Here is a 54,493-nt window from a genome sequence, read left to right as displayed (position 1 = left end):
TCGTTCGCCAGCACAGCGATTCGTAGGATCTGCCTGTAATTTTCATCTTCTCCCGACTCCCCTCCTTCTACAGTGGGCTTTTCTTTTGAATGCCAGTCTATCTTCAACAGCTTATCTCCCGGAAAATATAAGGTATCCACCGTAAGCTGATTTTTGGTAAGCGTTCCGGTTTTGTCTGTAAAGATCACCGTGGTCTCTCCCAAAGTTTCAACTGCACTTAATTTCTTGATGAGTACATTCTTTTTTGAAAGCCGGAACATGCCGCGGGCCAGGGCAATACTGGCCACAATGGGCAAACCTTCGGGAATGGCGGCAATGGCCCAGGCAATTGAAGTCTGTACCAACTGGTACATTTCTTTGCCCGCCAGCCAGCCTATCACGAAAAAGGCTGCAGCCATGGCCAGAATGACCCAAATAAGGTTTGTAGTAAGCTTATTCAGTTTTTTAGATAGCGGCGTATCATCATTCTCCTGTTCTTCCACCAGGCTGGAAATGTTCCCCACCTCGGTATCCATGCCTGTACCAAAGACCAGAGCGCTTCCTTTTCCGGCAGTGACGGCCGTACCTTTATAGACAATATTGGTGCGGTCGGCCACCTGTTTCTCCTCTTTAATGGCCTCGGAATTTTTATCCACAGGAACAGATTCGCCCGTAAGAGGAGATTCATCCACCTTAAGTTCTGTTGCCTCAACTATACGGGAATCAGCCGGTACAAGGTCTCCGGCTTCAACGATCAGCAGGTCACCTGGAACCACTTCTTCGGCATCAATCTGCACCTGATTGCCACTCCGTATAACCTTTGCCTCAATGCGGTCAAGTTTCCTGATAGCTTCCATCGATTTTTGTGCCTGGAATTCCATCCAGAAGCCAATTATGGTATTCACTAGCAAGACAACCAGAATGGCAATTCCCTCGGGCAAGTCTCCAAAGCTGAAGGCGAGGAATGCCGCGGCGGTCAAAAGATAGATCACCGGATTATTGACCTGGGACACCACCAGGTCCCAGATGCTTCTTTTTTTGGTTTCTCTTAATTTGTTTCGCCCGAACTGCTTCAGTCTTTTATGGGCTTCATCCTTGGAAAGGCCATTTTCGGCATCGGCAGTGAGTTCCTCTGCTACCTGCGGGAACTCTTTGCGATAAGCATCATTGACCTTCTTTTTCTTTTCTGAAGCCACAGCACCGGTTTTTAAAGAAGGTCATTCATTTGCACCTTGTTCAACAGCTTTTGAAACAGAGGTTCTACATCCTCTTTTTTCAGCAATTCGGTTCCCGGAGATTTTATGGTGGCGCTTCCGCAGGCAAGGCCGTACAAAATGGCCTTTTCCAATTCATCGCCCCTGGAGAGACTGTAAACCATGCCGGCAACCATACTGTCTCCCGCGCCAATAGAGCTGACATGAACTACCTCGGGCGCGGGAAAATGTCGCACCTTACCCTTTGTAGCGAGCAAAGCCCCCTGTGAGCCCAGAGAAAGTACGATGACCTCTACCGGGTATTTTTCAAGCACCTGCAGCAGAAGTTCTTTTTGCTTCTGCTCATCGTCTGCTTTTATCCCTACCAGGTCTTCGAGTTCGTTCTTGTTCGGTTTTAAAAGGTAAGCCCCTTTTTCCAGGATCTTGGAAAAGGCTTTTCCTGATGTGTCCAGTACCAGTTTTACATTATTTTCTGCGGCTTTTTCAGCTACCTGGGCATAAAAGTCATCGGGTACTCCCGGCGGAAGACTGCCGCTGGCCACCCAAAAATCCGCCATTTTATAAAGATTTAAGCGGGTAAGAACGTCCTGGAATTCTGTTTCAGAAAGGGAAGGTCCGGGAAAACCGAAGCGGTACAACTCCCCCGAAGAAGTTTCGGTAACCGCGATATTCTGCCTTATGGCTTCTGCTATTTCCACTGTGTCCTGCTTCACTCCTTCCTGCTCCAGCAGGTCTTTAAAGATCTCTCCGGTATAACCTCCTCGGGAATAGATGGCGGTAGTTTCCCCGCCAAGACGGTGGATGACACGGGAAACGTTGACCCCTCCTCCACCGGGATCCAGCTTTGCTTTTTCACACCTCAGCTTTTCCCCTGGATATACTTTTTCTACTCGGGTATACAGGTCAAGAGCCGGATTTATGGTAAGGGTCAGGATCATGTCTAATAACAGGTTGAGGTTATAATCATCTGAAATGTCAGGATTTATACCTAATTTAAGAATAACTTTTTCAACAGAAAAGCCCATTGATAAATATCATTGAACAAAGACCGCCCGGTTCGTAAATTCAAAGTTAAACCCACGGTACATGATCAACAATGCCCACAGCTTGACCACAAATGAGGTGATCTCCCGTCTGGAGGTGGATCCCAGGATCGGACTCACCTCGGCCGAAGCTGAAGAAAGGCTGTTGAAATACGGAAAGAACCGGCTCGAAAAGACCCGGCCCAAAAGAACCTGGCTGATTTTTCTGGAGCAGTTCCTTGACCCGGTCATCTATGTGCTCGGCGGCGCTACTCTTTTGGCTTTTCTCTTCAACGAGATCCTGGAAGGCTTTGCGGTACTGGTAGTGATCCTCATCACGGCTTCCATTGGTTTTTTTATGGAATGGCAGGCAGTAAGATCGGTCGAGGCCCTGCAAAAGCTGGTAGAGACATTTGCCAATGTGCTTAGAGACGGACAGGAAAGGCACCTGAACCTGCAATTTCTGGTGCCGGGGGATATAATCCTTCTCAAGGCTGGAGACGTGGTACCCGCTGATGCCCGTTTGCTAGAGGAACAAAGCCTGGCGGTCAAAGAAGCCGCTCTAACCGGCGAGAGCAACCAGGTAGACAAACACACGGCTTCATTAGAAGAATCTACTGTTCTGGCAGAAAGGGCAAACATGCTCTTTAAGGGCACGATCATTTCAAGAGGAAGCGGTAAAGCAGTGGTCACCGCCACCGGTGATGTGACGGTACTGGGAGAAATAAGTAAACTAACCCGCCAGGCTACGAAAGTAAGGACCCCACTGGAGCGCAAACTTTCCCGCCTGAGCCATAAGCTCATTTGGCTTACCATCATTCTTGCCGTAATGATCGCCGTTACAGGATATTTACAAGGAGAGGACCTGTTGCTTATGATAGAAACGGGCATCGCTCTTGCCGTTGCAGCTATCCCCGAAGGGCTGCCTATAGTCGCAACCATTGCCCTTGCCCGCGGAATGCTGAAGCTGAGCCATCGCAAGGTGGTGATCAAAAAACTGGAAGCGGTGGAAACCCTCGGGGCAACCGGGATCATATGTACCGATAAGACCGGAACCCTTACCGAGAACAAAATGGCTGTGCACAGGGTGCTTCTCATGGATGCTGATTTTGGCCCGGAGGAATGGTGTGAAAAAAGTACGGCTGAAAGTATGCTCTTAAAAGAGAATTTTCGGGATCTTCTAAAGGTGGCGGTATTATGCAATAACAGTAAAAGAGAGGAAGGCAAACTGGTGGGAGATCCGGTTGAAGTGGGGTTGCTCAACTTCTCTAACGAGATCGAATTTGATGAGGAAAATATCAGAGAGGAGTATCCCAGGATCAGGGAGGTCCCTTTTGATGCTGACATCAAAAAAATGGCAACTATTCATACGAACAAGGACGAATGTTACATAGCCGTAAAAGGCGCTTTTGAAAGCCTTATAGAATCCTGCGAGTATATTCTGAAGGAAGACGGAAGCAAAACCGCTTTTTCAGATAAGCAAGGTTGGGCAGAAAAGGTGAATTTCCTGGCAGCTTCCGGAATGCGGGTGCTGGCTTTCGCTTCTGCCCATTCTAAGGAACCACCTCGTGAAAATGCCATTTTCAGTAATCTTGTATTCATAGGTGTTACCGCCTTTTTAGATCCTCCCAGGAGCGACATCCGCCAGGCGATCGCCACCTACAGGAATGCCGGCATCAAAGTGGTGATGATCACGGGAGATCATCCAGATACTGCCCGAAAGATCGGGGAAGAAATAGGATTACTCTCTTCCGCAGAAGATAGACAGGAGGTCGTTCATGGGGGAGACCTGCCGGAATATGATAAAATGTCGGCCGCTAAGGAGGAGCAGGTATTGCAGGCCAGTATTTTTGCACGCATGGCGCCGAAACAAAAACTGGACCTGGTGAACCTCTATCAAAAGAACAACCAGGTTGTGGGAATGCTGGGTGACGGGGTGAACGATGCCCCGGCCCTTAAAAAAGCCGATATTGGGATCGCAATGGGAATTAGAGGTACTGAGGCCGCAAAAGAAGTGGCCGATGTGATCCTGATGGATGATAAATTCACCTCAACAGAACTAGCCATAAGGCAGGGTCGCACCATCTTTGAAAACATTCGTCAGTTCGTTGTCTTCCTGCTTTCCTGTAACCTGGCGGAGATCATTTCGGTTGGAGCGGCATCTATGGTGAACCTGCCCATGCCGTTATTGCCGTTGCAGATCCTTTTCCTGAACCTGGTGACCGATGTTTTTCCCGCCCTGGCACTGGGAATGGGAAGGGGTGATAAAAAAGTGATGGAGCAACCGCCGCGAGATCCAAAAGAAGCTATACTTACACATAAACTCTGGCTCTCAATTGTGGTGTTTGGACTTACCATTACCACTGCGGTCATTGGCATCACCGTCTATGCCTGGCACTACAAAGAGTACTCTCTGCTGGAGGTAAACAATATGGCATTTTACACCCTTATTTTCGCACAATTGCTCAATGTCTTTAACCTTCCCAAGAAAGAACGATCTTTCTTTGTCAATGAAGTGACCACAAATGAATGGATTTGGGCGGCACTGGCATTTTCATTGCTTATCCTGGTCGTCGTGTACCACATTCCTGTTGTAGCCGAGGTCCTCAACCTGGTGCCGCTCAATTTGGAACAGATCCTTACCATTGGAGCTTTTGGGATAGCAGGCTTGATCGTTACTCAAGGTCTTAAAAGGTCTGGATTGACCATTTAAGTTTACGCCAAGCACATTCCGCCGTCAATTACCTGGATAGTTCCCGTGATATAGCTGCTCTGGTCTGAAGCCAGGAAAAGTGCGAGATCGGCAATTTCCTCATTTTCTGCGTAACGATGCAGCAAAGTGGCATTTTCAAATCCTTCTTTAGCATTTTGAGGATCTTCGGGTGAGATCTGCTCTTCAATAGACCTTATCATCCTGTTGTTCACCGGTCCAGGATGAATGCTGTTGACCCTGATCTTTTTTTCGGCAAATTCCATGGCCGCTACCCTCATAATACCTACCACCGCGTGTTTGCTGGCCACGTAGGGTCCAAGATTGGAAAAACCCTTAATTCCGGCAACAGAAGAAGTGATGATCACGCTGCTTCCTTCGTGCATTTTTGGAATGACGTACTGGCATCCCAGCCATACCCCCTTTAGGTTGACCGCGATCACACGATCAAAAATTTCTTCGGGATAATCCATTATGGGCAGAAATTTACCTTCTATTCCGGCGTTGTTGAAAAAGACATCAATTTGCCCGAATTTTTCCAGGCAGGCTTCAGTATATGCCTTCACTTCTTCAGCTCTTGAAACATCTGCCCTGTAAACAGCTAAGTTTTTATTTTTCAGCTCCTCACTCACCCTTTGCAGTTCTTCTTCTTTAAGATCAACGATCAGTACCTTGGCTCCTTCCTCAAGAAATCTTTTTGCTGTCGACTTTCCAATGCCACCGGCCCCACCAGTTATAATGACTACTTTATCTCTTAATCTTTTCATGGCTAAAAGTGTTTGATCCTGAAATTAATGTTTATCAACGGCTTCTGAAATGACAATTATCATTCGCTTCCCGTAATTGATAAATATCATTGTTTCAGTGAGTTATATAAATTAATTTAAACTGCATTAACCAAAACTTCGAAGTCATGAAAAAACTGTTATTACTGTTATTCCTTTTTGGAATGATCAATCCGATGCTCGGTCAGATCACTGAACCTGAGGAACTCAAAGAAGTGGAATTGGTTGCGGTGAATTATAAATATCTCGATGCCGTAACTAATGAAGAAGTTGCCGTACCGGTAAAAAATTTGTCGGAACATGTGGCAAAATACGATATCAAATCATCAGAAATCTATCACGACGATTATGACACTTATGAGGTAAGCTTTTTTATACCTGAAGGAACTGTATTGGCAGCCTATGACAGGGATGGCAAACTGTTAAGAACCATTGAAAGATATAAGAACATTGGACTTCCAGAAGCAGTAAGGAACGCTGTTAAGGAAAGATATCCAAATTGGACGGTGTCTAAAGACGTTTACCTTGTGAACTATCACGATAAAAAAGGTGCCGATAAGAGATATAAACTCAAACTGGAAAACGGTAAAGAAGTGATAAGGATCAAGACAGATTCACAGGGAAATATTTTATAGTCAGTGAAAAGAGGCTTTTTAAGCCTCTTTTTCATTGGGGAAATTCCTATTCGCCCTTTCGAGAATGGCTACAGCCTTTTCATCGGTCACCGAAAAGAAGTTTTCATAGAATTGCCCCACACTGCCAAAATAAGGGGGCTGCTCCAGGCACACTACTTCATCTATTTGCGGTGAAGTTTCCAATTTTCTTATCGTCCCTGAAGGTGCCACGGGAATAGCGACCACGATCCCTGCCGGTTCTTTTTTGGCTACCAGCTTTACCGTGGCCAGCATGGTACTGCCGGTGGCAACTCCATCGTCCACAATGATGACCCATTTCCCACGCAGCTCGTGAGGCTGTGTTTTTGAATAGTAAAGCTCATGCTTTTTATCGATTTCGATCTTTAGTCTTTTCACTTCCCGGTCTAAAAATTCTTCAGGAACATGAGCATCGGGGTTAAGCACATACCCCTCTTCGTTCAATGCCCCTGCGGCGAATTCCGGATTATAAGGATGTCCTATCTTTTTGATGATCACCACATCTAAAGGGGCATTCAGTTCTTTGGCCACGATTTCACCCAAAGGAAGTCCTCCCCGGGGTATGGCCAGGACAACTACCTCCCTGCCTTTATACGTTTGCAGGTGCCGGGCCAATCTGTAGCCGGCATCCTCTCTGTCTGAATACATATGATAGTTATAAATATTCACTGAACCATTCTGCTGATAAGCGCGCTACTTCTTCCATTTTCCCCGGCTCTTCGAATAAATGTGAAGCTCCCGGAATGATCTCAAGTTGCTTTTCACAATTAAGGCTGACGAAGGCTTTTTCGTTCAGCTGTAATACTACGTCATCATCACCCCCTACTATGAACAAAGTGGGAGCTACTACTTTACCTAATTTATCTCCTGCCATGTCTACCCTGCCTCCTCTTGACACTACGGCTTTGATCTCCTCACCAAGCTGGGCTGCAGCCAGCAAGGCAGATGCAGCACCGGTACTGGCTCCAAAAAGACTTTTGTTCAAATGGGCCGTCCAGGGCTCGTGGTTCAACCACTGGATAACTTCGACCAGCCGTTTTGTAAGCAGATCAATATTGAACCTGGCCGAATAATTCTTATCCTCTTCTTCGGTCAACAGGTCAAAAAGCAGGGTGGACAAACCCTTTTTTTGAAGCTGGGAAGCCACATAAATGTTGCGCTTGCTCAACCTGCTGCTGCCACTACCGTGAGAAAAGATCACCAGTCCCACACTGTTTTCGGGAATGATAAGATCTGCCTGGAGCGTCACCTCTTTTAGCTCAATGTTTCTAAATCCCGGTTTTTGCAATGAATTCCCCATTCTAACTTAGCATCAGCCAATTTTTTGTAAATATGCTATGAGACGTGATACATTTCTATTAAATTTATTGAATACCACCTATTATTTAAATGATATCCGTCAGTAAGAATGATCAAAGTCATTTATTAAGGAACCGCAAAAAGCTACTTTGGTATTGACAAATTGTGTAGAAATGGAAACCTTCAGAAGCCGATTGAAAAACGGGGATATTAAAAAAGCCAACTGGCAGGAGTTATATATTCTCACCCGCCACTGGAAATCTGACCTGGAATTCTATATTGGAGACCTGCAGTTCCTGCAACGTCTTATAGGCAAATACTCCATTTGGATAGAAAAAGCACAGAATTCGGTCGCCGTTAGCAAATTGCTCTCAGACCTTCACCAGTTGAGCGACGATGGCAGGAAAATCCTGGACAAATTACAGGATCATCTTGAACACTTGTCGGGATTAATGAACAATGACAAGGGAATAGATCCTGAAAACTTCATTAAGACACATGAAATCATTGAGGATGAGATCTCTCAATTTGTAAAGAGTTTTAGAAACAACCGGAAGGAGGTCTACAGGCTTACGGAAGAAATAATGGACTCTGAAGATCTTACCCCCGAATGAATATGAACCGAAAAACAGGGACCGGGGAAACCTGAGAAAAATCATTCATCTGCCGGGTCAATTGAGTTAAATTTATAAGGAACTTCAAACCGGCGAGAAATGAACCATAATTACACGGCAACAGCAAACGTTTCTTCTTTTTTTATGGAAATTGGTGCACTCTCACGGTTCGCCGGCAGGTTCTTTAAAGAGCTCTTTTCCTGGCCCTTTGAATTCAGGGAGTTTCTAAAACAGTGTTATCAAATGGGTAACAAGTCCCTGCTCCTGGTGGGAGTGACAGGATTCATTCTTGGCCTGGTTTTCACTTTGCAGTCACGCCCAACTTTACTCGAATTTGGTGCAGTATCCTGGATGCCTTCCATGATAAGTATTTCCATAGTACGGGAAATAGGGCCTGTCATTATAGCACTGATCTGCGCCGGCAGGATAGGTTCCAGCATTGGGGCCGAACTGGGCTCCATGCGGGTGACCGAACAGATAGACGCCATGGAGGTTTCGGGCACCAATCCGTTCAAATTCCTGGTGGTGACCAGAATTTTAGCCGCCACTCTCATGCTCCCGGTCCTCATCCTGATAGGTGATCTTATCGCTCTTTTTGGTTCGGCCCTGGTGGAGTATGTAAAAGGAAATGTTTCGTTCCTGCTTTATTTCAATGAGGTCTTTGAAGCCATAAAGTTCAGTGACCTTATGCCGGCGACGATCAAATCTTTTTTCTTCGGATTTGCTATAGGCGTGGTTGGTTGTTTTAAGGGTTACAACAGCAGTAAAGGGACAGAGGGAGTGGGTAAAGCCTCTAACTCTGCCGTGGTTTTCACTTCCCTCCTGCTTTTTATCATTGATTTCATAGCCGTTTTTGTTTCGGATATAATTTACGGATAGATGGAAAATTCAGCTGCACATACACACGGTAAAGCTGTAATTAGCATCAGGAATCTCTGTAAGAGTTTCGGTGACCAGGTAGTGCTTGACAATTTTAACATGGAGATCTATGACGGTGAAAACCTGGTACTGATGGGGAAATCGGGTTCGGGAAAATCGGTCATGATCAAGTGTATGGTAGGCCTTATGGAACCGGATAGCGGAGAGGTCGAGATTCTGGGCAAAAACATGCTGGAACTGCATCACCAGGAAAAGGACGAATTGCGGGCAGAGATCGGTTTCCTTTTTCAGGGAAGCGCCTTGTATGACTCCATGACCGTACAGGAAAATCTGGAGTTTCCGCTAAGACGCCACAAAAAGAAGTTTAAAGGCGGTAACACCAATGAAATGGTGGAAGAAGCCCTGGAAAGTGTGGGATTGGCCCATACAAAATCGTTAATGCCCGCTGAACTCTCCGGCGGAATGCAGCGGCGAATTGCCCTGGCGCGGGCTTTGATCCTCAAGCCGAAGATCATTCTGTATGATGAACCTACTACCGGACTGGACCCCATAACAGCAAAAGAGATCATTCTCTTAATGATGGATATTCAGAAAAAATACAAGACCTCCTCCCTCATCATTACACACGATGTGGATTGCGCCCGGGTCATTTCCAACCGAATGATCCTGCTGCTCGAGGGAACCAATTATGCACAGGGAACTTTTCAGGAGTTGTCAACCTCAAAAGATCCAAAAATAAAAGCCTTCTTTAAATGATTTGAAATGAGAAACAGGAACGCACAAAATATCAAGCTCGGGATATTTGTAATCGCAGGAATCACCATCTTTGTTCTGGCAGTTTATTTTATTGGAAACAGGCAGAACCTGTTTGGGGATTCGATAAGGATTCATTCAGTTTTTAAGAACGTTAGCGGCCTGCAGACCGGGAACAATGTGCGCTTTGCCGGCGTGAACGTGGGTACTGTAAGAGATATCCTTATTCTGAACGACACCAGCATAGTGGTCGAAATGCTGATCAACGAGAAGACAAGGCGGCATATCAAAAAAGACACCCGTGCCACCATAAGTTCAGACGGGCTGGTGGGCAGCATGGTGGTGAACCTGGTACCCGGCGAAGAGGAAGGATCTTCAATGATCAATCCGGGTGATACTATAGAATCCATAAGTAAGATTGCGACGGCCGATATGCTCACCACACTCAATACCACCAACGAAAATGCCGCCCTTTTAACTGCCGACCTGTTGAAGATCACCACAGCGATCAATGATGGAGAAGGTACGCTCGGGGCGCTGATAAAGGACGAAGGCATGGCCACAGATATTAAAAAAAGTATCGCCGGACTTCGCAGAACCAGCGAAGCCGCTGCAGTTTCTGTGAACAGGCTCAACAAAATTCTATCTTCAGTTAATCTAGAAGAAAGCCTGGCGGGACTCATTTTGAACGATACTTCGGCTGCAGGTGAAGTTTCTCAGATCATTGCCGACCTGGGTCAATCTGCAGAGGAAATGAAGCTTATGACAGCTAACCTCCAGGAGTTTTCCGAAGAAATAAAGACAGGAGAAGGCATCCTTAACCACATTATCAATGACACCACCGTAGTGAACCACCTGGATGCTACTCTTCAAAATGCCGAAGAAGCCAGCAAAAAATTTGATGAGAACATGAAGGCCCTGCAGCACAATATTCTGTTTAGGGGATATTTTAGAAAACTGGAACGCCGAAAAGCGAGGGAAGGCAAAAATGAGAACAATAGGTGACATACGTCATACTTTTGACTCCGTGTATTATTTAATTTTAAGCTGTTAATCATTTTAGGTAATGAAAAAGATAATTTACGCCACCGATTACTCAATGAATTCTGTAGCTGCTTTAAAATATGCAGACTATCTGGGTAAGATGCTTCAGTCTGACGTCATTGCCCTGCACGTCTACAGCCCTTCTGAAGAAGAAGGTGGAAAAGTGGAAAGCAGAAAACACCACCAGGAAAAACTCCTGGAATACTGTAAGAAATATCTCAAGGAAGGATTTTCAGAAGCTGAAATTTCTGTTGCGGCTGTAAAAGGCAAAAACGTACCTCATGCCATTCTGGATTTTGTGCGGGATATGGATGTACAGATGATCATTATGGGATCCTGTGGCACCAGTACGCTCAAAGAGCTGCTGGTAGGCAGCACTACCAAAGAGCTTATTCAAATCTCTCATTTTCCTATACTTGCCGTGCCTCCAGACCAACAGCCGGGAAAAATAGCACAGGTACTTTTCGCAAGCACCCTTGAAGATGAAGACATAGCATACCTACTGGATGTCACCACAATGTTATCACCCATCAATGCGAGGATCAAGGTGGTGCATATTACCCATAAAGACGGAGAAACCGCACAGAAAGCTCTTGAAGACTTCAGAATTAAGGTTGAGAAGAGGATTTCTTATGAACTACTGGAGTATGAATCCATTCATTCCCCGCATGTCTATGAGACCCTGCAAAAGACCATAGACGAAACCCGGCCCGATATGGTAGTGATAGGCGAACATCCTGAAAAAAGTGAGATCAACAAGGTAATCAAGCGCGACAAGGTTAAGAAAATGCAATCCTGCACCAAGGTGCCCATTCTTACCCTACCGGCTCTAATATAAAGAAAAACCTGTCTCAAAAATTATCCATGATCCTGTAATGAAATGAGAGGATACGACTAATTTTAAGACAGGTTTTTTCTATCTATTCTACAATGAATTTTCCCTGCATCTGAATGTAATGTCCGGGAAAACTACAGATAAAATCATAAGTGCCGGCGGCAGGTGCTTTGAATTCTATGGTAGTTTCTTCACCTCCCCCTATCATTTCGGTGTTCGCGATCACCTTATCTGTATTCTGCGGAATATAGTCGTTGCTTTTTGCAGACGCTGCCTGCTGGGCAAACTTCGCCAGGTCTGTTCCCTGTTTTAGCAGTACAAAATTGTGCCCCATCACGTTTTCTTCAAGCTGCCCAACATGCTTCAGGGTAAGCTTAACCGTTTGACCGGCCTTAACCTTTATTTCCTTTAGATTAAACTTCATTTGGTCATCACCGGTAAGTTGCACTTCCACTACTCCTTCCTCCCTCTGCAGGGTATCTGTTGCAGCAGCTGCCGTGTCGGTCTCCATGGTCGCCTCCTCTGTATCTATTGTTTCAAAAGTATTATTATCACCAATGGTGATCTTTTCTTCTTCTTTTTTTTCATCTCCACAACTGGTAATCACAAAGGAGATCATCAACGCAAGAATCAAACTTATCTTTTTCATAAAACTGGGTTTTTGGTTCGTTTTGTTTTTATAGCCATTAATGGGCTACTCAAAGATAAGTCAAATTACACAAAACATTAAATATTAAGCATTTGAACAGGAATGCCTATAGAAGGTTGGTCATTTTCCATCGTTTTAGATCTGGAAGAGTTCTTATGATCTGCCGGGCTTCCTCCAGGCTGATCTCATTGTGCTCCTGGGCCATTTCCAGGTACCGCCGTTCCAGTTCATGCATGGTGAGGTGATGGTCTGTAAACTCGCCGTTCTTATAACAATTGATACAGTAATCGTTATTTTTAGTGCCGTCTCTGTTAGTTCCCCGGGTTTCAGCTGTAAAAGGGAAGCCACAGCTTTGGCAAATGAGAGGTTTCATAAGCTATTTTTTTAAGAGGGACTGCAATTTGGCCAGCATCACCAGTTCAGACTTGTTCTTTCCGCGGAAAGCTGCAGCAATATTTTGGGAGGCGGCTAGTATCTTTTCATTGATCTGTGGAGTGAAAAGCTCTTTATGATCGGCGTGAAAATCCATAAAGGTTTGAAAGGCATTCTGCGGATCGGGTTTGTTGGCATCCAGCCAGTCAAAGATGATCTCTATCTGGAAGGCGGCATCTGTCCCGAAGCTATCGGTATACTCATCCAAGTCTAGCCATTCTTCACGAACGATCTTCTTTAATGCATCGATCTCTTCTTTTTTGATCACCCCGTCTACCGCGGCAATAGCATAGAACAGCCTGCCCAGATTCTGATAGAACCTTTGATGTAGATCCCTGTGCAACGTGTCATTCATTTCTTCCAATTTCAGATTTGGAAAGGTACCGGTATGGGTAAAAAAAAAGAATGACAAATATCATTTTTCTCTTCTCAAAAGTTTAAAATCTTCCAGATACTGTGTATATTTACTAGGATCTTCAGAAAACAAATTCCTGAAGGATCCTTGGTCCTCCCAAAGTTTTTGATCTGTTTCTGCTTTTAGTTTTGGGATATGAAAAAGTCTGTTCTACTCATAGAAGATGATACAACCCTTCGGGAAAACACCAGAGAGTTACTGGAATTTTCTGGATACAGAGTGTTTACCGCCGAAAATGGAAAAATAGGAGTTGACAGGGCCCTTGAAAAAGTTCCCGATATCATTGTTTGTGATATCAAGATGCCCCAGCTGGACGGCTACGGCGTATATGAGGCCTTGTGCAAGAGCAGAACTACAAGGGAAATTCCCTTTATCTTCCTCTCGGTCAAGGCTGAACCGGAAGACATCCGCAGGGGAATGAACCTTGGGGCGGACGATTACCTTACAAAACCTTTCCGAGAAACAGACCTGCTGAATGCCATTGCCAGCCGGCTTGCCAAAAGAGCTATTTTAAAAAAGCGGGGGAAAACGAATCTAGATCATACAGGAGAAGTTGAGAACCTGGAGGAGCTGCGCACCTATTTTACCAGCTATGGGGAATCCATTCAAATAGAAAAGCACGAGGAACTCTTTCGGGAAACGCGACATGCTTCCTATGTGTACCTGGTTGACCAGGGATTGGTGAAATGCTTCAGGCTTGATGAATATGGTAAAGAACTCATTACAGGCATCAGCAAAAAAGATGATTTCCTTGGTTTTTACAGCTTTAAGGTGCCGGGACAATACCCTGAGACCGCCGAGGCCCTGGAAGAGACCACTCTCTTCAGGATCTCTTCGGAAGAATTCATTCACACACTTCTTCAAAGCCAAAACCTTACAGTGGAATTTGCCCAGCTCATTTCAGAAAACCTGTCAATAATGAAGACCCATTTACTGGACATGGCCTACAGCTCAGTGCTCAAAAAGACCACTAACACTATTCTGGAATTCGCAGAGAACATTCAGGGCGACCCTCAACAGTTCATCAGGATCTCCAGAAGTGATCTGGCCAGTGTGGCAGGTATTTCTACAGAAAGCTTCATCAGGAGCCTTTCCAGCCTCAAAAAAGAAGGGCTTATTGACATTGTGGGAAGGGATATAAAGATCCTGAACCTTCAAAAACTTCATACCATCAGGTAGGTATCATAATGTAAAGTTAAAACTGAATTGGATGACATTTGTCATGAAAATTTGAGATCAACCGTCGTATTTTAGTGACTGTAAAATATTGAAAAGCTAAACGAATATCTGGTCTTTAAGTACTTCATTGGGTTGAAGATCAGATTAAGGAGATAAAAAGGCATTCTATAACCTGATATACAAATCGTACATAGGTATGATCACTGATATCAACCAGAGTTATAATGTACTTATATCTTCTAGGGGAACAGGGAATTTAGATTTCCTGTTCCTTTTTTTATACCCGGCGTCATTTTCAGAAAAACATGTGATATTTTCCTTCTCTTAAAATTTGCACAGCCTCCTCTACACCTTATTCAATACTTTGATTTTCAGATACAAAAGACATTAAAATTCTTATGAAAATTGACATTTGTCATTGAAATAAAATCCGGTAAAACCTAAATTAGGTAGTAATATTTATTAACCATTAAATCATTAGAGTTATGTCACTTGTTAAATCAAACAAACGCCGAACACCCATGTGGAGGAATCCGTTCTTGAATGATCCATTCTTTTCAGATCTAATGGATAATCGACGTTGGAATCGTTTATTCAATGGAGATGAAGATGAGTTCGATTTTAGTCCGGCAATGAACGTGAAAGAAATGGGGAAAGACATTCAGGTAGAAATGGCTGCTCCAGGCCTTTCCAAAGACGATTTCAAGATCACTCTGGATGAAGGTGTGTTGACTGTGTCTGCTGAAAAAGAACAGAAGGAAGAAGAAGAAAGAGAGGGTTTCCTTCGAAAAGAATTCAGTTACAATTCATTTTCCAGATCTATAAGGTTGCCAGAAAATGTAGATGAAAATAAAGACATTCAGGCCACTTATAAAGACGGGGTCTTGCGAATGATGCTTCATAAAAAAGAAGGCACAGAAACTAAAAAGCCGAAATCCATCAGAGTGAATTGATGAAAAAAGGAAGGGGTGAATTTTTCACCCCTTCAAATTTAAAAGACCTTTTTCATTCAATCTTTCCATTAATAAAACAGCAGTATTAATTTAATGATAAGAGTCATTGTTTCACAGGGGTTTTTCTGTTAAATTTATAAGGTAAAGGTCCAGAAAATGAGAAAAATAATTATTCCTACCGATTTTTCAGAAAATGCCTTCAATGCCCTGAAATTCGCTGCAGAACTTTTCAAATACGAGAGAAGTGATTTCTTCCTGCTTCATGCTTATGCAGACGAGGTTTATAATACCGATGGATTGCTCACCCAGGAGTTCCTGGATGAATTCAAAGAGACCACCCGCAAGAATTCTGAGACTGAACTCGAAAAAACAAAAGAAAGGATCCTGGAACTATTTCCCAATCCACGGCATAAATTCCATACCGTTGCCAGTTTTGGAATGCTCATAGATGAAGTGAACGACCTGGTAGACCGGGAAAATGCCGATATTATCGTAACCTCCACAAGAGGAAAAACAAATGATCGCAAAATGACCTTTGGCAGTAATTCCCTGCAGATCATCAAATATGTACAGTGCCCGGTCCTCAGTATTCCTGAAAAGTATGAATACAGCGATCCAAATAAGATACTTTTTCCAAGCAATTACATGCTGCCGTACCAAAAGCGAGAACTAAAACTGGCAGGCGACCTGGCAAGAGCTTTTTGTGCAGAGTTGCACATGCTGTACATTTCCAATTTCCCGCTGGACTCCTTTAGGCAAAAGGACAACCAGTTAGCCATTAAAGAGCAATTCTATGATGTGAAACAGGAGTTCCATCAGGTGGAAGAACAGGAAAAGACTGCCGCCATTTTGGAAGCCATTGAAAAACTGGATATCGATCTGTTGATCCTGGTGAATTCCCGCCACAGTTACCTGGAGAACGTATTGTACCAGTCCACACTTGATAAAATAGGTCTTCATCCAAAGATCCCGTTCTTAGTGCTGCAGAATTTTCACCGTACCTAACCTTCAATATTACCGGCCATGAAACACGTCTTACTTCCCACAGATTTTTCTGAGAACTCTTATAACGCCATAAAGTATGCTTTGCAGTTATTGAGCGAAGAAGAGTGTACCTTTCACCTTCTAAACACCTATACTCCTATCTTATATGATAATGAGTACCTGGTGTACAGCGCCACTCAACCCACCCTTACAGAGATCTACAAAAACAACTCCCTGCGCGGCCTCAACCGCATCCTGAAAAGGATAAAGAAAAACTTTCCCAATGAAAAGCATGAATTCAAAAGGATATCCTCTTTTAACATGCTCAGCGATGAGATCAAGGAGCAGGTAAAAGAGAAGGAAATAGACCTGGTGGTTATGGGCACAAAAGGCGCGACCAATGCAGATGAGATCCTCTTGGGCACCCATACCGTTCATGCCATTAAAAAGACGAAATGTCCGTTGCTGGCCATCCCGGCACATTTTGAATACCGGCCTCCAAAAGAAATACTGTTTCCTTCAGATTATGAGACAGACCTGCCTCCGCTTTTGGAGATACTACAGGAAATAGCCGCAAGAAATGCTTCAAACATTCATATTCTGCACGTCTACTTTGGACCATCACTCTCCGAGGAACAGGAAAAAAGAAAGAAAGCTTTGGGGGAATTTTTTAAAGATCAGGGACATCATTTTTACAGCATAGCCGATAAAAGCGTACCCCAGGCGATTTATGATTTCCAGGAGGATAATGAGATAGACCTGCTGGTGATGATCAATAACAAACATTCCTTCTTTGAAAACCTGCTTTTCAGGCCTGTTGTCAATGAAATAGGTTTTCATGTGAAGACTCCATTTTTGGTCATTCCATCGGGAAAAAAACGCTAGTATGAAGACCATACTCTTACCTACAGATTTTTCCGATTACTCCCGCAACGCCATCTCGTATGCCCTTCAGCTATATAAAAAAGAAGCCTGTCACTTCCAGCTGCTGCATGTTTACAAAGTTCGGGATTATGAAGAAAGCAGCCGGCTCACGCCCAAACCTGCACCGGGAGTTCTGGAAAAGGCAAGAGAAAGAATTAATATCGAACTAAAGCAGCTGGTAGAAGACCTGAAAAATAAGTCTCCTAATAAAGATCAGGGGTTCGGCTTCACTTCAGCCAATAAGCCCCTGGTACCCGCAGTGCGGGAGGCCATATTAAAATACAAAGCAGACCTTGTGGTAATTGGCACCCACGGCCATACCGGAGACACTGAGGTGGTCTACGGCAGTAATACAGTAAATCTTATGGAGGAGATCAAACGCTGCCCTATCCTGGCTATCCCCGGCCATGTACAGTTCCATTCCCTTAAGGAGATCGTTCTGGCCCACGGTTTTAAGAGCGAACTGATTCCTAAAGACCTGAATTTCCTGGTTCAGCTTTCTCAGAATTTTGACGCTCCCATTCGTATACTCCACATCATGGAAGAAGGCGGACTGAATGACCGGCAAAAAGAAAACAGAGAATGGATCCTTGAACATCTAAGGGAGCAACAAGCCGATCATTCCTTCCATTCCCTGGAGTTCCTTAACATTCCCCTGGGCATTTACGCCTTTACAGAGAGCCGTGGAAGTGATCTGATAGCCTTCATCAACAAAAAACACAGTCTGCTGGAAAATCTGTTGTTCGATCCGTTATACAAGAACCTGGCCCACTTTTCAAAAGTACCTGTTTTGATCCTACATCAACCTGATGAAAAATGAATAGCACCGACCTAAAGATCACCACAGCCTCGGGAGAGAAAGCCAGCTTTTCCCTGGAAAAGATCGGCCGCTCTCTTAAAAAATCGGGTGCAGATGAGGTTTCGATCCGCCAGATCCTCCACACAATAGAATCTGAACTGTATGAAGGAATAACCACCAGGGAAGTCTATAACAGGGCGTTCGAGCTGCTAAAGGAAAAGGATTCGGTTCTGGCTTCCCGGTATAAGCTCAAAAAGGCTATTTATGAACTGGGGCCTACAGGTTATCCTTTTGAAAAATTCGTGGGCGCCCTTCTTGCGCATACCGGATACAAGGTGGAGGTGGGAAAAGTGGTACAGGGCATCTGCGTTACCCATGAGGTTGATGTAGTTGCACAAAAAGACAAGGTCAAACTTTTTATCGAGTGTAAATTTCATAGTGAACAGGGCCGTTATTGTAACGTAAAGATCCCCCTGTATATTCATTCCAGGTTCAGGGATATTGAAAATCATTACCGGGCGAAACACGATCCCGAAGAGTTCTTTAACGAAGGCTGGGTAGTTACCAATACCCGTTTCACGAGCGATGCGGTGCAATATGCCAAATGCATAGGGCTCACACTGCTTGGATGGGATTTTCCCAAGGGCGCAGGATTAAAGGAAAGAATAGATCATGCCGGGCTTTATCCTATTACGGTTTCAACTTTACTTTCCCGAAGAGAAAAAGAGTTCCTGTTGAGCCGGGATGTGGTCCTTTGCCAGGATCTTGTGAAAGATAAATTTTTCCTAGATCACCTGGGGGTTTCAGAAACCAGGAAGAAGAAGATCCTGAAGGAGATGCGAATGTTATGTACAGTTCAAAAGAAAGATGAGTAAGACCGTCAAAATACATTTCTTTGGGGCAGCCGGTACTGTTACTGGCTCCAAATTTCTGCTGGAAACCGAAGAGATGAATATTCTTATCGACTGCGGAATGTTCCAGGGATTAAAAGAATTAAGGGAACTTAACTGGGAAGAACCGTCCTTTCCACCTGATGAGATCGACCTGGTACTGCTAACCCACGGGCACCTGGACCACAGCGGATACCTGCCACGCCTGGTTTCGAAAGGATTCACTGGCACAATAAGAGGAACAGCCCCCACTCTGGCCATTGCCGAGATCATCATGTTTGACAGTGCCAAGATACAGGAAGAAGATGCCGATCGTGCAAATGAAGAAGAATACACAAAGCACGATCCTGCCCTGCCCCTTTATACTATAGAAGATGTTGAGAAAACAACCGGTCTCTTCCACTCAGCCGAACCTGAAAGCTGGTACGAAGCTTCAGAAAATATCCGCTATCGCTTCCTGAAGAACGGGCATATCCTTGGGGCCACTTTCATTGAACTGGATATCTTCGGAAAGATCTTTGTTTTTTCGGGAGATATAGGAAGGCAGGAGGATCTGCTTTTGGAGCCCCCTTCTCACCCTGAATGGGCAGACTATCTTATCCTGGAAAGCACTTATGGAGACCGGCTGCACCCTGCGGAGGACGCGGCAGAGATCCTGGCCGGTACAATCAAAGAAACTCTTCAGAAGAAAGGAACCTTGATCATACCCAGTTTTGCCGTGGAACGGCTGCAAACATTAATGTTCCTCATCTGGAAACTTTACGATCAGAACAAGATCCCCCATCTGCCGGTCTTCATTGACAGCCCTATGGGCAACGCGGTATGGACGGTTTTTGAACGGTTTTCCTCCTGGCATAAGCTCTCCAAGACCGATCTTAGGTCAATGGAAAATTTCTTTGAAATGATCACTTCTTATAAGGATACCTGGAAAACGGTAGACGACAATAGATCAAAAGTGGTCATTGCCGGCAGCGGCATGGTCACCGGCGGCAGGGTTCTCACCTATTTGAGATATTATTTGGATAAGCCTGACACTACTGTGCTTTTAGTGGGTTTCCAGGCTGAAGGTACCCGTGGACGCCAATTGCAGGAGGGAGCACACGACATCAAAATATTCGGAAAATACTGCACCGTAAACGCGAAGATCCTCAACATAGGCAGCCTATCTGCCCATGCAGATCAACAGGGGCTGCTTGACTGGGTAAGCGGGATAAGAAATATACCCGAGGCGGTGTATTTGATACATGGAGAAAATACTGCTAGAGACGTGTTAAGGGTAAAACTGAAGGATCAAACCGGCTGGAATGTTCATTTGCCCAACCTTCAGGAAGTAGTTAAGATCACGATTGGTGAAAAAGAAAAGGATCTGTAACCAAGTCACAGATCCCTTCCCTTTGGCAATAATGCCGTGTTATTTAAGTAGAATTACTCTACAGAAGTGGTATCTACGTTGTCTTCTGCCATGATTGCAGTAGTATCCACTACTTCTTCAGCAGGAGTCTCAACCGCTTCAATAGTAGTTTCAGCAGGAGTCTCCATTACTTCTACTTCACCTTCCTGGGTAGATTCAGCAGGAGTTTCTTTACAAGAAGTAAAGGTCAATACCATTGCGATAACGGCAAAAGTCAAAAATGATCTTTTCATTTTAAATCAATTTATTAATTGTTTGAGGCGCCAAATGTATGCTATTTTCGAATTCACCAAACAAAAGGGAAAAAATATTTTTTTCCTTCTTTTATGCTGTTAATAATCTGAATATCTCTCCCTCATTTTTTGGACACGTTTGACATTTATCATTTTATTTTGACTCTAAAAAGTAGTATCTTATAACCTATAAAACAGAGGGTTATGTCAAGGTCGGCAACACGGAAATTTTCGGCAAATGAAAAGGAAATAGCACAGCTTCTGAAGGAAAACGAGGATTGGAAAAACCAGTTATCCTACACCGCTGAAGAGATACATTTCCTTGAAAAGTTCCTGAGCGCCGATATTTTTCAGAAGAACATTCTTAACCTCTACGAAAAACTGCAGCAATACGGCGGGCAACTCGAATCTTTAAGAGCAGACAACCTGCAGCTTACCATGGAAGTTCATAACAATCGATATGACATAGAAGGAATGATGGAGTGTGAAGACATTAGCTGCGAGATCTTTTATCATGATGAGCACCTCAAACTGCAGCAAAGGGTTGAATCTTTCCTGAAAAACTTCAATCAATTCAAGCTTGCGGTATTTTCCCATACAGCAGGATTATTAAGAAAAAGCAGTAAAGAACATTAAAGCATAAGGCCATGAAAAATAAAACACCCAAGTTCAGGTACATCGAGTGGAAAACACCAGATGAGATGCATTTCACTTCCTTACAATGGCAATCGGAGATCGGGTTCATCCAGGATGAACACCGCTTCTTTGAAGATATGCTAAGGGAGTATACCATGCCAATTATTGAATCACACCTGTTCTCCAGGATAAAAGAGCTCATTGACCGGTTAACCGATTCAAGGGAAAACCTTAAAAGCCTGCAGCAACAGGTGAATGAACATGCTAACCGACTTGACAGGCTCGTGGAGAATGTTGACGAGCCTAAAGAAGGCAGGCAGTACAGGCAGGAACACAAGAAGAACTTACAGGCCGTGAACGCTTACTTGAAGGAATACAAACAACTTAAAAAGGAGATCTTTGAAGCGGTTTCACAGGCCCTGAAACAACAAAAACAAAAAAGATTGCTTACATGATAATGAAGCCTGACTAAAATTCTTCATAGCACACAGAGAGTTTTAGAGCCTGCAGGTCCTTAGGGACCTGCATTTTTTTTGCTGAGGTTTGACTGGATTCTATTTTTATCGTAATATTGCAATAATACAAATCGAATTATGGGAATCACTAAAAAAGACCTTTTTACGTCGCAGCAAAATGAACTTGCCTCCCTGGCAAAGGCATTCGCTCATCCCGCAAGGATAGCCATCATCGACTATCTATTAAAGAGCGAGACCTGCATTAACGGAGACCTGGTACAGGAATTGGGGCTGGCACAAGCCACTATTAGCCAGCACCTGCGTGAGCTGCGTGATGCAGGGATCCTTAAGGGAAGTATTGAAGGTTCTTCCATTTGCTATTGCCTGGATCCAACCAGGTGGAAAGAAGTGGAATCCCAATTCAATAACTTATTTAGCCGGCTCTCAGAGCCTGCCAAAGGTGATTGTTGTTAGCTTAAAATATACCGGAAAATGAAAACATCAGAAGACATTAAACAGATCGTCAAAGACAAATACAGTCAAATAGCTGAACAGGAAAGATCTCTTAACCAGTCCTCCTGCTGTGGGGCAGGATACTCTTCAGGAGAGGTGTATAACATCATGACCGATGATTATACCGGAATGGAAGGCTACAATCAGGATGCAGATCTTGGCCTGGGCTGCGGACTTCCAACTCAATTTGCAAGGATCACGGAAGGTGATACCGTGATCGACCTGGGTTCGGGTGCAGGAAACGATTGTTTCATAGCCCGTCACGAAACAGGGGCATCAGGAAAGGTAATTGGGATAGATTTCACACCGGCTATGATCAAAAAAGCGAGATCAAATGCAGAAAAGCTGGGCTATAATAATGTGGAATTTAGAGAAGGAGACATAGATGAGATGCCTGTATCAAATGATGTTGCCGATGTGGTAGTGAGCAACTGTGTGCTGAATCTGGTGCCGGACAAGCAGAAAGTGGTACAGGAGATCTTTCGGGTTTTGAAATTCGGGGGGCATTTTACCATCTCAGACATCGTCCTGGTAGGGGAACTTCCTGAAGCCTTACAGCAGGACGCCGAAATGTATGCCGGCTGTGTTTCTGGAGCCATTCAAAAAGAGGAGTACTTAAACATTATTAAAGAATCGGGTTTTGAGAACATTGCTCTGCAAAAGGAGAAGCCAATTCATATTCCAGAAGATATTCTTAGTAAATATTTAAGTGCCGAAGATATCAAGACTTTCCAAACCGGCCAGACAGGTATCTTTAGTATTACGGTTTTTGGACAGAAACCGGGCGGACAGGCAAAAAAGCCTAAGCTGATCATGAGCGATCTAAATAACAACACCTGTGCTCCGGGTTCAGGATGTTGTTAAAAGGCGTGAAAAGCTAATATTGCTCATAGTTATAAGCCATAAAAGTTGATTTAATTTTTATGATAAGAAAAATTTATACATTTGCTATCATAAAATTCGCCCCCGAATGACAATTACGCAATTACACTATGTCCTGGCTGTTGCTGAACACCAGAACTTTACGAAAGCGGCGCAAAAGGTATTTGTAACCCAGCCCACCCTCTCAATGCAGATACAAAAGCTGGAAGACGAACTGGATGTGCTCATTTTTGACAGGAGCAAGAAACCGATCGAGCTTACCGAAACAGGAAAGAAGATCGTGCAGCAGGCCAGAAATATTGTCAATGAAAGCGATCGTATACAGGATATTGTGGACCAGCAAAAAGGTTTTGTAGGCGGTTTGTTCCGGCTGGGGATCATTCCCACCGTAATGCCTACCCTGCTTCCTATGTTTCTGAAGACATTTATTAAGAAGTACCCCAAGGTGAAACTGAAGATCGAAGAGCTTCATACAGAGGCCATCATAGAGAAACTGCAGGACGGGCACCTGGATGCCGCTATCGCCGCCACTCCGCTTGAACTGCCTTCTGTAAAGGAAGCCCCTTTATACTATGAACCTTTTGTGGGCTACATTCCCGAAGGACATCGTTTGAGCCAGAAAACCAAACTTGAGGTAGACGATCTTGACCTCGATGATATTTTATTGTTACAGGACGGACATTGCTTTAAAGAAGGTATTCTGAATCTTTGCAAGTCTACCAGAACTTCCGGAGACGATCATTTTCAATTGGAAAGCGGAAGTTTTGAGACTCTTGTAAAACTCTCCAATGAAGGCCTGGGAATGACCTTATTGCCATACCTACAGACCTTAGAGATGAGCGAGAGCGAGAAGAAGAATCTGAAAATGTTCTCTGAACCTTCCCCGGCTCGTGAGGTAAGTCTTATCTATAACAAGAGTGAACTTAAGATGCAGATCATTGAAGCCCTTCGCTCTACCATAGCAGGAGTGATAAGGGGAGCCATTACCTTTCAAAACGTAAAGATAATCAGTCCGCTCCACAAGAAATAAGCAAAGGCTAACACCAAAAAAAAAGTGGCTTTTCAGCCACTTTTTCTATTTAAAGTTTTAAGGTAAATAAATTAAACATTGATTAAGTTGTGGATTCTGCCTGATCAAAGTAAAGATAAAGACTTTTAATTCTTCGATCTCGTAAGGTAATAATCGCTGAAGTGCTTTTTTCACCTCCTTGCAGAAAAGCGTTACATCAAAACTCACTTTATTAAGCACCGTTTTGGTGTATTCATACATCGCTCTCGCCATAGTTGCTATTAAATTTTAAGAAAACTGGTTAGAAATGTAGTTATTTTCTCCAGGCTCAAACGTTTTCGTTAGACTTCCTAAAAATACAATTTTTTTACCTTTTGATGAAGAAGAAACTAATTTTAACATTGTTAAAATCGGTTGTCGCCATCCATCAGGTTGCCGAGTCCACCCAGGATACTACCTTCTCCTTTATCTTTACCTCCCCCTTGTGGAGCAGCCGCGAGAACCCTTCCTGCCAGTCGGCTAAATGGCAAAGATTGTACGAAAACGGTACCCGGTCCTGTTAGGGTTGCGTAGAACAAACCTTCGCCGCCAAAAATGCTGTTTTTGATTCCACCTACGAATTCGATATCATAATCAACTTCTTTAGTAAAACCTATGATACACCCGGTGTCCACCTTCAGTTTTTCTCCCGGCTGCAGCACTTTTTTGGCTGTCGTCCCACCTGAATGAACAAAAGCCATTCCGTCACCTTCCAGTTTCTGCATGATGAAACCTTCTCCTCCAAAGAAGCCTCTTCCCAGTTTTCTGCTGAACTCGATTCCAATAGAGACGCCTTGAGCGGCACATAGAAAAGCGTCTTTTTGACAGATGAACCTTCCGCCGTATTCACTAAGATCCAGAGCGATCACTTTTCCCGGGTAAGGGGAAGCAAAACTGATCTTCTTTTTGCCTGCTCCAAAATTGGAAAAAATCGTCATGAAAAGGCTTTCCCCGGTGAGCAGGCGTTTGCCCGCTCCCAGCACCTTTCCTAAAAAACCTTCGTTCTGTTTGGAACCGTCTCCAAAAATGGTATCCATTTTAATACCGTCTTCCATCATCATGAAGTTCCCGGCTTCGGCTATCACAGCCTCCTGCGGATCGAGCTCCAGTTCTACATACTGCATCTCTTCCCCAAAGATCTCGTAATCTATTTCGTGTGAGTTCATATCAATGATTTTTAATATATATCTGTAAAATGCACCGCAGAAATTAAAGGTTCAATTCCGCAGCAGTAGTTTTTTTATTTGCCGTTTTAGCCCTGATGGTCCATTCGAATTCAAAGACTGAGACTTCCTGCCCTTCTTCATTAAGTCCAACAGACCGCATCCAGAAGGTCTGCCCCTCCCCCGTTTCCAGGGTCTTCTCTATCGCCGAAGAGATCACAGCGCCATCTTCACAAATGAACCTGATCTTACCTGTTGCTTTCTTGGTGAACACTGCTTTGTTCTGGGCTACCAGCATCGAGATCTTCTTTCCGCTTTGCTGAATCCCGGCCATCACCAGCGCTCCCGTACTCAGTTCGGCTGCCATGGCCTGCACCGCAAAATAAAGAGAGTTGAAGGGATTCTGGTTGATCCAGCGATGCTTCACTCCCGTCACACATCTTTCTTTATCTATTTCCTTTACCCGTACCCCGCAAAACCAGGCACTGGGAAGTTTAAACATAAGAAAAGAGTTTAATTTTCGGGTAGTAATTTTCATGATCGCTTTTGATTTCCTTAAAAGTATTCATTTTCCCGAATATCCTAAAATGTTAAATTTTCATCCTCAGGATAAAAAATATAGTACTTTGTTTTGCATAATACCATTTTTAAGATATATATTTGTATTAGAAAATCATCAATCATGAAATCTGAAATTAAAAATCCTGACAAAACGGTAGCGGCTCTCATCCACCTGTCTACTTTTTCTCAATTCTTTTTCCCATTGGGAAATTTCATTTTCCCGCTTATCCTGTGGATGGCCAAAAAGGAAGATGCTTTTGTGAACGAACACGGCAAGCAGGCGCTTAACTTTCAGTTAAGCCTCTACCTCTATTCCATTTTTCTCATTATGCTGGGAGTGGCGGGCGTGATCCTGATCGGGTTAAACCTGAATTTTGAAGAGCCCTTTTACTTTAATGATCACTTCAGGGTCATCGGGAATCCGGCAGAAGCCATGCCCCTGATCATTTTTGCTCTGGTCATCATATTGTTGCTGCTAACCATGTTCGTGCTCAATATTTATGGGGTCATTTCAGCAACCATCAAAGCCAATGAGGGCGAGCTATATCAATATCCATTAACCATCAATTTCATCACTCCGGATACTTCCGGAATAAATCAATCAAAAAATGAACAGTTTACAAACACTCAAAACCAAACGCTATGAAGATTGAAAACACAAAGGCCCAAATGCGCAAAGGGGTTCTTGAGTACTGCATTCTCTCGGTACTAAAGGACAACGATGCCTATGTGGCCGAGATCCTGGATACTCTCAAAAGCGCGAAACTGCTGGTAGTTGAGGGTACCATTTACCCTTTGCTTACCCGCCTCAAAAATGCCGGGTTGCTCAACTACCGCTGGGAAGAATCTACCAGCGGACCCCCGCGAAAATATTACGGCCTTACAGAGACCGGAAAGATATTTTTAAAAGAACTCACCCATACCTGGGAAGAACTGCAAACCGCAGTAACCATCGTAACCACCCAAAATTCGAAGAATCATGAATAAGACAGTCAATATAAACCTTGCCGGCATTTTCTTTCATATTGATGAAGATGCCTATTCCAAGTTACAGCACTACCTGGAAGCCATTAAACGCTCCCTAACAGGAACCCATGGCAGGGACGAGATCATTAACGATATCGAGGCCCGTATTGCTGAACTTTTCACAGAAAAGATCAAGAACGAACGCCAGGTGATCTCCAGCCGTGAAGTTGACGAGGTGATCGCGGTTATGGGTCAGCCCGAAGATTATATGCTTGATGAGGAACTTTTCGAGGATGAACCCACTACCCGCACCAAAGGCAAAAAACTTTTCAGAGACACAGATCACGCTTACATTGGCGGTGTTTCCTCGGGTCTGGGCCATTACCTGGGTATCAACCCTATATGGCTGCGTCTTGCATGGGTACTGCTCACCATTTTCTCGACCGGTGCTTTCATTCTTATCTATATCGCTCTTTGGATTTTCGTTCCCGAAGCAAAAACCACTGCCGATAAACTCGCCATGCGGGGGGAGCCGGTAACCATCAGCAATATAGAAAGGAAGATCCGGGAGGGTTTTGATGATGTTTCCGGAAAAATGAAGGACATCAACTATGAAAAGTACGGGTATAAAGCGCGTTCCGGAGCCAGTTCTGCGGCTACCGCCCTGGGCGACGGCATCATGTTCCTGCTCAACCTGTTCGTTAAGTTCATAGGTATCCTGTTGCTTCTTATAGCCGGAACAACTTTGATAGGACTTTTCATCGGACTGTTCTCTATAGGCACCTTCGGAATAATTGAAGCTCCTTGGACAGAATATGTTGAAATAGTAGGCCCCGGGGCCGACAGCATCTGGATCATTTCTCTACTGGCATTTTTTGCCATAGGTATCCCTTTCTTTTTCCTCTTTGTATTGGGACTGAAGATCCTGGTGAAAAAGCTGAAATCCATCGGAAGAACCGCTAAACTGGTTTTACTCGGACTTTGGATCATCTCTGTAATGGGTCTTATTTTCTTCGGAATACAACAGGCTACAGAAAGAGCCCATGACGGGGAAGTGGTGATCACAGAAGCTCTTCCGGTAAAAGCAAATGATACGCTATACCTGAGCATGAAAGGAGATCCCGAACTGAATTCAACTCCTTATAAGAGCGGAAATTTCAATTTTTCTAATATCAGCGGGAGAGATGTGATCTGGTCGCAGGACATCAGGTTAATTGTGCGTTCCACGCAGGATTCCGTAGGACGACTTGAAATAAGAAAGTCGGCTGAAGGCAAGACCAGGGAGGAAGCCATGGCCCGGGCCGAAAAGATCAATTACTCCACCTCTTTTTCCAACAACAGGCTTGAACTGGGAGGACAATTGACCACGGCACCTGAAAATAAGTACCGTGACCAGGAGGTGCAGGTAACCGTTTTTCTTCCGGTCGGATCTGTTCTTTACGCTTCTGATAATACCTATAGCTTTCACCGGAATTCTGACTGGTATGAAGATGTGCTTCAGAATGGAGACGAGGAACAATTCCTTCTCATTACCAGGAACGGCACAGAATGCCTGGATTGTCCCGAAGAAGAGGAAGATCCATGGGGTGATTCCGAAGATAACTGGGGTGAAGATGAAGAAGACGGAGAGGTCAAAGCCCGTCTTGATGTTGACGGAGAAGAATATAATGTACAGATCAACAGGAAAGGTGTAAAGGTGAAGGACGAGAACAACAGGGAAGTCCTCAACATAAAATCTCAATCAAAGAGTTAATCTCAAAAAATGCAGATCATGAGCATTCTTTATGAAATTCTAATTGCCAGTCTCTTCAGCCTGCTTCTTTCTCCCCAGGAGGAATTAAAGAAGCCTGATGAGGAAAAGGTGAAAACCGAACAGCTCACAGAACAGTCTCCCAAAGACTGTAAGACCGAACAAAACATCTAAAAAAAAGCAGCCCGAAAAATTCATTTTCGGGCTGCTTTTTTTATTGTATTTCTATTGACTACTTCGCAGTTACTTCTTCACTGCTTTCTATGGTCGCGAGGTAACGTTCTGCATCAAGGGCAGCCATGCAACCGGTACCTGCGGCTGTGATCGCCTGGCGGTACTCTTTGTCCTGTACATCTCCAGAAGCGAATACTCCCGGAATATTAGTTTTTGTTGACTTTCCTTTAGTGATAAGATACCCGGTGCTGTCCATATCCAGCTGCCCTTTAAAGATCTCGGTGTTTGGTTTATGCCCAATGGCAATGAACAATCCGGTGATCTTGATCTCCTCTTTTTCCCCGGTCTGGTTGTTCACCATTCTCAGGCCTTCCACTACCTGGTCTCCCAGTACCTCATCAACTTCGGTATTGTAGCGCAGGTCGATGTTCTTAGTGTTCATTACCCTGTGCTGCATGGCCTTTGAAGCTCTCATCTCATCTTTTCTGACCAGCATGGTCACCTTGGTACAGATGTTTGCCAGGTAAGTGGCTTCCTCGGCAGCTGTATCTCCTCCACCAACTATAGCAACGTCCTGTCCTTTATAGAAGAATCCGTCACAAACGGCACAGGCAGAAACTCCTCCGCCCCTAAGACGTTGCTCACTTGGCAGTCCAAGATATTTAGCGGTTGCTCCCGTAGAGATGATCACCGTCTCGGCTTCCAGCCAGGTAGAGTTGTCCACACAAACCTTGTGCACCCCTCCTACTTCTTTGCTGAATTCAACTTCGGTCACCATTCCCATTCTCACCTGCGTCCCAAAACGCTCGGCCTGCTTTTGCAGGTCAACCATCATGGCCGGCCCGTCAACACCTTCGGGATAACCCGGGAAGTTATCAACTTCGGTAGTGGTGGTAAGCTGTCCTCCGGGCTCCAAACCTGTGTACATTACAGGGTTAAGATCGGCCCTGGCGGCATATATGGCTGCAGTATAACCTGCAGGCCCAGATCCTATGATCAGACACTTTATTCTTTCAGTAGTTTCACTCATTTCTCAAACTTTTTATATATGGTAAAAGTAGCAACTTTCACTAAAAACTTACAACAGCCAAGATACAGATTTATTATACTTTTATAGACACCTAAAATGATCAAATTGCCTATGTTAGCAGGTTTTTCTTACCTTCACCTTAGAACTGACCAAAGTACATGACCGAATTCTCTTTATTCTTCATCCTGGACCTGCTGGGAACCATTGCTTTTGCCATTTCAGGGGCTCTCTCTGCCATGAACCGAAGGCTGGATCTCTTCGGAATTTTCATCATCGCATTCGTGACTGCAATTGGCGGAGGGACCTTGCGGGATGTGCTTATTGGAAGTACACCGGTTACCTGGATGGAAAATATCCTCTACATTTATCTAATTGGAGTTGTGACCATCTTTGCCATTATCTTCAGAAGCAAATTAAACCACCTGAAAAAGTCCCTTTTCCTGTTCGATACCATCGGGCTGGGAGTATTTACCATCACCGGGGTTGAGATGGGAGTACAAAATGACCTGAATCCTATAATTTCCATCGCCCTGGGCGCCATGACGGGAACCTTTGGTGGGGTGATAAGGGATATACTTTGTAACGAGATCCCGGTGATCTTCAGAAAAGAGATCTACGCCACCGCCTGTATCATCGGTGGGCTGGCATTCGTCATCCTGCACCAGCTGGCCGTGGATACCGATATCATCTACATTGCCACCTCCTTAACGGTGATCCTGATTCGGCTGGTGGTGGTCAAATATCACATTTCCCTGCCTTCGTTCTATCTTTCTTCAAAAACCTGATCTTCAAAAGCCCTTTTTTGGAGGTTAGACTATTTTTTTTTGACTGGAATCTTCGGAAACTTCAGCAATTTCAGGTGCTTTGAAAAACCTTCCATTTTCCCGTGTTAAAATCGCGAAAAACCTGTAACGATTTGAATCCCAGACAGTCTATTAAGTAAAGATTCTTTTTTCCCCCGCCATTGTAGAATTATTAAAATTTATAGTCATGAAAACTTTCAAGATGTTACTACTCGGTTGTGCGGTTTCCCTTAGCACTATGTTGTATGCCAATCCTTCAGAAGAAAGATTTGCAGATATGAACTCCATTTCACACGAAATTGAAAACATTCTTCAGGAATCCCATCTTATTCTGGACGAAGAACTGGAAGTTACCATTTTCTTTTCTATTTCTGAAGACAAGAAGATTCAGTGTATCAATGTTGCCTCCGGAAATGAAGACCTCAACTACTTCATTCAAAAGGAGCTGGAGAACAGAAATGTATTTGGAGGCGAATGGCGGGAAGGCATTATTTATGAACTCTCTGTGGACTATTCTGATACGCTTCTTGCCTACGCCAATCTTTAATGAGGCAGCTTCTTCCGAAGCAGACCATAAAGAAAAGCTCCCAGCAACGCACCGGCAAGAACTATGAGTATCGAAACATATCCCGCGCCTATCAAAGTATAGATAGGCCCGGGGCATGCCCCCGCTAAAGCCCACCCAAGACCAAAGATCACACCTCCAAAAAGGTAATTTTTAAAGCCTCTTTCTTTAGGGGCTATTTTTATGGGCTCTCCAAAAAAGGTCTTCATCTTCCTTCTTTTGATGAGTTGCACCCCAACCACTCCCAGAAAAAGCGCCGAACCTATGATGCCGTACATATGAAAGGAATCAAAATGGAACATTTCATAGATGCGGAACCAGGAAGCTGCTTCAGATTTATACATTACCACGCCAAAGAAAATGCCGATAAAAAGATATGCTAGTGTTCTCATTCTAAAAGATCATTGGAAAAAGTAAATGGACCATAACAAGGCCGCCAATAAAAAACCCGATCACCGCTATAAGTGAGGGCAGCTGTAAATTGCTTAACCCGGAGATGGCGTGACCCGAAGTACATCCCGCGGCATATCTTGCCCCAAAACCGATCAGCAAACCACCAATCATCAAAATGGCCAGGGCAAAAGGGTCTGAAAGGGCGGAGGTGCTGAAAAGGTCTTCAGGAAGGTAGGCTTTTCCGGCACTCTCAAAACCAAGTGCATTTAGTTTTTCGACAGTTTCAGGAGCGATGGCCACTGCTTCGCCGGTGCTCAGGAGGTGCGCGCCTGCGAATCCGCCAATAGCGGCACCCAGAATCACAACCAGGTTCCAGCGATTGGCTCGCCAGTCAAAACTGAAATATTCTGACTTTTTGCCTGCTCCGCAAACGGCGCACATGGTTTCCAGGTTTGAAGACATACCGAATTTCCTTCCCATGAAGATGAGCAGGAACATGACCAAGGCGATCATTGGCCCCGCCACATACCACGGCCAGGGTTCTAATATTAAATCCATTTAATCAAATTTTCAAGAAGTTACTATGGGATGTTTTCCAGAGTACAGACAAAATGTGTGCCTTTATTTTTCGAGCTGATCTTTAATGTTCTGTAGCACCTTGTTCGAAAGCCGCTCCTGAGTTGCAGCAGACCAGCCCGCACTCTTCTCTGAAATAAGAACATTGAAATATTTTTCCACTTCTACCGCAAGTTGCTTTTTTCCGTCCCCGTCAAAAATGGCAAAATTGCCTTCTCCCTGCCGCCATTCCTTAAAAGCTTCTTCGTCAAATGGTAATCCCAGCGAAGTATTAATAAGAATTTTTCCATTTCCAAAAAGTTCAAATTCCTTTTCTTTTAAAAGCACGGTGTTCTTCGGAAGGTGAAAAGAGATGATCTCGGCGGTTTGCAGCAGACCCTCAAGCGGCAGATATTTTACCCCTTTTTCCTCCCACTCTTTTTTCCGGGTACGGCTGAAATAATATAGATCCACCCCGAACGGCAACAGACATTCTGCCAGCAATTGGCCGGTTGTGCCCAGGCCAATGATCCCGATCTTCTTACCGGAAAGCTCTTCTGGCATCTCCCGCCATTGATGCTCCCCAAATCCGTGAAGCAGCCTTATGAGTTCAGCAATAATGAATTCCGCTACACCAGGATCTCCGTAATCCCTGATACCCGTGACGGTAATTCCTCGTTCCCGGGCAAAGTTCACCGCAACATTAGCAGAAGCGTCATCATAAAGGCTGCAGGCCATGCCAATGTATTTTAGATCGGGACACTGAGAAATGATCTTTTCATCCAGTATAGTGCGCCAGGAAACGATCACCGCATCGGCGCCTTGTATTCTTTTCACCACTTCTTCCTCAGAAGCCGGATAGTCGTCGTAAACCTCAATCTCTTGCTCGCTGTACTGCTGCAGCTCCTCTAGGGCCCAGTCCTGCAATTTGGTGTTATCAACGCAAACGATCTTTTTAAATTTCATATTTGAGATATGAGATATTAGATGTGAAAAGTGAGACTTTAGATTGTAGGTATTCGATTTCAATGGCCCATGTTCTTGAATTTCAAATCTTGAATTTTAAATTCAAACCTGGAACCTGAAAACTTGAACCTTGAATTTTATAAAGGAATATTCCCGTGCTTCCGGTCTATCCGCAGCACCTCTTTATTCTCCAGCATGCTGAAGGCCTTCAACAGTTTTCTCCTGGTTTCCTTTGGCATGATCACCTCGTCTATGAAACCGCGCTGAGCGGCTTTGAACGGATTGGCGAACTTGGCAGCGTACTCTGCCTCTTTTTCAGACAGTTTAACTTCGGGATCGTCGGCTTCCTGGATCTCTTTTCTAAAGATGATCTCACTGGCCCCCTTGGCTCCCATTACCGCGATCTCTGCAGTTGGCCAGGCAAAGTTAAGATCGGCGCCAATGTGTTTAGAGTTCATCACATCATACGCTCCCCCGTATGCCTTCCTGGTGATCACCGTTACCCTTGGCACGGTGGCCTCACTCAGGGCATACAAAAGTTTCGCCCCGTGCAGGATGATCCCGTTCCATTCCTGGTCGGTTCCGGGCAAGAATCCGGGAACATCAACCAGCACAAGCAACGGAATATTAAAGCAGTCGCAAAAACGGGTGAAACGGGCCGCTTTCTTGGAGGAATTCACATCCAGGACTCCGGCAAGGCTCATGGGCTGATTGGCGACTATCCCAATGCTGCGCCCTCCAAGGCGGGCAAATCCCACAATGATGTTATCTGCATAATCTTTATGGATCTCAAAAAATGATTCCTTGTCAATAATCCCCTTGATCACCTCGTGCATGTCATACGGCTTACTTGAACTATCGGGCACTATGCTCTCCAGTTCTTCCCGCATTTCGTCCTCCAGCTTATACTCCAACTTATCGGTGGTTTCCTTGTTGTTCTGCGGCAGGTAACTCAGCAGGGTCTTGATATCTTCCAAACAGGTAAGATCGTTGGCAGCCGTGCGGTGGGTAACGCCGGATTTTGTCGAATGGGTGCTCGCCCCTCCAAGCTCTTCGGAAGTAACCGATTCATTGGTCACCGTCTTCACCACGTTAGGACCGGTCACGAACATGTAACTGGTATCCTGAACCATCAGGGTGAAATCGGTCATTGCGGGAGAATAAACGGCTCCCCCGGCACAAGGCCCCATTATAGCCGATATCTGCGGAATGACTCCTGAAGCCTGCACATTGCGGTAGAAAATATCTGCATAACCTCCCAGCGATCGCACTCCTTCCTGTATCCTTGCCCCACCTGAATCGTTTAATCCAATAATAGGCGCTCCCACTTTCATGGCGTGGTCCATCACCTTACAGATCTTTTCGGCATGGGTTTCAGAAAGGGAACCTCCAAAAACGGTAAAATCCTGGGCAAAGACATAGACCAGTCTTCCATTGATGGTACCGTAGCCGGTGACCACGCCGTCACCATAATACTTCTGGTCTTCCATTCCAAAATCGGTGGTGCGGTGGGTCACCAGGATCCCGATCTCTTCAAAGGAGCCCTCGTCAAGAAGGTAATCCACACGTTCCCGGGCAGTAAGTTTCTTTTTTTCGTGCTGTTTGGCTATTCGTTTCTCGCCTCCGCCTTTTAGGGCTTCAGATATTTTTTCCTGTAATTTTCGGGTATTTTCACTCATGTAATGAAGATTAATGATTGGGTAATCTCAATGCCTGCTGGTCTTCCAGGTATTGCTTCAGGGCTATCATCGCCGCTAATCGGGCCTCTTCCCGGGTTTCTTCCTCCAGCTTTTCTGCGGAATAATACCTTTTTACAAAGTGGGTGTCGAAATTCCCGCTTCTGAAGGCTTCATGTTCAAAGACGAACTTTCCGAAGGGGAGCGTGGTGCTTACCCCCTGCACTTCGTACTGATCAATGGCTTTGATCATCAACTGAATGGCTTCTTCACGGGTCTTTCCGTAGGTGATGAGCTTTGCCAGCATAGGATCGTAATAAATTGGGACTTCCATCCCTTCCTCAAAACCGTCATCAAGCCTGATGCCTTCTCCTGACGGCCCGCGGTATTTTTCCAGCAAGCCCACACTGGGCATAAAGTCTTCTATGGGATCTTCGGCATAAACCCTTAGTTCCACAGCATGTCCGTTAATGGAAAGGTCATCCTGTGAAAAATTCAGTTTTTCACCCCTGGCCACACGTATCTGCTGTTCCACCAGGTCCTTTCCTGTAATGAATTCGGTGACCGGGTGCTCTACCTGCAAGCGGGTGTTCATTTCGAGGAAATAAAAATTCTTTTCTTCATCAAGCAGGAACTCCACGGTTCCCGCACCAATGTAATCACACGCCCGGGCCACCTTCACCGCGGCCTCCCCCATCTGTTGCCTAAGCTCTTCGTCAAGGACCACAGAAGGAGCTTCCTCTACCACCTTTTGGTGACGCCGCTGAATGCTGCATTCCCTTTCAAAAAGGTGCAGAAAATTTCCGTGAGTATCGGCCAGTACCTGTATCTCAATGTGGCGCGGACTCCCTATGTATTTTTCTATAAAAACCGAACCGTCACCAAAGGCCGATTCAGCTTCACTTATTGCCCTCTTCATCTGGTCCTTCAGGTCCTTCTCCTTCTCTACCACCCGCATCCCTTTACCTCCGCCTCCGGCTGAAGCTTTGATAAGGATAGGAAAACCAATCTCCTTCGCGATCTTTTTAGCCTCTTCAGGGTCTGTAATTGCCTCATCGATTCCCGGTACCATTGGGATCTTATACTTTTTCACTGCGTCTTTAGCTGCAAGCTTGCTCCCCATTACCCTGATGGCTTTTGAACCGGGGCCTATCCAGGTGATCCCGTTCTGTTCCACTTTTTCGGCAAAGTCTGCATTCTCGCTTAGAAATCCGTAACCGGGATGGATGCCGTCTACATTGAGTTTTTTGGCCACTTCAATGATCTTGTCCATGACCAGGTAAGATTGATTGGAAGGCGCTTCGCCAAGCAGGACGGCTTCATCGGCAAACTTGACATGCGGTGAATTTCTATCAACTGTAGAATAGACAGCCACGGTTTTGATCCCCATTTTCTGGGCCGTCTTCATAACCCTGAGGGCAATCTCCCCGCGATTGGCAACCAGTATTTTCTTCATGCTATAACTTTTAATGTCTTAAAAATCCTTTTCTGGAGGTAGGTTTCGTTTATTCCATTTCGATCAACAGCTGATTCTTATCAACCGTTTCCCCTTTTTTGACCGTAACAGATTTGACCACTCCGTCTCTGGGCGCGGTAAGGGTATTTTCCATTTTCATGGCTTCCAGCACCAGCAGGTAATCTCCTTCCTGTACTTCATCTCCTTCTTTTACCTGTACGTCAAGTATCAGTCCCGGCATGGGAGCTTTAATGTCGTTCACCACACTGGCCGAGGCAAGGCTGAGTCCCATGTCTTCGATCAAAAGATCAAGCTCATTGAAGATCTTCACATCATAAGTGTGGGAGTTGATCTTTAGCGAATAGTTTCTTTTCAGGAAATCTGAATTCTGGATCTGGCTTTTAAAGGAGCGGTGGTCTTTTAGGACGTGGAATCCGTTGGTTGTGTTCTTTTGAAGATCGAGGTTGTCTATTTCTTCTTTGGTGAAAAAGAATTCCATTTCACCGTTCACAACAACTTTAAATTTTTGTTCCATATAGCGGGCTTTTCGGCACTTTTTGTAAATATAAAAAAATTAATCACCCTTGTATTTAAGAATTTCCTAATAAAAAAGGGCTGTTCACGACGAACAGCCCTCTTTCTAATTATATAGTCTTCTTACTTCTTGAGAATTTCCTGAATATCTGGAGGAATAGGCATAGGCTTTAACGGCGGCACATTAGCACCTCCCGTATTCCCAGTAGGGATCTGCCCTACAAAAGATTTGACACCACCTACCAATAAACGGGGAATCTGCCCCAGGATCTCCTTCCAGTCCTTCACGGCAAAACCGAACTTCAACATGAGCCAGTGTGCACGGGAATGCTCAATAGGATAAGATTGCCCTATCACGTGAGCCCGTTCCAGGTGGTACCAGGCATGAATAAGATTGCCTTTTTTAAAGGCTTCTCTGTACTGCTCCAGTTCCTTCAAGTAGTGAAACTTGATATCTCTGGGAATGGTGGTGTTAAACTTCATTTTTAAAGTATTTGATTAACTGAACTTTTTAATGTCATCGCTCATATCAAAGATCCTGGTGGACTTGAACTTGTTCTCAAGAATACTGCTTCCCGCCGAAGACCTGTATCCGCCGGCACAGTGCACGACTATTGGTTTATCTGCAGGGACTTCACTTGCCCTTTCGCGAAGTTCGTTAAGCGGAATTTCGATCGCGTTCTCAAAAATACGCTTTTCAGCTACCTCACTGTTGTTTCGGATATCCACAATGGTATATTCCTCTTTATGAGCTTTGAAATCCTTCAGCTTAAAGTCATCGCTGGTTTCAGAGACTTTTTCAGACAAGGTGATGATTCCCTTCAGCTGTTTTTCATATCCAATCTTTGCGGTACGCTCCAACAGCTCTCTTACGTGGGTCACGCTTTCCACGACAAGGTAAAAAGGTTCCTCAGGCTTAACGATCGCGCCAAGCCAGGTTTCATACTTGTCATTCTCTCCACGGGCCATGATGTTAATACTATTAGGCAAATGTCCTTTTTTGTAAGCATCTCCATCGCGGGCATCCACAACGGTTACTCCATCCTCTATCTTTTCCACCAGCAGACTAAGTTTCACCGCTGCTTTAGTCTTTTGAACGTTATCTGCACCGTTTTTATTCACATCTACATTGAACCCGAAGTAATGCGGAATGAACGGCTGATCCTTCAATATCGTCTCCACGAACTGCTCTTCGGTCTGGTCGCGGAAAGCCCAGTTGAACTTACGTTCCTGTCCCAGCGTACTTGAAGAATCTGTGCTCATGTTCTTTCCACAAAGCGAACCTGCCCCGTGGGCTGGGTAAACGATCGCAGAATCGGGAAGCCCGTTGTATTTGTTCTGAATGGTGTGGTACATTTTCTTGGCCAAATCTACCCTTTTGGCCTTCATATTTCCGGCCTTTTCCCTAAGATCGGGTCTTCCCACATCTCCAATGAACAGGGTATCTCCCGTGAAAAGAGCAGTCTTATTTCCGTCTTCGGCAACTATAGTGATACTGTCCGGCGAGTGTCCGGGGGTATTGATGGCTTTAAAAGTGACCTTTCCCATTTTAAGGCTGTCGCCGTCATCAAATCCCTTGTGCTTGTAATCTGCCCCCAACAGCTTACTGGCATATATGGTAGCTCCTGTTTGCTCATGTATCTGCAAGTGGCTGCTCACAAAATCGGCATGCGGATGTGTCTCAAAAACGGCCACGATCTTCGCATTGTGCTCTTCGGCATAACGGTAATATTTCAACGGATTCCTCTCCGGGTCTACCAGCGCCATTTTTCCCTCACTCACTATGGCGTAGGAATAATGTGCCAGCGGACTATCTTTAAACTGTTTTATTTTCATGATCTCTTGTTTTAGTTCTGTTTATCTTTTTCTGTTATTCTGAAAAGGAATGACCAGCTGTTTGGTAAAGGCTTCAGGATAATTCTCATCTCCTTCAAAGCCTAGTTCTATATCCTGCCCGTTCTGCGGAAGGTAGGCTGTTTGGAACAAATGATCCCAGATGCTAAGGCTCAGACCGAAGTTCATTCCCGCAGGATGCTCCTCTGGCAGCTCTTTAGCATGGTGCCAGATGTGCATTTTCGGGTTATTGAACAGGTAACCGAGTTTTCCGTAGCTCCAGCCCACATTGGCGTGATTGATATGCCCCAGCAAAACAGTGAACATATGCACCACAAAGAACTCCTGAATTCCAAAACCTATCATGGCCAAAGGAATGTACTGCACCGTCTTGTAAATAATGGTCTCCATGAAATGGAACCTAAACTGCGCTGCAAAACCCATTTCCTTGACCGAATGATGCACCTTGTGAAACTCCCACAGCCACGCTCTTTTATGCAGCTGCCGGTGAACGTTCCACTGAATGAAATCGGCTACCACGAACATAATGGTCAACTGCACCCAACCCGGCAGGTCCTGCACTTCAATCGCCACGATGTTCTCTACTCCAAAAATGAGCAGAAAGTCATTGAACAACTCCACTCCCACATTAGACAAGGCATTGTAGCCTATCAACGCAAAAAGGAAAAAGTTAAACAATATATAGAAGCTGTCCAGCCAAAATCCCTTTCTAAAGATCTTCTGATCTTTTCTCCAGGGCAGGAGGATCTCCAGCATCCACACCAGGAGCGACAAGCCCAGCAACCAGTAAAAATAATTGGTCATTGAAGGAGAGGTGACCTCTTCCAACAGGTAATTCGCATACCCCGTAAATGACTCCGAAATTATTCTCAGGTACTTATTCAATCCTTCTCAAAATTTGAACGCAAAAATATAGTTTTTCATACACTATATGCCGTAACAAGAGTTACACTCCCATAAAATTAATAAAAACAGCGAGTTAGCCTCAGGTTTTATTCAAATTCTGCACAGTCGCCGGAAGGAACATAGACTCCGGCTGCCTGTTGATAGACCAAAGTGGCGCCAAGATGCCCCACATAGGTAAGCAGCGCATTACCTCCTGTAAGGATGAGGAGGACCACCACGAGAAATACCCGGCTTTTGAAAAGGGGAAGTTTGATATATCTAAGAAAATCTATTGCGGCTCCTGCCGTAAATAGCCAGGCGGTGATCCAGGCATAATTCTCATGATCCTTGAGTACGGTAGGATCGCAAAGCTTCCTGGAAACAATCCCATCGGCCAGGTTTCCGGTGAAGATCGCCACCCAAATTCCAATCACCCCCAGCCCGAGAAGAACACTACCTCCTCTTTCCCATACCTCCCGCCTGTATCTTAGGGCGATGATCTTGAAAAGGAAGGCAACTACCAGTAAAGCGATAGGAAAATGAACGGACAGAGGGTGAAAAACCTCTGTCCGCCAAAAATCGGGTACCTGTTCCATTTTTATTCAAGCACTTTGACCGAAATAGGATCCAGCCGTTTTCCTTCTTTCTTGACTTCAACTTCTACTCTCATCCCTTCTTCCAGTTCAGAAAAATCGACTGTTGAACCATCACGGGTCAGTTCGGTTTGATCGGTAAAGTAAAGTTCGAGGGTCTTGTCATCATCGGTCTCCACATAGATCTCCGTCTTAGAAGCCTCTACTTCTTTGATGGTGCCCTCATAAGTTCCCGACTCCACTACATCTGTGCTTTCTCCACAAGAGAAGAAGAAAAATAGGGTGGCTACAAGAACAGTGCTAAAGAATTTGGTTTTCATATTGATATGGTTTGAATTGATTTCATTGAGACCTCTAAAATACCTAAAAACAGCCTCATCCCCAAAATAACGAATCTGTTATGTAACAAAAGTCACACAATCATCTCATCTACATTCCTATATTTGTTTTCTTAATGCAGTTAAAAAATTACATAGCGCTGACGCTGGTGGTCATTTTCCTCGGAAAACTCCTGACTATGGATGCTAAATTCTACGGGACATTCCTTGAGTCTAAGGGAGTGACCATGGTAAATAAGATGTGCTCCAAACCACAGCTAAAAACTGCTAAAGAAGACATTGCTCCTGCTTCCCTGAACCAGGGGCTGGAAATGGAATTTTTATGTCACACGGTCTTTGACCAGACCATTGCCGAATGGGCGGTGGCTTTGAATGAGGACAACTTCAGAGAATATTCTTATCAGACTCCGGGCCTGTTTCGCACCCCCCGGGACAAGTTCTACCCGCCCCCCAAAGTCTGATCTTCCTTCCACTTATCTAAATATCGCCGGGTTTTCAACCTGCAGCACTTCTGTGACCTGCACTCAACCCGACCATTATTAATTCTCTTATTTAACTTTTTAATGTCAACAAAAATTGAAGTGACTCGTCGTTCGGTCCAGATCTTCCGAATGATGTTAAGCGGAATTTTTTTAGTTGCCAGTTTCAGCCATATCATCAAGGTAGATAAGACTGTGCAACGTATAGATCAGGCGAGATTCAAAGGAATCGCCTACTTCTTTGGGGAACCAAAACTACTGGTCATCGCCTCCGGGATCGTGATGTTCATTGCAGGCTTAGGCTTGCTCGCAGGGTACAAGACCCGCTGGGCAGCCGCCATTCTTATGTCTGTTTTGATCCCCATTACCCTTACGGTGCAGGTAGGACAGATCACCACATTAGGGCCGCTTTTCAAGAACATCGCCATCCTTGGCGGCCTCACCTTTTTTATCATCAATGATTCTAATAATTCAAAAAAACAGTAACAAAATGAAAAATATCCTATTAGCGAGTTTCGCTATCGTCCTTAGTCTATTCACTAACCCTGTACAGGCACAGAATGCCCATGAAAAACATGCGGACGACGTAAATTATGTAGTACTAACAAGAAATGTTCAGCAATTGAAACCCATCATCCTGGCCGCGGAAGAACTTGCCGTGCAGGATGGCGACAATTTCGGGGATTTCCAGGTAGTCGTCTGTGGAAAGGCCGTGCAGGACCTAAGCAATAAAGAGACCATGAGCAACTTTCTAAAAAGCGCGGAAAATGCGGGAGTGACCATCAATGCCTGCGGATTTTCCCTGAAGAAGTTCGGCGTGGACAGAGCTGCTTTACCTGAAGCACTAAGAGTCGTGGAAAACGGAATTCTCCACAATTTCGAGCTTCAGAAGAAAGGCTACCTAAGCATCGAACTTTAATCACCACCTAAACCAATTATCATGAATAAAAGATTGAAAAAGAATTTAATAGAATACGGAATTATAGGCGCGGTATTTATCACCCTCTTTGTAACAGGGCTTCACACCGAGGTCTTCGGATTTTTGCAGCGAGGAATACTGGCCACGGGCCTTATGAACCCGGATACGGAAGAAAAAGCTGAGATCGCTGCCGCCACACCATCCAAAGGTGCAGTGCTGGACCTCAACCTGGTCAATTCCAAAGGAGAGAAGGTAAACATGAAGCAGTTTGAAGGCAAGGTGATCTTCCTCAACTTCTGGGCAACCTGGTGCCCTCCATGTATCGCGGAAATGCCTGGAATCCATAATCTTTACCAGGAAGTGAAGGATGACAATGTGGAATTCATTATGCTTTCTGTAGATCAAAAGTTCGAAAAAGCCAAGAAATTCAAGGCCAACAAAGGCTATGAATTCGAGATCTACAGGGCAGCGGGACCAGTTCCGCAGATGTATGCCACCCGCAGCATTCCCACCACCTATGTGATAGATGCCGATGGTAACCTGGCTCTTACTCACCTGGGTATGGGAGACTTTGATACCAAGGATTTCAAACAATTCCTTAAGGAGCTGCAATAAAAGATAACAGCTGTCAAAAAAGCCCTTTTTGGCAGCTGTTTTTCCAATCTATCTAAAAAAGAATTTATGAGAAGAACATATTTGTTACTGCTTCTCTGCCTGTTCTCTTTGCACCCGCTTGCGGCGCAGGTGATGGAAGCACCGGAGTGGCAGGTAAGCGCAGACAAAACAGAGGCCGTAGCGGGAGATGAACTTATCCTCACTTTGACAGCCAATATTCCCGAAGACTGGTACATGTATTCCAGCGATTTTGATCCTGACCTGGGGCCGATGCTTACAGAGATCAGTTTTGAAGGGTCTGACAAGTACGAGCCTTCAGGACAACTGGAACCCGTGGATCCGAAAGAGAAATACGATGATCTGTGGGGAGGCGAGTATACCTACTTCACCAAAAAGGCTCATTTTAAACAAAAACTGAAGATCACCGGGGAAGATCCTGTGATCAAAGGGAGCATGTCCTACCAGATCTGTTCAGATGTGACCGGGCAGTGTATTCCCTATGAATCAGATTTTACGGTTGATCTTTCAGGTGAAAAGGCAGAAGCAGGAGCTGTGGCCGATAACAATAGCAATTCCTCTTCTTCAGAACCGCCGGTAAAGGAACTGGAGCCTTTCACCAACTCTTTCGAGCCGGTGGAGGAGGAAAAAGGCTGGACAGCTTTACTCACTTTTTTCCTGATCTCCTTTGGCGCAGGACTGGCGGCATTGCTCACGCCATGCGTGTTCCCAATGATCCCGATGACCGTGACCTTTTTCACCAAGTCAAGCAGGAGCCGTTCGCGAGGGATCATGAACGCGATCATCTACGGACTTTCCATTATCGGGATCTATACCCTTATAGGAACTGTTTTCGCGCTGATCTTTGGCGCCGGATTCGCAAACTTTCTGAGTACGCACTGGCTTCCAAACCTGCTGTTCTTTGCCATTTTTGTGCTGTTCGCGCTTTCCTTCTTTGGCCTGTTCGAAATAAGACTGCCTAACAATTTCGTGAATAACATAGACAGCCAGGCCAATAAAGGAGGTTTAGCCGGAATCTTTTTCATGGCCTTTACCCTGGTGCTGGTTGGCTTCAGTTGTACGGGTCCCATCGCGGGAACCATTCTTTTGGGAGCGGCCAGCGGACAGGCCATCAAGCCACTGATTGGAATGCTTGGCTTCTCAACCGCTTTTGCTATTCCGTTCACATTGTTCGCGATCTTTCCCGGATGGCTGAGTTCGCTGCCAAAAAGTGGTGGCTGGCTCAACACGGTAAAGGTGGTGCTGGGATTCCTGGAACTCGCCCTTGCCCTGAAGTTTTTGAGCATGGTAGACCAGGTCTACCACTGGAACCTGCTTGACCGTGAAATTTACCTGGCCCTGTGGATAGTCATCTTTACCCTGCTTGGTTTTTACCTGCTTGGAAAGATCGTTTTTCCGCATGAACAAAAAGCTGAAAGCACCTCAATTTCCCGACTATTGATGGCGGTGCTGGTTTTCAGTTTTGTGGTCTACCTCATTCCCGGGTTGTTCGGAGCTCCTTTGAAGGCCCTTGCAGGTTATCTTCCTCCCATGAGCACCCATGATTTTCAATTGCTGGGATCTGATGCCCCTGCGGAAGAAACCAAACTGGCCGAAGGCTGCGAAAAACCCAAGTATGATGACATGCTGGAGCTGCCTCACGGACTCAAAGGCTATTTTGACTATGAACAGGCCCTGGCCTGCGCTAAAAAGGAAAACAAGCCGCTCTTTATTGATTTTACCGGTCACGGCTGCGTCAATTGCCGGGAAATGGAAGCCGCGGTTTGGAGCGATCCTGCCGTCCTGAAAAGGCTAAGGGAAGACTACATTGTGGTAGCCATGTATGTGGATGAGAAGACCGAATTACCCAGAGAAGAATGGTATACCTCGGTTTATGACGGCAAGGTCAAAAAGAGCATCGGAAAGCAGAACATGGATTTTATGATACAGAAGCTGAATGCCAATGCCCAGCCGTATTATACTCTTGTAGGGGCCAACGAGGAGCTGCTTTCCCCTCCCCGCGCTTACGATCTCGATGTTCAGGGATTCGTGGATTTCCTAGATACAGGAATAGAGCGCTATGAGGAAAACAATGAGGTAAAGAATAACCTGATCCTCTAAAAGACATTTAAGATTAATTTCTTCGTGGTTGAATGTTGAAACCTGCAGGGCTTAGTTTTCTGCAGGTTTCTTTTTATTTCTTCTGGGCTACAAACCTGATTACAGAGCCTTGCCCTTTATGGAACTCCCCTTCATCAAGATCGACCTCTGCCTCGTACAGCTCTAAAAAATTCAGTTCTCCAAAGTCTTTTTTGATCTCCTCCATTGAAAAAAGGAGGGCTTCATCTTTAGGACCTCCCACCTGTGGATTTTGCTTCTGATAGACAGGATGCTTTTTGCTGAAACCTTCAAAGATGACCAGCCCGTCCCGCCGAAGGTACGAGAGGAGCAGCTTGTGGTAATCCGCCCTAAGTTCCGGAGAAAAATGGGCATAGATCAAAGCTATAACGTCCACTTCATCTTTGTCGTAACCGAGGTCGGGAAGATCACCCACCCGGTAATCTATCTCCACCTTGTTCTTTTCGGCAAGCTTCATAGCCTTTTTCTTTCCCTCCCGGCTTTGATCGAATGCGGTAACTTTCCAGGATTCCTGTGCAGCGTAAACCGCGTTGCGGCCTTCTCCTTCGGCAGCGAACATGATCTCGCCGGGATAAAGTTCCAAAAGGCGCGATCTTAAATACTCATTCGGCTCTTCGCCATACACATACTCTTCCGCACTAAAGCGTTTATCCCAAAATTCTTTCATATTCTATTTCCTGTTTATTTCTGAAACTAGTCTCTTTTGAAACTGCAAAACGTGAAATTTTGCGTTCCTCCCGAAGGTGTGTTGTGATCCAAATTCTTGCAGTTCATGGCAGTGAACCCGTCAGCGAAAAGATCCTGCATTTGCTTTATTGAGTACTGTCTTATTTCAATACCGCTGCATTTGGTCGGCCCGTTTTCCGAAAAGGTACCCATCACCACAAAACCTCCTGGTTTTACAGCCTGCTTCACATTCTGCAGGTATTTTTTCACCTGTGCATCTTCAGTAAGAAAATGAAAAGCCGCACGATCATGCCACAGATCATATTGCCTTTGAGGCTCGAATTCTGCCGCATCGGCCACGATCCAGGTGATGTCACCCGCTTTTTCTCCCAGCCTTTCTTTGGCCCGAATGAGGGCATTTTCAGAAATATCCACCACCGTGATATCTGTGTAGCCCTTACCAATGAGGAACTCAGCAAGAAAACTGTCTCCCCCGCCAATATCAATGATCGCGGCATCCTTCTCCAATTTGCATTCCGCGATGTAATCCAGGGAGGTTTCGGGCATGGGCTCATACCAGCTTACCTCGGTTGGTTTTTTGTTCTCATAAACCTTGTTCCAATGTTCTTTTCTATCTTCCATGATCTGTTGTTTTTGTTTCGAATTCCCACCAGTCCTGCTGGTAATATTTCTCCTGAAAATAACAGGGCTCTCCTATTTTTGGCGCGGCATAGCTGAAGCCTTCATTTTCGGCAGCACTTGTGAATCTTCTTATGGGTTCGTTCCACGGATGGGTGGACAACACGAACTTGCCCCAGTGCACGGGAATGATCTGTTTTGCCTGCAAATCTTTCCCTGCCATTAATGTTTGCTCGGGAAACATGTGGATCTGCGGCCAGTATTTGTTGTATTGCCCGCACTCCAGGAAAGCCAGGTCAAAAGGTCCGAATCTTTTTCCTATTTCTGAAAACCTCTTGTCATAACCCGAATCTCCTCCCAGGAAAAATTTATATCCGTTTACCCTTAGGACGAAAGAAGACCACAAAGTTTTTCCTCTTTGAAAGCCTCTTCCCGAAAAATGCCGCGAAGGGGTGGCGGTTATCTTTAAGTGTTCATTGACCGAATGATCCTGCCACCAGGAAAGTTCGGTTATTTTCCCTTTTTCAACACCCCAGTATTCTAGATGCGCTCCTACTCCTAAAGAGGCTACTACACTGCCTGTTTTTGGAACCAGCTTTTTAATGCTTGGCCAGTCTAGATGATCATAATGATCGTGGGTAAGTATAAGCAGATCCAGTTCCGGAAGATCTTCTGCATTAAAATGGTCTGAGCCTTCAAAAGCCTTTCCGAAGAGTCTAAAAGGCGAAGCATTGCCGCTAAACACCGGATCGACCAGGATCTTAAACCCATCTACCTGCAGAAAATAGGAGGAATGTCCAAACCACACCAGTGCCGGTCTTTCCCTGTCCAGTTCCTTAAGATCACTTCGTACGTTCGGAATTTCCGTCGAAGGTCTTACCGAAGAAGGGCGCGAAAGCATCCCTTTCAGGATCCTGAAAATGGAAACATTTCCCGGGTTCACTTCGGTAGGTTCCACATTCTGAAAGCTTCCGTTCCTGTAATTTTCTGTGCTTCGAATGCGTGCCAGCCGTTCCCCTCTAGGTGATCTTCCGAATGATCTGATATTCATATCCTAAATTCTCCATCTAAATTTAGGAAAAAATCGACCGGTTTGCCGCTTATAGGAAACATATTCGGGAAAGCGCTCCTGAAGTTTGGATTCCTCATAGTTGCTTTTGAAGTAAAAGACCAGCAGGAGCAAAATACTGATGAGCAGTTTATAGCCCGAACCAAGCCAGATCGAAAGTCCGAACGCCATGAACAGCACGCCTGCGTAAATGGGATGCCTGGCAAAAGCAAAGGCTCCTGAAGTTACAAGTTTTGCGCCTTTTGTGGGACTGGGAAAAGGAGATAGATTGGTGTTCAACTGCAAAAAGGCGATAAGGATGATCAGCAATCCTATTCCCGCCACCATCAAGGCTAAAATGTGCATATTTTCTGAAAGCTGAAACCGCCACTCCTCTACAGGGATAAGCCAGACCAGGAACACCAGGAACTGCAGAGCCACGAAGATCTTATCTTTTTTAGGAACAGCCATAATTTAATTATTTTCAAATTCTTTTTCTCCTGACTTAAATATCTTGATCATTCCGAAAGACCTCATAAGATGAAAAAGTCCGGGTAAAATGACTCCTCCTCCTATGAGCAGCATGATGCCGAGATTTTGAATGACCGCCTGCGGAGGCAGCCCCTCCAAAAGACTCACCTCTTTTTCCGCAGTAATGATAATATACGGAAAGTGCGCATAAAGGGCCGCAAACAGCACAAGGACAACCTGTAACCCCGCAAGATACCTGCTGCCAAGGGTGTTCTGCCTTTTTATAGCTCTCCATAGCGGGATCAGCAGCAAACCCGATAGTATCACTGCTCCAATCGAAACCGGATTACTAACAAAATCTTTAATGAATTTTACCTCATAGATATATCCGTAGGCTATGAGAATGAATCCCAGCAGTACCAGCGTAATAGTGAAATAAGCCGATTTTTTGCTGAACATTTTTCTAACCTTGCCTTGAGTTTCCCCAATAAGGAGGGTCGCAGCCAGGAAGGCACAAAGCACAGCGTAGAAAATACCTACCAGAAAAGTAAAGGAATTGAACCAGGGCCAAAGATAGAGTTCAGAAAATGTGAAGCCAGTGTAATCATCTTCGGTTAAAATTATCTTGCCTCCTATTAAAGCTCCGAAAGACATTCCCAGAAAAACAGGAGTGACCAAACTGGAGATGCGGAACATCCAGTTATAGAACAGCTGCGACCTATCCACAATGGCGTCATAATGCCTGAAGATGAAGGCCACGCCTCGCATGGTTATCCCCAGCAGGACCAGCACGAACGGCACATGCAGATAGATCATGATCACATTGAAATACACAGGAAAGGCAACCCAAAGGATCACCAGAAGAATAATGAGCCAGATATGGTTGGCTTCCCAAACCGGGCCCATCACCCTATAGATCGTGTTGCGGGTGGTGAGCTTGTTTTTTCTAGAGGAGAAGAGTTCGACAATTCCCGCCCCAAAATCTGCCCCGCCCAGGAGCACATACAGGAGTAGGGAGAACAACAGAAAGAAAAGAACCACATACAACATAATTATTCTTTTACCGCATTAAGTACCCTTATTTGTCTTCTCATGAGCCAGGTAACGGTGACAGCGAGAACCGCATAGACTACCAGGTACATGTAAAAACTGAATTCCATTCCCGGCATGGGAGTCACGGCTTCACTGGTTTTCATAAAGCCGTAAATGATCCAGGGCTGCCGCCCAACTTCGGTCACGACCCAACCCGCTTCTACCGCTATGAACCCAAGAGGAGCAAGTACAACAAACAGCAACCAGTACCACTTTTTGTTGAACAGCTTCTTGTATTTCAGGCTTAAAAAATAGAGGATCCCGGCCAGCATAAGCAAAGTACCGATACCTACCATGATCTGAAAGGCGTAATGTACTATCGCTACGGGAGGATGTTCATCTTCGGGAAAATCCTTAAGTCCTTTAACTTCTGCATCAAAATCACCAAAGGCTAAAAACGAGAGGGCACCCGGAATGGCAATTTTATGGGTCACCTTCTGATTTTCTTCATCTACGATCCCTCCAATGTAAAGAGGCACATTGGTTCCGGTTTCATAATGAGCCTCCATGGCAGCGAGCTTCATCGGTTGGCGTTCGGCGATATCCTTTGCAGAAAGATCGCCGCTTAACGGTTGGAGAAAAGCGGCAACAGCCCCAAAAATAATCGCGATCTTAAAAGCTTTCTTGTGCAGGTCCGGTCGTTTGTTCCGGTAGACCTGCAGGGCGTGTACTCCTGCCACGGCAAAACTCGTAGCCACAACTGCGGCAAGGGTCATGTGGAGCGCCTGGGTGAACCATGCCGGATTCAAAAATGCCTGCACCGGATCGATATTCACGAATTGTCCATCAATATAATCAAATCCCGTGGGCGCGTTCATCCAGCCGTTCGCGGAAACGACCAGAATTCCGGAGGCAACTCCCGATATTCCTATTATGATACCTGTAAACCAGTGGAATTTTTCAGGTAATTTATTCCAACCGTAAAGGTAGAATCCAAGGGCTATAGCTTCAACAAAGAAAGCCGCCCCTTCCAAAGAAAAAGGCATGCCTATAATGGGGCCGGCATGTTTCATGAATTCGGGCCATAGCATTCCCAGTTCAAAAGAAAGCGCCGTTCCCGATACCGCGCCCGTGACAAAAAATATAGCCACTCCTTTTTGCCAGGATTTAGTGAGCTCGAGGTAGACGGGATTTCGGGTGTTCAGCCACTTCTTATGGGAAACCACCATAAAAAAAGGCATCACCATACCAATGCAGGCAAAGATGATGTGAAAACCCAGGGTGAAAGCCATTTGTAATCTGGCAAAATCAAGATTTTCCATAAGATTCCATTTGGGGGATAACTTCCGGAAAAGAGAATTTAAAACAATTCCTTCCAGACTATGTAGATTCCCATTAAAAGTACGAACCAGCCGAAACCTTTCTTCAGTTTTTTTCCGTCTATGAATTTATTCAGGTACACTCCCAAAAAGATCCCGACGACCGATATACCGGTAAATATAAGAAGAAAGGGCCAGTCGATATCGAGGTTTTGAACGTCTCCAATAAAACCTATGAGCGATTTGATCGCGATGATAAGCAGCGAAGTGGCCACCGCTTTTTTCATGGGAAGCTTTGCAAGTAAGACGAGGGCGGGAATGATAAGAAATCCGCCGCCGGCGCCCACTATTCCAGTGAGTACTCCCACGATAAGCCCTTCTATAATGATAAGCGGATAATTATATTTTACCTTTTCTGTTTTTACCGGTTTTTCTTTTTGTTCTCTTATCATGGAAACCGAAGCCAGGATCATGATAAAGGCGAAGAAAAGCATGATCGCGATGTTCTTGGTGATCTCATGCCCCGCAATGGTAATGATATGCTCCGGGATGGCCGGGACAAGGAATTTTCGGGTAGCGTAAACAGCAATAAACGCCGGAATAGAGAATACAACGGCCGTTCTGTAATCCACCCTCTTTTTCTGCATGTTCTTTACGGCTCCCACAAGGGAGGAAGTTCCTACAACAAAAAGGGAATAGGCAGTGGCGGTTACAGGATTGATGGCCATGAGGTAAACCAGCACCGGAACCGTAAGTATGGAGCCACCTCCCCCAATAAGTCCTAAGACCACTCCAATGATCAATGCTCCTAAATACCCCAGTATTTCAGTCATTCCATAGATTTTTTTTGCGGACACAAAACTAAGAAGCAGCCAGAGGCCTTACAGTAACATTTATTACAGTCTCCTACAGGTCCAGCACTTTTATGCTGTTGCGCTGAAGAACGATCTTCCCTTCCAGTTCCAGTTTTTTAAGAAGCCTTGAGATCACCACTCGCGAGGTGTGCAGGTCATACGCGATCTCCTGATGAGTCACCTGTATAAGGTCTGTGCCGTTGATCTTTGCCTTATCCTGCAAATAGCGCATCAATCGGGCATCCATGTTCAGGAAAGCGATGGTATCGATAGTGTCCAGCATTTCAGAAAGGCGGGTATGGTAGCTTTCGAAAACAAAATTTCTCCAGCTTTTATACTTAGAGGTCCACTCTTCCATTTTCTCAATGGGGATCATAATGAGCTTGGTATCCTTTTCAGCTACTGCCCTTATCTCACTTTTGGTTTGTCCAAGACAGCAGGAAAGGGTCATGGCACAGGTATCGCCCCTTTCAAGAAAGTACAGCAGCAATTCGTCCCCATCTTTGTCTTCCCTCAGGATCTTTATAGCGCCTTCAAGCAGCAGGGGCATACTTTTTACGTATTCCCCTATTTCTATGATCTTTTCTCCCGCTTTGACTTCCTTTAAAGTCCCAAATTTGGCGATCTCCTCCATAAGTTCATCCTCAAAGATGAAATGGTAAGCTTCTTTTAATTCTTCCTCTAGCATCTAAACCTATTTAGGTAGTAAAATTAAGATTTAAATGAAAGACTGCGGAACATTTTTAAAAATCTTCACAAAAGACAGAAATAATAGAATTATCTTCAGGATAACCCAACATAGCAAAGTTTCAAAACTGGATAAAATTTATTAACTTACTCACATGAGCAGCAAGATCTTAACTTTTTTACTCTTTACTGGAGAACAGCATGGCAAAGCCGAAGAGGCGGTGAATTTCTATACCACCTTATTTGATGATTCAGAAATAAGCAGCATTGAACATTACGGGCCTAATGATCCGGAGCCCGAAGGAACTGTAAAGCAGGCCCATTTTTCTCTTAACGGCCAACGGTTCATCGCCAAAGACAGTCACTTGAAACACAAATTTGACTTCAACCCGGCCATCTCCTTTTTCATTGAAAGCGATAGCGCAAAAGACATTGAAGATGCTTTTAAGGTCCTCGCAAAAGAAGGTGTGGTCTTTACGCCTTTAGAGGAGTATCCCTTTAGCCCCAAGTTTGGCTGGGTCCAGGACAAATATGGAATTTCCTGGCAGCTGAGCCTGGTCCCCTAAAAATTACTTCGGAAAAATGCATTTTCAGGAGAATTTCTATTTTTACTTCGGATTAGCAATCGACTAATGCCTTTATCTGACATATTCTCCTACCTGAAAAATATGAAAACCGACAGATTTACCCTGAAGGAAATCGAAGACCGCGATATAGAATTGATCCATAGAGGTCTGTCTGATGAACGGGTGACAAAACATTATGCCGTACACTTCCCGACGCTTGAAGACACTAAGGAGCAAATGGAATGGTATGCAGACCTGAAAAAGAACGGAACAGGTGCCTGGTGGGGGATCTATTCTTCGGAAACAAACGAATTTTGCGGCGCCGGCGGCTTCAATGGCCTGGACCGGGCAAATAACAAAGCAGAGATCGGCTTTTGGCTGTACCCCGAATTTTGGGGTATGGGAATTTTGAAGGAGGTAATGCCCCTGTTGTTCCAACTGGGTTTCGAAAACCTCAACCTCAACCGCATTGAAGGCTTTGTGGAGAATACCAACCACAAATGCAAAAGCGCCCTGGAGAAGATCAACTTTAGTTATGAAGGTACTTTGAGGGAATGCGAGATCAAAGACGGGAACTATCTTGACGTGGATATTTACGCGATCCTAAAAAAGGAATGGGAGAAATAAAAATATCCCCGCCATTTTTGACGGGGATATTTTTGTATCAGATCACTTCCAAACGCTGCCTGAGATTTTCCAGCTCCTTCTCTGCCTTCAAAAGGCCATTTTCAAAGGCTGTCCTGTTTTTCACCAGGTCCTGCCTGGCCAGGTCCTTGTAATGATCCACCCCCTGCAACAGGTTCTCACAAAAGCCTTTCCAGCCTTTGACATCTCTTGGGCCCGGAGTGAGCGTGTTTTTAATTTCCTCTTTGATATAATCAAGATACAGCTGTAGCTCTTTCAGGAACATGTGCGGCCTTCCCGGATTCTGAGGCAGTTCTTTTCTTCCGTAGATATGATCGGTCATTTCCTGCAGCCCGGTTATCTTTGAAAAATTTACCACATTGGGGCCGGGGCAAATGGTCACGGCATCCAGTTTTTCTACTATAGGCACTTCATAATTGATCCCGGCGGAGTTGCTAAGACCAATGCACAAACATTCCTTGCTCAGCAGGTCATCCACTTGCTGCTGATATTCTGCTTCCGGCAGGCCGGCATTTTCCAGCTGCTCCAGTTTAAGTTTCTGATATCTTCTGGAAGCGGTACAAATGGGCTCTTTGGTGAATTCGGTATTGGATACCAGGTATTTTTCGGTACAGGGGCTGCCCGGTTTGCCTCTTTTGATCCGCTCCTGCCGTTCAAGATCTGCACTGGTGCCTTTCAGGTAATTGAATCGCACTCCTAAAGGTGAAGCTTTGCTCAGCACAACATCTTTCTCCTCACTTTTACATAACAGTTCCAGCGTCTTCTCATCAACCGTGGTAGCTTCAGGACACAGTAAAAAAGGACTTCCCCAACCGGTTCGGGAAACCTCATAATGTTCCAAAAGCAGTTTTTGTTCTTCTGAATTCCCTATTCCTCCCTGCACCGTTACCTGGATGGGATGCGGTTTTTCAAAGCCGGCCTCTCCCCTGGCCTGTAATGCAGGGTTGTACAGCTGAAAAAGATCATCGGCAAGTTCTTCTTTCTTGTTCCTGAATTCTTCCAAAATGGGCCCCAGCAATAATCCCTGTGTGGCAAAGGCATGCCCGCCACAGTTAAGCCCCGATTCGATCCTGAATTCGCTCACCCAAATGCCTTTTTTCGCCAGGTATTTACCCTGGATAAGGGCAGATCGGTAGTCGCTCACCTTGATGACCACTCGCTTTTTGAACTTACCCCAGCCCACGGCATCAAATTCCCTGAAGTTCTCCAGGTAATTGAACAGCCGCGGATTCATTCCGGCGGAAAAGATCACGGCCGAATTCTCCAGATCGCTTTCGGCATAGGCCTTCAAGGCGCCCAACGCGTCTGAACCATCGGGAATGAGTTCTCCCGAAGCGTCTTTGTTGTTTTTGTCCACTTTGGTCATGATGTTCACCTCGATGGCACCGGGAGTCACATGTCGCCGCAGGAAATCTTCCAGGTCAGCTTTGGCGTGGCCGTGAGCCTTGAGGAACTGATGATATTTTTCCTTAAGCCCACTTTCTTCGGGCAGCATCTCAAAATACTTCACGATCTCAGATCCGGTCTCAAAAGCAGATTCCTTCAGCTTTTCCAGTTTTTTATTCACGGTACGGTTCACCAGGTTCAGGTAATCGGTAATTCGGCGCACCCTGTAATTTTCCTCGTGTTTTTCAATGGGAATGTAGGGCTCATCATTTTGCTGATAGTAATACTTCCGCATCATTTCTATCAAATTATCTTCGATAATGGAAAGGGCGGAATTTATTCCGTAGCTGGCCACCTTCACCGGCGAATCAATGGTAAAGGAAATGCCCATGACCGGAATATGGAAATTATGCGGAGATAGGGTATACATGTTTTCTAATTTAGGATTGGCAAAACGCCAAAGATTGAAAAGCTATGAAACCTGAAATATGACCTGGGTCATATTTTACATATTGTTCTTCCGGTAATATTTTCACTCCGAGGAAGGAGAAATCTCTGTGAAGTAGTGATCAAGTGACG

At 45.0% G+C, this 54,493-nt stretch carries 65 protein-coding genes (1 of these 65 running past the window's edge); 32 read left to right on the top strand and 33 right to left on the bottom strand.

Annotated elements, in window-relative coordinates; translation table 11 throughout:
• Both BLS64_RS08925 and BLS64_RS08920 read right to left on the bottom strand, forming a co-directional pair.
• Positions 1-1,175, bottom strand: partial view of a cation-translocating P-type ATPase gene (locus BLS64_RS08925; protein ID WP_093113173.1) — the 5' portion only. It extends 1,549 nt beyond the left edge of the window; only the first 1,175 of its 2,724 coding nucleotides appear in the window; it begins with the start codon at positions 1,173-1,175; its stop codon lies off the left edge, out of view.
• An 11-nt stretch (positions 1,176-1,186) separates the two neighbouring features.
• Positions 1,187-2,218: a 1-phosphofructokinase family hexose kinase gene (locus tag BLS64_RS08920; protein WP_093113172.1), complete on the bottom strand. Its 1,032-nt coding sequence runs from the start codon at positions 2,216-2,218 to the stop codon at positions 1,187-1,189.
• 61 nt (positions 2,219-2,279) lie between these two features.
• Between BLS64_RS08920 and BLS64_RS08915 the strand changes: the two genes are divergently transcribed.
• Positions 2,280-4,928 (top strand): cation-translocating P-type ATPase, encoded by a 2,649-nt coding sequence (locus BLS64_RS08915; RefSeq protein WP_093113171.1) that lies wholly within the window; start codon positions 2,280-2,282, stop codon positions 4,926-4,928.
• Between the two features lie 2 nt (positions 4,929-4,930).
• On the opposite strand, the gene BLS64_RS08910 is transcribed toward BLS64_RS08915, so the two are convergent.
• Positions 4,931-5,692 (bottom strand): SDR family NAD(P)-dependent oxidoreductase, encoded by a 762-nt coding sequence (locus tag BLS64_RS08910; protein WP_093113170.1) that lies wholly within the window; start codon positions 5,690-5,692, stop codon positions 4,931-4,933.
• Positions 5,693-5,838: 146 nt separating this feature from the next.
• Here BLS64_RS08910 and BLS64_RS08905 point away from each other — a divergent pair, with 146 nt between their 5' ends.
• Positions 5,839-6,345 (top strand): nicotinate-nucleotide adenylyltransferase, encoded by a 507-nt coding sequence (locus tag BLS64_RS08905; RefSeq protein WP_093113169.1) that lies wholly within the window; start codon positions 5,839-5,841, stop codon positions 6,343-6,345.
• Positions 6,346-6,363: 18 nt separating this feature from the next.
• Here BLS64_RS08905 and BLS64_RS08900 read toward each other — a convergent pair whose 3' ends face one another.
• Both BLS64_RS08900 and BLS64_RS08895 read right to left on the bottom strand, forming a co-directional pair.
• Positions 6,364-7,011 carry a phosphoribosyltransferase gene (locus BLS64_RS08900; RefSeq protein ID WP_093113168.1) on the bottom strand — a complete coding sequence of 216 codons (648 nt, stop codon included), beginning with the start codon at positions 7,009-7,011 and terminating at the stop codon, positions 6,364-6,366.
• A 7-nt stretch (positions 7,012-7,018) separates the two neighbouring features.
• On the bottom strand, positions 7,019-7,663 hold the full coding sequence (locus BLS64_RS08895; RefSeq protein WP_093113167.1) for a dienelactone hydrolase family protein: 645 nt from the start codon (positions 7,661-7,663) through the stop codon (positions 7,019-7,021).
• A 172-nt stretch (positions 7,664-7,835) separates the two neighbouring features.
• Here BLS64_RS08895 and BLS64_RS08890 point away from each other — a divergent pair, with 172 nt between their 5' ends.
• The 5 genes from BLS64_RS08890 to BLS64_RS08870 all read left to right on the top strand — a co-directional run bounded on the left by BLS64_RS08890 (position 7,836) and on the right by BLS64_RS08870 (position 11,790).
• On the top strand, positions 7,836-8,276 hold the full coding sequence (locus tag BLS64_RS08890; protein WP_093113166.1) for a hypothetical protein: 441 nt from the start codon (positions 7,836-7,838) through the stop codon (positions 8,274-8,276).
• Positions 8,277-8,375: 99 nt separating this feature from the next.
• Positions 8,376-9,155, top strand: a complete 780-nt coding sequence (locus tag BLS64_RS08885) for an MlaE family ABC transporter permease (protein ID WP_093113165.1) — start codon at positions 8,376-8,378, stop codon at positions 9,153-9,155.
• Positions 9,156-9,911 carry an ABC transporter ATP-binding protein gene (locus tag BLS64_RS08880; RefSeq protein ID WP_093113164.1) on the top strand — a complete coding sequence of 252 codons (756 nt, stop codon included), beginning with the start codon at positions 9,156-9,158 and terminating at the stop codon, positions 9,909-9,911. It abuts the gene before it with no gap.
• 6 nt (positions 9,912-9,917) lie between these two features.
• A complete protein-coding gene (locus BLS64_RS08875; RefSeq protein WP_093113163.1) occupies positions 9,918-10,913 on the top strand; it encodes an MlaD family protein in 996 nt (331 codons plus the stop codon).
• A gap of 61 nt (positions 10,914-10,974) precedes the next feature.
• Complete coding sequence (locus tag BLS64_RS08870) at positions 10,975-11,790, top strand: universal stress protein (protein WP_093113162.1); 816 nt, start codon at positions 10,975-10,977, stop codon at positions 11,788-11,790.
• 82 nt (positions 11,791-11,872) lie between these two features.
• Here BLS64_RS08870 and azu read toward each other — a convergent pair whose 3' ends face one another.
• From azu to BLS64_RS08855, 3 genes are all read right to left on the bottom strand, one after another.
• Positions 11,873-12,436 (bottom strand): azurin, encoded by a 564-nt coding sequence (gene azu, locus BLS64_RS08865; RefSeq protein ID WP_093113161.1) that lies wholly within the window; start codon positions 12,434-12,436, stop codon positions 11,873-11,875.
• A gap of 106 nt (positions 12,437-12,542) precedes the next feature.
• A complete protein-coding gene (locus BLS64_RS08860; RefSeq protein ID WP_093113160.1) occupies positions 12,543-12,809 on the bottom strand; it encodes a zinc ribbon domain-containing protein in 267 nt (88 codons plus the stop codon).
• A 3-nt stretch (positions 12,810-12,812) separates the two neighbouring features.
• Positions 12,813-13,223, bottom strand: a complete 411-nt coding sequence (locus BLS64_RS08855; protein ID WP_093113286.1) for a tellurite resistance TerB family protein — start codon at positions 13,221-13,223, stop codon at positions 12,813-12,815.
• A 195-nt stretch (positions 13,224-13,418) separates the two neighbouring features.
• On the opposite strand from BLS64_RS08855, the gene BLS64_RS08850 reads away from it, so the two are divergent.
• The 7 genes from BLS64_RS08850 to BLS64_RS08820 all read left to right on the top strand — a co-directional run bounded on the left by BLS64_RS08850 (position 13,419) and on the right by BLS64_RS08820 (position 20,384).
• Positions 13,419-14,462, top strand: coding sequence for a response regulator (locus tag BLS64_RS08850; RefSeq protein WP_093113159.1), 1,044 nt, complete (start codon positions 13,419-13,421; stop codon positions 14,460-14,462).
• A 485-nt stretch (positions 14,463-14,947) separates the two neighbouring features.
• Entirely contained in the window at positions 14,948-15,415 is a 468-nt protein-coding gene (locus BLS64_RS08845) for an Hsp20/alpha crystallin family protein (protein ID WP_093113158.1), read from the top strand.
• Between the two features lie 156 nt (positions 15,416-15,571).
• Positions 15,572-16,420 (top strand): universal stress protein, encoded by an 849-nt coding sequence (locus BLS64_RS08840; protein ID WP_093113157.1) that lies wholly within the window; start codon positions 15,572-15,574, stop codon positions 16,418-16,420.
• A gap of 18 nt (positions 16,421-16,438) precedes the next feature.
• Entirely contained in the window at positions 16,439-17,284 is an 846-nt protein-coding gene (locus BLS64_RS08835; RefSeq protein WP_093113156.1) for a universal stress protein, read from the top strand.
• 1 nt (position 17,285) lies between these two features.
• Positions 17,286-18,143, top strand: coding sequence for a universal stress protein (locus BLS64_RS08830; protein ID WP_093113155.1), 858 nt, complete (start codon positions 17,286-17,288; stop codon positions 18,141-18,143).
• Positions 18,140-18,997, top strand: coding sequence for a restriction endonuclease (locus BLS64_RS08825; protein WP_093113154.1), 858 nt, complete (start codon positions 18,140-18,142; stop codon positions 18,995-18,997). The genes BLS64_RS08830 and BLS64_RS08825 overlap by 4 nt, the downstream gene beginning before the upstream one ends.
• Positions 18,990-20,384 (top strand): MBL fold metallo-hydrolase RNA specificity domain-containing protein, encoded by a 1,395-nt coding sequence (locus BLS64_RS08820; protein WP_093113153.1) that lies wholly within the window; start codon positions 18,990-18,992, stop codon positions 20,382-20,384. Before BLS64_RS08825 ends, BLS64_RS08820 begins: the two co-directional genes overlap by 8 nt.
• A gap of 53 nt (positions 20,385-20,437) precedes the next feature.
• On the opposite strand, the gene BLS64_RS08815 is transcribed toward BLS64_RS08820, so the two are convergent.
• The gene (locus BLS64_RS08815; RefSeq protein ID WP_093113152.1) at positions 20,438-20,656 is read right to left on the bottom strand and encodes a hypothetical protein; all 219 of its coding nucleotides are present in this window, start codon (positions 20,654-20,656) and stop codon (positions 20,438-20,440) included.
• A gap of 204 nt (positions 20,657-20,860) precedes the next feature.
• Here BLS64_RS08815 and BLS64_RS08810 point away from each other — a divergent pair, with 204 nt between their 5' ends.
• From BLS64_RS08810 to BLS64_RS08790, 5 genes are all read left to right on the top strand, one after another.
• Positions 20,861-21,292 (top strand): hypothetical protein, encoded by a 432-nt coding sequence (locus tag BLS64_RS08810; protein WP_093113151.1) that lies wholly within the window; start codon positions 20,861-20,863, stop codon positions 21,290-21,292.
• Positions 21,293-21,303: 11 nt separating this feature from the next.
• On the top strand, positions 21,304-21,747 hold the full coding sequence (locus tag BLS64_RS08805) for a hypothetical protein (protein WP_093113150.1): 444 nt from the start codon (positions 21,304-21,306) through the stop codon (positions 21,745-21,747).
• 138 nt (positions 21,748-21,885) lie between these two features.
• The gene (locus BLS64_RS08800; RefSeq protein ID WP_093113149.1) at positions 21,886-22,221 is read left to right on the top strand and encodes an ArsR/SmtB family transcription factor; all 336 of its coding nucleotides are present in this window, start codon (positions 21,886-21,888) and stop codon (positions 22,219-22,221) included.
• Between the two features lie 18 nt (positions 22,222-22,239).
• The gene (locus BLS64_RS08795) at positions 22,240-23,124 is read left to right on the top strand and encodes an arsenite methyltransferase (protein ID WP_093113148.1); all 885 of its coding nucleotides are present in this window, start codon (positions 22,240-22,242) and stop codon (positions 23,122-23,124) included.
• Positions 23,125-23,230: 106 nt separating this feature from the next.
• Entirely contained in the window at positions 23,231-24,172 is a 942-nt protein-coding gene (locus BLS64_RS08790) for a LysR family transcriptional regulator (RefSeq protein ID WP_093113147.1), read from the top strand.
• Positions 24,173-24,229: 57 nt separating this feature from the next.
• Here the strand turns inward: BLS64_RS08790 and BLS64_RS08785 are convergent, their stop codons facing one another.
• The 3 genes from BLS64_RS08785 to BLS64_RS08775 form a co-directional block, all read right to left on the bottom strand.
• Positions 24,230-24,424: a hypothetical protein gene (locus tag BLS64_RS08785; protein WP_093113146.1), complete on the bottom strand. Its 195-nt coding sequence runs from the start codon at positions 24,422-24,424 to the stop codon at positions 24,230-24,232.
• A 131-nt stretch (positions 24,425-24,555) separates the two neighbouring features.
• A complete protein-coding gene (locus BLS64_RS08780) occupies positions 24,556-25,356 on the bottom strand; it encodes a TIGR00266 family protein (RefSeq protein ID WP_093113145.1) in 801 nt (266 codons plus the stop codon).
• 43 nt (positions 25,357-25,399) lie between these two features.
• Positions 25,400-25,891: a DUF4442 domain-containing protein gene (locus BLS64_RS08775; RefSeq protein WP_093113144.1), complete on the bottom strand. Its 492-nt coding sequence runs from the start codon at positions 25,889-25,891 to the stop codon at positions 25,400-25,402.
• Positions 25,892-26,035: 144 nt separating this feature from the next.
• Here BLS64_RS08775 and BLS64_RS08770 point away from each other — a divergent pair, with 144 nt between their 5' ends.
• Genes BLS64_RS08770 through BLS64_RS15205 form a run of 4 tightly spaced genes read left to right on the top strand, consistent with a single transcriptional unit; the run spans position 26,036 to position 28,804 of the window.
• Positions 26,036-26,560, top strand: coding sequence for a DUF4870 domain-containing protein (locus BLS64_RS08770; RefSeq protein ID WP_093113143.1), 525 nt, complete (start codon positions 26,036-26,038; stop codon positions 26,558-26,560).
• Positions 26,557-26,901, top strand: a complete 345-nt coding sequence (locus BLS64_RS08765; protein WP_093113142.1) for a PadR family transcriptional regulator — start codon at positions 26,557-26,559, stop codon at positions 26,899-26,901. The genes BLS64_RS08770 and BLS64_RS08765 overlap by 4 nt, the downstream gene beginning before the upstream one ends.
• On the top strand, positions 26,894-28,633 hold the full coding sequence (locus tag BLS64_RS08760; RefSeq protein WP_093113141.1) for a PspC domain-containing protein: 1,740 nt from the start codon (positions 26,894-26,896) through the stop codon (positions 28,631-28,633). Before BLS64_RS08765 ends, BLS64_RS08760 begins: the two co-directional genes overlap by 8 nt.
• 18 nt (positions 28,634-28,651) lie before the next feature.
• Positions 28,652-28,804: a hypothetical protein gene (locus tag BLS64_RS15205; protein WP_176763455.1), complete on the top strand. Its 153-nt coding sequence runs from the start codon at positions 28,652-28,654 to the stop codon at positions 28,802-28,804.
• 58 nt (positions 28,805-28,862) lie between these two features.
• Here the strand turns inward: BLS64_RS15205 and trxB are convergent, their stop codons facing one another.
• Entirely contained in the window at positions 28,863-29,834 is a 972-nt protein-coding gene (gene trxB / locus BLS64_RS08755) for a thioredoxin-disulfide reductase (RefSeq protein ID WP_093113140.1), read from the bottom strand.
• A gap of 158 nt (positions 29,835-29,992) precedes the next feature.
• Between trxB and BLS64_RS08750 the strand changes: the two genes are divergently transcribed.
• Complete coding sequence (locus BLS64_RS08750; protein WP_093113139.1) at positions 29,993-30,619, top strand: trimeric intracellular cation channel family protein; 627 nt, start codon at positions 29,993-29,995, stop codon at positions 30,617-30,619.
• A gap of 205 nt (positions 30,620-30,824) precedes the next feature.
• Positions 30,825-31,184, top strand: a complete 360-nt coding sequence (locus tag BLS64_RS08745; protein WP_093113138.1) for a hypothetical protein — start codon at positions 30,825-30,827, stop codon at positions 31,182-31,184.
• On the opposite strand, the gene BLS64_RS08740 is transcribed toward BLS64_RS08745, so the two are convergent.
• From BLS64_RS08740 to BLS64_RS08690, 11 genes are all read right to left on the bottom strand, one after another.
• Positions 31,181-31,594 (bottom strand): DUF6691 family protein, encoded by a 414-nt coding sequence (locus BLS64_RS08740; protein WP_093113137.1) that lies wholly within the window; start codon positions 31,592-31,594, stop codon positions 31,181-31,183. The two genes, BLS64_RS08745 and BLS64_RS08740, sit on opposite strands and share 4 nt — an antisense overlap.
• A 1-nt stretch (position 31,595) precedes the next feature.
• Positions 31,596-32,153: a YeeE/YedE family protein gene (locus BLS64_RS08735; protein WP_093113136.1), complete on the bottom strand. Its 558-nt coding sequence runs from the start codon at positions 32,151-32,153 to the stop codon at positions 31,596-31,598.
• A gap of 63 nt (positions 32,154-32,216) precedes the next feature.
• Complete coding sequence (locus BLS64_RS08730) at positions 32,217-33,116, bottom strand: NAD(P)-dependent oxidoreductase (protein ID WP_093113135.1); 900 nt, start codon at positions 33,114-33,116, stop codon at positions 32,217-32,219.
• 137 nt (positions 33,117-33,253) lie between these two features.
• Entirely contained in the window at positions 33,254-34,795 is a 1,542-nt protein-coding gene (locus tag BLS64_RS08725) for an acyl-CoA carboxylase subunit beta (RefSeq protein WP_093113134.1), read from the bottom strand.
• A 10-nt stretch (positions 34,796-34,805) separates the two neighbouring features.
• Entirely contained in the window at positions 34,806-36,248 is a 1,443-nt protein-coding gene (gene accC, locus BLS64_RS08720; RefSeq protein WP_093113133.1) for an acetyl-CoA carboxylase biotin carboxylase subunit, read from the bottom strand.
• Between the two features lie 49 nt (positions 36,249-36,297).
• A complete protein-coding gene (locus BLS64_RS08715) occupies positions 36,298-36,783 on the bottom strand; it encodes an acetyl-CoA carboxylase biotin carboxyl carrier protein subunit (protein ID WP_093113132.1) in 486 nt (161 codons plus the stop codon).
• A 122-nt stretch (positions 36,784-36,905) separates the two neighbouring features.
• On the bottom strand, positions 36,906-37,265 hold the full coding sequence (locus BLS64_RS08710) for a DUF3703 domain-containing protein (protein ID WP_093113131.1): 360 nt from the start codon (positions 37,263-37,265) through the stop codon (positions 36,906-36,908).
• A 15-nt stretch (positions 37,266-37,280) separates the two neighbouring features.
• Positions 37,281-38,618 carry an MBL fold metallo-hydrolase gene (locus BLS64_RS08705; RefSeq protein ID WP_093113130.1) on the bottom strand — a complete coding sequence of 446 codons (1,338 nt, stop codon included), beginning with the start codon at positions 38,616-38,618 and terminating at the stop codon, positions 37,281-37,283.
• 21 nt (positions 38,619-38,639) lie between these two features.
• Positions 38,640-39,521, bottom strand: a complete 882-nt coding sequence (locus BLS64_RS08700) for a sterol desaturase family protein (RefSeq protein WP_176763454.1) — start codon at positions 39,519-39,521, stop codon at positions 38,640-38,642.
• 107 nt (positions 39,522-39,628) lie between these two features.
• Entirely contained in the window at positions 39,629-40,117 is a 489-nt protein-coding gene (locus BLS64_RS08695; RefSeq protein WP_093113129.1) for a DUF2231 domain-containing protein, read from the bottom strand.
• 2 nt (positions 40,118-40,119) lie between these two features.
• On the bottom strand, positions 40,120-40,434 hold the full coding sequence (locus BLS64_RS08690; protein WP_093113128.1) for a hypothetical protein: 315 nt from the start codon (positions 40,432-40,434) through the stop codon (positions 40,120-40,122).
• A 134-nt stretch (positions 40,435-40,568) separates the two neighbouring features.
• On the opposite strand from BLS64_RS08690, the gene BLS64_RS08685 reads away from it, so the two are divergent.
• The 5 genes from BLS64_RS08685 to BLS64_RS08665 all read left to right on the top strand — a co-directional run bounded on the left by BLS64_RS08685 (position 40,569) and on the right by BLS64_RS08665 (position 44,583).
• Entirely contained in the window at positions 40,569-40,913 is a 345-nt protein-coding gene (locus BLS64_RS08685) for a hypothetical protein (protein ID WP_093113127.1), read from the top strand.
• A 102-nt stretch (positions 40,914-41,015) separates the two neighbouring features.
• Positions 41,016-41,417, top strand: a complete 402-nt coding sequence (locus tag BLS64_RS08680; RefSeq protein WP_093113126.1) for a DoxX family protein — start codon at positions 41,016-41,018, stop codon at positions 41,415-41,417.
• 4 nt (positions 41,418-41,421) lie between these two features.
• Positions 41,422-41,850, top strand: a complete 429-nt coding sequence (locus BLS64_RS08675) for a sulfur reduction protein DsrE (RefSeq protein WP_093113284.1) — start codon at positions 41,422-41,424, stop codon at positions 41,848-41,850.
• 21 nt (positions 41,851-41,871) lie between these two features.
• Entirely contained in the window at positions 41,872-42,465 is a 594-nt protein-coding gene (locus tag BLS64_RS08670; protein ID WP_093113125.1) for a TlpA family protein disulfide reductase, read from the top strand.
• A 66-nt stretch (positions 42,466-42,531) separates the two neighbouring features.
• A complete protein-coding gene (locus BLS64_RS08665) occupies positions 42,532-44,583 on the top strand; it encodes a protein-disulfide reductase DsbD family protein (RefSeq protein WP_176763453.1) in 2,052 nt (683 codons plus the stop codon).
• A 73-nt stretch (positions 44,584-44,656) separates the two neighbouring features.
• Here BLS64_RS08665 and BLS64_RS08660 read toward each other — a convergent pair whose 3' ends face one another.
• The 8 genes from BLS64_RS08660 to BLS64_RS08625 form a co-directional block, all read right to left on the bottom strand.
• Positions 44,657-45,268, bottom strand: coding sequence for a class I SAM-dependent methyltransferase (locus BLS64_RS08660; protein WP_093113124.1), 612 nt, complete (start codon positions 45,266-45,268; stop codon positions 44,657-44,659).
• Between the two features lie 26 nt (positions 45,269-45,294).
• Entirely contained in the window at positions 45,295-45,909 is a 615-nt protein-coding gene (locus tag BLS64_RS08655; RefSeq protein ID WP_093113123.1) for a class I SAM-dependent methyltransferase, read from the bottom strand.
• Positions 45,899-46,957 carry an MBL fold metallo-hydrolase gene (locus BLS64_RS08650; protein ID WP_093113122.1) on the bottom strand — a complete coding sequence of 353 codons (1,059 nt, stop codon included), beginning with the start codon at positions 46,955-46,957 and terminating at the stop codon, positions 45,899-45,901. The genes BLS64_RS08655 and BLS64_RS08650 overlap by 11 nt, the downstream gene beginning before the upstream one ends.
• A gap of 3 nt (positions 46,958-46,960) precedes the next feature.
• On the bottom strand, positions 46,961-47,425 hold the full coding sequence (locus BLS64_RS08645) for a methyltransferase family protein (protein WP_093113121.1): 465 nt from the start codon (positions 47,423-47,425) through the stop codon (positions 46,961-46,963).
• Positions 47,426-47,428: 3 nt separating this feature from the next.
• Entirely contained in the window at positions 47,429-48,475 is a 1,047-nt protein-coding gene (locus BLS64_RS08640) for a cytochrome d ubiquinol oxidase subunit II (RefSeq protein WP_093113120.1), read from the bottom strand.
• A gap of 2 nt (positions 48,476-48,477) precedes the next feature.
• Positions 48,478-49,779, bottom strand: a complete 1,302-nt coding sequence (locus tag BLS64_RS08635; protein ID WP_093113119.1) for a cytochrome ubiquinol oxidase subunit I — start codon at positions 49,777-49,779, stop codon at positions 48,478-48,480.
• A 38-nt stretch (positions 49,780-49,817) separates the two neighbouring features.
• Positions 49,818-50,609: a sulfite exporter TauE/SafE family protein gene (locus tag BLS64_RS08630; RefSeq protein ID WP_093113118.1), complete on the bottom strand. Its 792-nt coding sequence runs from the start codon at positions 50,607-50,609 to the stop codon at positions 49,818-49,820.
• 73 nt (positions 50,610-50,682) lie between these two features.
• Positions 50,683-51,318 carry a Crp/Fnr family transcriptional regulator gene (locus BLS64_RS08625; protein ID WP_093113117.1) on the bottom strand — a complete coding sequence of 212 codons (636 nt, stop codon included), beginning with the start codon at positions 51,316-51,318 and terminating at the stop codon, positions 50,683-50,685.
• A gap of 154 nt (positions 51,319-51,472) precedes the next feature.
• Here BLS64_RS08625 and BLS64_RS08620 point away from each other — a divergent pair, with 154 nt between their 5' ends.
• Both BLS64_RS08620 and BLS64_RS08615 read left to right on the top strand, forming a co-directional pair.
• A complete protein-coding gene (locus tag BLS64_RS08620; RefSeq protein WP_093113116.1) occupies positions 51,473-51,883 on the top strand; it encodes a VOC family protein in 411 nt (136 codons plus the stop codon).
• A 102-nt stretch (positions 51,884-51,985) separates the two neighbouring features.
• On the top strand, positions 51,986-52,510 hold the full coding sequence (locus BLS64_RS08615; protein WP_093113282.1) for a GNAT family N-acetyltransferase: 525 nt from the start codon (positions 51,986-51,988) through the stop codon (positions 52,508-52,510).
• Between the two features lie 37 nt (positions 52,511-52,547).
• Here the strand turns inward: BLS64_RS08615 and BLS64_RS08610 are convergent, their stop codons facing one another.
• On the bottom strand, positions 52,548-54,344 hold the full coding sequence (locus tag BLS64_RS08610; RefSeq protein ID WP_093113115.1) for a hypothetical protein: 1,797 nt from the start codon (positions 54,342-54,344) through the stop codon (positions 52,548-52,550).
• Positions 54,345-54,493: the final 149 nt, after the last annotated feature.

Origin of the sequence: Salinimicrobium catena, assembly GCF_900102915.1 — a bacterium.
In the GTDB taxonomy this organism is placed as follows: domain Bacteria; phylum Bacteroidota; class Bacteroidia; order Flavobacteriales; family Flavobacteriaceae; genus Salinimicrobium; species Salinimicrobium catena.
The sequence above is the reverse complement of the archived record's forward strand: the minus strand, read 5'-3'. Positions and strand labels throughout refer to the sequence as shown.

What these genes read in the sequence shown, in the direction of transcription:
- BLS64_RS08920 (WP_093113172.1), bottom strand. Translation starts at nt 2,218, where the DNA reads ATGGGCTTTTCTGTTGAAAAAGTTATTCTTAAATTAGGTATAAATCCT.
- BLS64_RS08915 (WP_093113171.1), top strand. Translation starts at nt 2,280, where the DNA reads ATGATCAACAATGCCCACAGCTTGACCACAAATGAGGTGATCTCCCGT.
- BLS64_RS08910 (WP_093113170.1), bottom strand. Translation starts at nt 5,692, where the DNA reads ATGAAAAGATTAAGAGATAAAGTAGTCATTATAACTGGTGGGGCCGGT.
- BLS64_RS08905 (WP_093113169.1), top strand. Translation starts at nt 5,839, where the DNA reads ATGAAAAAACTGTTATTACTGTTATTCCTTTTTGGAATGATCAATCCG.
- BLS64_RS08900 (WP_093113168.1), bottom strand. Translation starts at nt 7,011, where the DNA reads ATGTATTCAGACAGAGAGGATGCCGGCTACAGATTGGCCCGGCACCTG.
- BLS64_RS08895 (WP_093113167.1), bottom strand. Translation starts at nt 7,663, where the DNA reads ATGGGGAATTCATTGCAAAAACCGGGATTTAGAAACATTGAGCTAAAA.
- BLS64_RS08890 (WP_093113166.1), top strand. Translation starts at nt 7,836, where the DNA reads ATGGAAACCTTCAGAAGCCGATTGAAAAACGGGGATATTAAAAAAGCC.
- BLS64_RS08885 (WP_093113165.1), top strand. Translation starts at nt 8,376, where the DNA reads ATGAACCATAATTACACGGCAACAGCAAACGTTTCTTCTTTTTTTATG.
- BLS64_RS08880 (WP_093113164.1), top strand. Translation starts at nt 9,156, where the DNA reads ATGGAAAATTCAGCTGCACATACACACGGTAAAGCTGTAATTAGCATC.
- BLS64_RS08875 (WP_093113163.1), top strand. Translation starts at nt 9,918, where the DNA reads ATGAGAAACAGGAACGCACAAAATATCAAGCTCGGGATATTTGTAATC.
- BLS64_RS08870 (WP_093113162.1), top strand. Translation starts at nt 10,975, where the DNA reads ATGAAAAAGATAATTTACGCCACCGATTACTCAATGAATTCTGTAGCT.
- azu (WP_093113161.1), bottom strand. Translation starts at nt 12,436, where the DNA reads ATGAAAAAGATAAGTTTGATTCTTGCGTTGATGATCTCCTTTGTGATT.
- BLS64_RS08860 (WP_093113160.1), bottom strand. Translation starts at nt 12,809, where the DNA reads ATGAAACCTCTCATTTGCCAAAGCTGTGGCTTCCCTTTTACAGCTGAA.
- BLS64_RS08855 (WP_093113286.1), bottom strand. Translation starts at nt 13,223, where the DNA reads ATGAATGACACGTTGCACAGGGATCTACATCAAAGGTTCTATCAGAAT.
- BLS64_RS08850 (WP_093113159.1), top strand. Translation starts at nt 13,419, where the DNA reads ATGAAAAAGTCTGTTCTACTCATAGAAGATGATACAACCCTTCGGGAA.
- BLS64_RS08845 (WP_093113158.1), top strand. Translation starts at nt 14,948, where the DNA reads ATGTCACTTGTTAAATCAAACAAACGCCGAACACCCATGTGGAGGAAT.
- BLS64_RS08840 (WP_093113157.1), top strand. Translation starts at nt 15,572, where the DNA reads ATGAGAAAAATAATTATTCCTACCGATTTTTCAGAAAATGCCTTCAAT.
- BLS64_RS08835 (WP_093113156.1), top strand. Translation starts at nt 16,439, where the DNA reads ATGAAACACGTCTTACTTCCCACAGATTTTTCTGAGAACTCTTATAAC.
- BLS64_RS08830 (WP_093113155.1), top strand. Translation starts at nt 17,286, where the DNA reads ATGAAGACCATACTCTTACCTACAGATTTTTCCGATTACTCCCGCAAC.
- BLS64_RS08825 (WP_093113154.1), top strand. Translation starts at nt 18,140, where the DNA reads ATGAATAGCACCGACCTAAAGATCACCACAGCCTCGGGAGAGAAAGCC.
- BLS64_RS08820 (WP_093113153.1), top strand. Translation starts at nt 18,990, where the DNA reads ATGAGTAAGACCGTCAAAATACATTTCTTTGGGGCAGCCGGTACTGTT.
- BLS64_RS08815 (WP_093113152.1), bottom strand. Translation starts at nt 20,656, where the DNA reads ATGAAAAGATCATTTTTGACTTTTGCCGTTATCGCAATGGTATTGACC.
- BLS64_RS08810 (WP_093113151.1), top strand. Translation starts at nt 20,861, where the DNA reads ATGTCAAGGTCGGCAACACGGAAATTTTCGGCAAATGAAAAGGAAATA.
- BLS64_RS08805 (WP_093113150.1), top strand. Translation starts at nt 21,304, where the DNA reads ATGAAAAATAAAACACCCAAGTTCAGGTACATCGAGTGGAAAACACCA.
- BLS64_RS08800 (WP_093113149.1), top strand. Translation starts at nt 21,886, where the DNA reads ATGGGAATCACTAAAAAAGACCTTTTTACGTCGCAGCAAAATGAACTT.
- BLS64_RS08795 (WP_093113148.1), top strand. Translation starts at nt 22,240, where the DNA reads ATGAAAACATCAGAAGACATTAAACAGATCGTCAAAGACAAATACAGT.
- BLS64_RS08790 (WP_093113147.1), top strand. Translation starts at nt 23,231, where the DNA reads ATGACAATTACGCAATTACACTATGTCCTGGCTGTTGCTGAACACCAG.
- BLS64_RS08785 (WP_093113146.1), bottom strand. Translation starts at nt 24,424, where the DNA reads ATGGCGAGAGCGATGTATGAATACACCAAAACGGTGCTTAATAAAGTG.
- BLS64_RS08780 (WP_093113145.1), bottom strand. Translation starts at nt 25,356, where the DNA reads ATGAACTCACACGAAATAGATTACGAGATCTTTGGGGAAGAGATGCAG.
- BLS64_RS08775 (WP_093113144.1), bottom strand. Translation starts at nt 25,891, where the DNA reads ATGAAAATTACTACCCGAAAATTAAACTCTTTTCTTATGTTTAAACTT.
- BLS64_RS08770 (WP_093113143.1), top strand. Translation starts at nt 26,036, where the DNA reads ATGAAATCTGAAATTAAAAATCCTGACAAAACGGTAGCGGCTCTCATC.
- BLS64_RS08765 (WP_093113142.1), top strand. Translation starts at nt 26,557, where the DNA reads ATGAAGATTGAAAACACAAAGGCCCAAATGCGCAAAGGGGTTCTTGAG.
- BLS64_RS08760 (WP_093113141.1), top strand. Translation starts at nt 26,894, where the DNA reads ATGAATAAGACAGTCAATATAAACCTTGCCGGCATTTTCTTTCATATT.
- BLS64_RS15205 (WP_176763455.1), top strand. Translation starts at nt 28,652, where the DNA reads ATGAGCATTCTTTATGAAATTCTAATTGCCAGTCTCTTCAGCCTGCTT.
- trxB (WP_093113140.1), bottom strand. Translation starts at nt 29,834, where the DNA reads ATGAGTGAAACTACTGAAAGAATAAAGTGTCTGATCATAGGATCTGGG.
- BLS64_RS08750 (WP_093113139.1), top strand. Translation starts at nt 29,993, where the DNA reads ATGACCGAATTCTCTTTATTCTTCATCCTGGACCTGCTGGGAACCATT.
- BLS64_RS08745 (WP_093113138.1), top strand. Translation starts at nt 30,825, where the DNA reads ATGAAAACTTTCAAGATGTTACTACTCGGTTGTGCGGTTTCCCTTAGC.
- BLS64_RS08740 (WP_093113137.1), bottom strand. Translation starts at nt 31,594, where the DNA reads ATGAGAACACTAGCATATCTTTTTATCGGCATTTTCTTTGGCGTGGTA.
- BLS64_RS08735 (WP_093113136.1), bottom strand. Translation starts at nt 32,153, where the DNA reads ATGGATTTAATATTAGAACCCTGGCCGTGGTATGTGGCGGGGCCAATG.
- BLS64_RS08730 (WP_093113135.1), bottom strand. Translation starts at nt 33,116, where the DNA reads ATGAAATTTAAAAAGATCGTTTGCGTTGATAACACCAAATTGCAGGAC.
- BLS64_RS08725 (WP_093113134.1), bottom strand. Translation starts at nt 34,795, where the DNA reads ATGAGTGAAAATACCCGAAAATTACAGGAAAAAATATCTGAAGCCCTA.
- accC (WP_093113133.1), bottom strand. Translation starts at nt 36,248, where the DNA reads ATGAAGAAAATACTGGTTGCCAATCGCGGGGAGATTGCCCTCAGGGTT.
- BLS64_RS08715 (WP_093113132.1), bottom strand. Translation starts at nt 36,783, where the DNA reads ATGGAACAAAAATTTAAAGTTGTTGTGAACGGTGAAATGGAATTCTTT.
- BLS64_RS08710 (WP_093113131.1), bottom strand. Translation starts at nt 37,265, where the DNA reads ATGAAGTTTAACACCACCATTCCCAGAGATATCAAGTTTCACTACTTG.
- BLS64_RS08705 (WP_093113130.1), bottom strand. Translation starts at nt 38,618, where the DNA reads ATGAAAATAAAACAGTTTAAAGATAGTCCGCTGGCACATTATTCCTAC.
- BLS64_RS08695 (WP_093113129.1), bottom strand. Translation starts at nt 40,117, where the DNA reads ATGGAACAGGTACCCGATTTTTGGCGGACAGAGGTTTTTCACCCTCTG.
- BLS64_RS08690 (WP_093113128.1), bottom strand. Translation starts at nt 40,434, where the DNA reads ATGAAAACCAAATTCTTTAGCACTGTTCTTGTAGCCACCCTATTTTTC.
- BLS64_RS08685 (WP_093113127.1), top strand. Translation starts at nt 40,569, where the DNA reads ATGCAGTTAAAAAATTACATAGCGCTGACGCTGGTGGTCATTTTCCTC.
- BLS64_RS08680 (WP_093113126.1), top strand. Translation starts at nt 41,016, where the DNA reads ATGTCAACAAAAATTGAAGTGACTCGTCGTTCGGTCCAGATCTTCCGA.
- BLS64_RS08675 (WP_093113284.1), top strand. Translation starts at nt 41,422, where the DNA reads ATGAAAAATATCCTATTAGCGAGTTTCGCTATCGTCCTTAGTCTATTC.
- BLS64_RS08670 (WP_093113125.1), top strand. Translation starts at nt 41,872, where the DNA reads ATGAATAAAAGATTGAAAAAGAATTTAATAGAATACGGAATTATAGGC.
- BLS64_RS08665 (WP_176763453.1), top strand. Translation starts at nt 42,532, where the DNA reads ATGAGAAGAACATATTTGTTACTGCTTCTCTGCCTGTTCTCTTTGCAC.
- BLS64_RS08660 (WP_093113124.1), bottom strand. Translation starts at nt 45,268, where the DNA reads ATGAAAGAATTTTGGGATAAACGCTTTAGTGCGGAAGAGTATGTGTAT.
- BLS64_RS08655 (WP_093113123.1), bottom strand. Translation starts at nt 45,909, where the DNA reads ATGGAAGATAGAAAAGAACATTGGAACAAGGTTTATGAGAACAAAAAA.
- BLS64_RS08650 (WP_093113122.1), bottom strand. Translation starts at nt 46,957, where the DNA reads ATGAATATCAGATCATTCGGAAGATCACCTAGAGGGGAACGGCTGGCA.
- BLS64_RS08645 (WP_093113121.1), bottom strand. Translation starts at nt 47,425, where the DNA reads ATGGCTGTTCCTAAAAAAGATAAGATCTTCGTGGCTCTGCAGTTCCTG.
- BLS64_RS08640 (WP_093113120.1), bottom strand. Translation starts at nt 48,475, where the DNA reads ATGTTGTATGTGGTTCTTTTCTTTCTGTTGTTCTCCCTACTCCTGTAT.
- BLS64_RS08635 (WP_093113119.1), bottom strand. Translation starts at nt 49,779, where the DNA reads ATGGAAAATCTTGATTTTGCCAGATTACAAATGGCTTTCACCCTGGGT.
- BLS64_RS08630 (WP_093113118.1), bottom strand. Translation starts at nt 50,609, where the DNA reads ATGACTGAAATACTGGGGTATTTAGGAGCATTGATCATTGGAGTGGTC.
- BLS64_RS08625 (WP_093113117.1), bottom strand. Translation starts at nt 51,318, where the DNA reads ATGCTAGAGGAAGAATTAAAAGAAGCTTACCATTTCATCTTTGAGGAT.
- BLS64_RS08620 (WP_093113116.1), top strand. Translation starts at nt 51,473, where the DNA reads ATGAGCAGCAAGATCTTAACTTTTTTACTCTTTACTGGAGAACAGCAT.
- BLS64_RS08615 (WP_093113282.1), top strand. Translation starts at nt 51,986, where the DNA reads ATGAAAACCGACAGATTTACCCTGAAGGAAATCGAAGACCGCGATATA.
- BLS64_RS08610 (WP_093113115.1), bottom strand. Translation starts at nt 54,344, where the DNA reads ATGTATACCCTATCTCCGCATAATTTCCATATTCCGGTCATGGGCATT.